The sequence below is a fragment of the Candidatus Sungiibacteriota bacterium genome (assembly GCA_016432465.1).
Lineage (GTDB): Bacteria > Patescibacteriota > Minisyncoccia > Sungbacterales > HO2-52-23.
In genome coordinates, this window is the sequence record CP066690.1 from 461,374 (window position 1) to 518,631 (window position 57,258).

Sequence of the window (57,258 nt, forward strand, 5' to 3'; positions counted from 1 at the left end):
CGCAGAATGGGGATTTGGTTTTCTGAAGGAGCTTATAGAGTTTGAAAATGAAATAATTAAAGAAAACGTGCAGGAAAAAATGGAAGTACGGCTGCTTAGCGCGCCGCAGGAACTAAAAGATCTTCTTAAAAAAGAGTTTTCTTCACGGCTTGAGGAAGCGTTGTATCAAAGGGGTAAGAAAGCCGCACGCTATGGAGAAAAAGCGGCAATAAAAGACGAGTGGTTGGGGCGGGCCCAAGATAAATATCCGGAACTTTTCCAAAAAAACGCTGCGGAGTTTTTGCTTGATGAGGAAGTAAATGAAATCCTCCACCGTCGCATTATTGAAAAGGGGGAAAGGCCAGACGGCAGAAAGCCAGACGAGCTTCGTTCTCTTGGGGCCGAGGTTGGCGTTCTGCCGCGCGTCCACGGATCGGGCCTGTTTATGCGCGGCGAGACGCATGCCTTGGCTACCCTTACCCTTGGCGCGCCCGGAGACGAGCAAATTGTAGAGGGAATGGAGGTACGCACCAAAAAACGGTTGCTCCTGCATTACAACTTTCCGCCCTATTCCACCGGCGAGATAAAACCCATGCGTGGACCGGGCCGCAGAGAAATAGGACATGGAGCGCTTGCCGGACGAGCCATTGCTCCGCTTATACCTTCTAAGGAAGAATTTCCTTATACATTGCGGGTTGTCTCAGAAATCCTTTCCTCCAACGGCTCCTCTTCCATGGCTTCGGTGTGCGGCGCGTCGCTTGCTCTTATGGATGCTGGCGTACCTATTAAAAAAGCGGCGGCTGGTGCGGCCATGGGTCTCGTGTTAAATAAAAAAGGAGAATACAGGGTACTTACCGACATTCAGGGGCCGGAGGATCATCACGGCGACATGGATTTTAAGGTCGCTGGGACCAAAGACGGCATCACGGCTGTGCAAATGGATGTAAAAATTGAAGGAATAAACTTTGACATGCTTAAAGACACGCTGCGCCAGGCCCTTAAGTCGCGCTTGGAAATTCTTGGCGTTATGAATTCTGTGCTGGACGCGCCGCGACCAGAACTTTCGCCGTGGGCCCCTCGCGTAAATATTATTAAAATCAATCCGGAGAAAATCGGAGCGCTTATTGGCCCCGGCGGAAAAGTTATAAATGACATTATTGCGCAGACCGGAGCCGAAATAGACATTGAGGACGACGGCACTGTCTACATCACTTCTGAAACAGAGGACGGCATGAAAAAGGCCTTATCTTTGGTAAAACAAATTACTAGAGAAATTAAGCCGGGCGAGCTGATGGAGGGAAGGGTTACAAGAATTCTTGACTTCGGAGCCATGGTAGAGGTCGGCCCGCGTCAAGATGGACTGGTCCACATATCAGAACTTGCTCCGTGGCATGTGGAAAAAGTAACTGATATAGTAAGAATGGGCGACGTTATTCCGGTCAAAGTAAAAAACATTGACGAGCAGGGCCGGATAAATCTCTCCTTAAAAGACGTGCCCGGACGCTACAGCGAAGAAGAAATTGAACGGGGACGGCGCGAGCGTCTGGACTTTCCCGAGACCCCGCGCGGAGGACGACGACCGGGCCGCCATAGAAGATAAAGATGGTGGAAAACAATCAGTCAAATCAAAATCAGCCGGAAAAAATCAAACCAGCCATCCGGACCATGAGGTCCGATGTGCAGGAATTGCTCAAAACAACCAAATCTTCGCTCATACAAATAGTGGGGCAGGAAACAGTTTCTGCGCCGGCCGCGCCGCAAGGGGGGTTAAGGTTTAAAAAATATGTTCCTCTGGTGCTTACTGCCCTTGGGGCGGCGGCTGTAATTTTAACTGCGGCCCTGTTTATTTTTCCTAAAAAAGACGGGGCTCCAGCAACAAAATTAGTTCCTCCGGCGCCATTTTTCGCAGTGGAGGCCTCAAGAACGATCACCATTAAACCGCAGGATCGCAGCCAGATGTTGCGAATGCTGGGGGATTCGGCTCAAGAAAAAGAGCGGGAAGGAATAGTAAAACGGGTTCTAATAAAAGTGCTGGATGGTCCTACGGAGCGTTTTATTCTGCCGCAGGATTTTTTTGAGATTTTACGCGTCAACCCGCCAGCCGGGTTTCTTGCCAGCACCCAGCCACCTCTTATGACCTTTTTTTACTACTCCGGCGGAGGGCCGCGTTTTGGAATGGCGCTCCGGTCTTCGGACCCGGATCGGTTAATGGCCCAGCTCCTGACTTGGGAATCGTCCTTTCTTTCCGACTTTCTGCCCTTATTTTTTGGCGAGAAGCCAGAGGTTATAATATCTCCGTTTGAAGACAGGACATACCGCAACGTAGACTGGAGATTTATAAAACTTTCCCAAGAAAAGGACTTGGGCCTTGGGTACACTATTTTCCCTGCTGGCAACATATTAGTCATAACCACTGGCAAAGAAGCCATGGAAGTCGTGGTCAGTCGCTTATTTGACGCAAGATAGCAAGCTAATATAGGTTTAGCTAATGGACAAGGACTTAACACAAGAATTTGAGACAGCCCTAAAGCAGGAACATGACAAACTGATAGGGGAGCTAAAGTCAATTGCTCGTCCTGACCCGACGCTAAAAGGCGATTGGGACGCCGAAATGCCTCAATTTGAAACCGGAGAATACGGAGGCCACGCGTCTCTGGAAGAAGAAGCGGACGAAGTGGAAGAATACGAGACACGTCTGGGCGCAGAACACAGTTTGGAGTCAAGATTGCTTGAGGTTACCAAGGCTCTGGAAAGAATTCAAAAGGGCACTTACGGTATTTGCATAAAGTGCGGCAAGGAAATACCCGTAGAACGCCTGCGGGCCAACCCAGCCGCCGAGGCCGATCTTGAACACAACTCACAGGAGGGGGGATTTTAAAACATGTCAGTTGCAATTTATTCCGCCCAAGTGGTGGGACTTGACGCACAGCCAATTTCCGTTGAGGTAGACATAGCCCCCGGACTTCACATCTTTTCTATTGTGGGTCTTGCTGATAAAGAGGTGCAGGAATCGCGTGAAAGAATCTCCGCGGCTATCAAAAACCTCGGAGCGCTTGCGCCCCACAAAAAAAGCCAACGCGTAATTGTAAACCTTGCCCCAGCCGACATTAAAAAAGAGGGGCCGGCTTTTGATTTACCCATTGCCCTTGGGTATCTCCTGGCCTCGGGGCAGATCGCTTTTAATCCCAAGGGTAAGCTGTTTCTGGGAGAACTGGGGCTGGACGGAACACTACGTAAGGTATCGGGCGTGCTTCCTATAGCCATGGCCGCCAGATTTTCAGGGTTTTCCCAGCTGATTTTACCCAAGGGTAATGGAAAAGAGGCGTCTGTGCTTGACGGTCTTGAGATTTTAGAGACCGAGAGTCTGTCCGAGGTAGTAGAATATCTTGCTGGCAGGAAAGAGCTGGCGCCACTCGGAAAAACAGGCACCGAATCCGTTGCCATAAGTCAGGGTATGGATTTGGGTGATATCCGGGGACAGCTTAAGGCTAAAATGGCATTAGAGATTGCAGCTGCCGGTAACCATAATGTTTTATTCCACGGCCCGCCCGGAGCGGGAAAAACACTTTTGGCTCAAGCCCTTCCCTCCATTCTTCCTCCTCTTTCTTTTGAAGAGTCGCTGGAGGTGACCAAAATTTACAGCATTGCTGGGATGCTCAACGACAAACAACCATTTATTTCCGTTCGTCCCTTTCGCAATCCGCATCACACCTCGTCTCACGCCGCTGTCATAGGAGGAGGAACGCACCCAAGACCCGGGGAGGCAACCCTGGCTCATCGTGGTGTTTTGTTTTTGGACGAGCTTCCCGAGTTTGACCGCAGAGTCATTGAGTCGTTAAGACAACCCCTAGAAGAACACACTATTACCGTAGCCCGCAGTCAGGGCACTCAAACTTTTCCGGCCCAGTTCATGTTGGTCGCTGCCATGAACCCGTGCCCTTGCGGTAACTATGACAACCCCACCAAAGATTGCAGTTGCGCTCCGGGAGCAATCACTAAATACAGGAAAAAGGTGTCCGGACCAATTTTGGACCGTATTGATCTCCATGCGGAAACGCCCTCGGTTGAGTACGAAAAGTTGGAGGGCGAGAGTAGAGAAGAGCCGTCTGCAAAAGTGCGCCAAAGGGTGGAACAAGCAAGAAAAATACAAAAGCAGCGCTTCCGCGGTCTGCCCATACAGACCAACGCCGAGATGGGACTGCGGGAAATAAAACAATTTATCAAGATAAAAGATTCGCTGCGTCCTATACTGAAAATGGCGCATGAGCGATATCAATTATCGGCTAGAGCGTATCATCGCGTTTTGAAACTCTCCCGCACTATTGCGGACCTTGAGGGTTCAGAAGATCTGCAGGAAAATAATATTCTGGCGGCCCTACAGTTCCGGCCCAAGGTTGAAATATAATATGTAAGGACGAAAAGATAAATATCAGTTACTCTCTTGTTTCAAAATGCACATGGCAACCGGTGGAATTGCCCGTGGACCCCATGGTTGCTACCTGACTGCCCTGAGCCACCTCCTGCCCGACAAAGGCCAGAATAGAACCAAGATGAGCAAGGAGAACGGTCCCTCTTTGGTGAGAAATAGCCATGTACCATCCATAACCGCCGTTCCATCCAGAAGAGCGGGCGATGATAACCTTGCCCGCGACCGGGGCAAGAACAGGCGCCCCGCAGTAACTTGCCAAATCAATTCCACTCTTTTTGTATCCGTGCGGCCCTTGGGTTTGTCTCCCACCAAAAATAGGCCTCATATAGTATCCCATGGGGGCGGTCGAAAGGGCCGTTGTTTTTGACGGTTGACTGAGGGGTGGCGCAGGGGGCGTCGCCATCTCCCCGTCGGGAATGATCAACGTCATGCCTGGTTTAATTAGCTCATCTATGCTCAAGCCGTTGAAAATTCTGATTTCGTTTTCATCACCCTTGAATTTTCTGGCGATGGAGGAAATCGTATCGCCTTTTTTTACTTCAACTTGAATGCCGGGCACCGGTAGTATAAGAACGTCATCCCCGACCTTTATCAGATTTGGGTTGCGAATGTTATTTGCCCAAAGAAGGGTATTTAGAGAAACACCAAAATTGTCTGCAATGGCCCCGGGTGTGTCTCCCGGCTGTACGGTGTAGACCAATATTCTGCCGGGGTTATTATTTGGTAGGGTGCCGCTGGGGTTTCGGTTGGCAACCAAAGCGCTGTCTTGGGTCGCAGAAAGAGGCGGCATATCGTCGTCAACAGAACCACCAATGGCAGGAGACGCATTGGCGCTCTGGCTACCAAGAAGAGGTATAGATATGGAGAATAAAGATGATTCCTGGCTACTATTTTCTCCTCCGCTAACAAAAAACTTAACTATGGCGGAAAAAAGACCGGCATGCGCGGGTTGGGGCGCAGTCGCTAAAACAATCAGCAACATAGCTCCAAAAACAAATAGCCCTTTTCTGAAAAGGGGCCTATATATGCTAAATTTTTGGAGTTCACCCAAGGGCGATTTGTTTCGCAAAAGAATAACCTTTAGAGCACTGTCCCAAGTGGCCAAAAATGCTCTTACTTATGCCACCAAGCGGCAACTTTCTCTATATTTAAGCGACTTTTTCTTTGCTTTAAATAAAAACAGCGTTTATCGCTCCGCCTTCATCCTAGTCCTCCGGTGGAGACGGGTCAAATGCGCTATCCACACCCCGCCAGAAAGCTTTTTTGTTTTAAGGGCCTGTGGCTTCTACCTACAATGAATAAATTTAAATTTCTAAACGTAACCAGCAAAAAAACAACCAATGAAAGAATTGCTTAACGATCTGAACCCCCAACAGCAAGAGGCGGTCCTAACCACCGAAGGACCTGTTTTGATTCTGGCGGGACCCGGTTCCGGAAAAACAAAAACGCTTACTCAACGCATTGCCCACCTTTTACAAATAGGGGTGCCTGCCGAAGAAATTCTGGCCGTAACATTTACCAACAAAGCAGCCGGGGAGATGCGTTCGCGCATACGTGCGCTGGTGGGAGAAAAAGCACTCAATGCCAACAGCGAGACAATGTTTGTCGGCACCTTTCATAGCTTGGCCGTAAAAATATTGAGAGTCCATGCTTCGCGGCTCGGTTTTTTGCCAAACTTTACTATTTTTGACGATGACGACTCTCTGGCGTTGATCAAAGAAACCATGAAAGAACTGGCCATAAACCCCAAACAGTTTCCGGCGGGGATGATTTCTGGTGTTATATCCGGACTTAAAAACGAGCTGGTAACCCCGGGGGAGTACGAGGCGCGAGAGGGACTTTCGGATTTATTCCCCAAAACCGTACATAAAATTTATGCTTTTTATCAGAAAAGCCTGCATGATGCCAACGCCATGGACTTTGACGACCTTATTATGAATGTTTGCCTTCTTTTTGATAAAAACCCAGTTATTCTTGAAAGCTATCAAAATCGTTTTCGCTATATAAACGTGGACGAGTATCAGGACGTAAATCAGGCCCAGTACCGCCTGGTAACACAACTTGCCCTAAAGAAACGCAATATTGCAGTTGTTGGGGACGACGCGCAGGCAATTTACGCTTTCCGGGGCGCGGATTATCGCAACATTCTCAATTTTGAGAATGACTGGCCTGATGCCAAAGTGGTGGTACTTGATCAAAATTACCGCTCCACCCAAATAATTCTGGAGGCGGCAAGCGAACTAATCGCCAAGAACAAACTTCAGAAGAAAAAGCAGCTCTGGACAACGGGGGCCGAGGGAGAACCCATTACAGTGGTTGCTGCTGAAAACGAACGTCAAGAAGCGGAGTTTATACTCTCTCTTATGAAAGACTTAGTCGGGCGCGGCTGCCCGCTAAAAGACATGGTGGTTTTGTATCGGACAAATGCGCAATCAAGAAACTTGGAGGAGGTTTTTCTGGAACACAATTTCCCGTACAAAATTGTGGGCGGAATAAAATTCTACCACAGGAAAGAAGTAAAAGACGTTATTTCTTACTTAAGATTCCTGTTTAACTCCAAAGACCTGGTGAGTTTAAAACGCATAATAAATGTGCCGGCACGCGGTATAGGTAAAAGCACGATACTGGCCTATCTTGCCGAAAACAAACGCGTCTTAAGGCCGGCGGAAAAAGAAAAAATAGAACGCTTTCATGCTCTTAAGACCGAGTTGCGCGAAGGTATAAACAGTCTGACTGCGGCCGCCTTTCTTAAACACCTCCTCAAAACCATCAAATACCGAGAGTACCTTGACGACAGTTCTGCCAACTCCGAGGAGCGGTGGGAAAACGTACAGGAGTTAGTTAGTCTGGCCAAAAAATATGATGCCCTGGAATCTCCAAAAGGATTAGAGAAACTTCTGGAGGACGTTGCGCTTATGTCAGACAGCGACCAGATAGAAACCGGCCAGAGTGTTGTTAACCTTATGACCCTGCATTCGGCTAAGGGGCTTGAATTTCCGGTTGTGTTCGTGGTGGGCATGGAGGAGGGAATTTTCCCGCACTCCCGTTCCCTTTTTAATCCGGCTGACTTGGAAGAAGAACGCAGACTCTGCTATGTGGGTCTAACCCGGGCCAAAAAGCGGGTTTTTCTCTCTTTTGCACTTCAAAGGACTCGCTTTGGAGCAACAGAGGTAAATCCGCCATCCCGCTTTCTTTCCGAAATACCCGAACACCTGCTTGAGGTTAACGAACTCATCCCTACTATAGAGGCTAAGCCTCTATAGTAAATAGGGCTATATGTACGCGAAAAAATCACTAGGACAACATTTTTTGCGCTGTCGGTGGGTGATTTCTACACTCGTCCACGCGGCGGAGCTCAAATCAACTGATACGGTACTGGAAATCGGACCCGGAACCGGAATTTTGACGCGAGCGCTTGCGCGGCGTGCCAAAAAAGTCATTGCCGTAGAAAAAGACGAAAAACTTGCGGAGGAACTAAGAATCAGGCTGGCGGACGGCAACATCAAAAACGTAACTATAATATCCGGGGACATACTCAAAGTACTGCCCAGGGCCAAACTTGGCACAGGATATAAGGTGGCAGCAAATATACCGTACTATCTCACCTCCAGACTCCTTCGGGTACTTTTGGAACAAAAACAGCAACCATCCCTCATGGTACTTACCGTCCAAAAAGAGGTGGCCCAACGTATTACTGCCAAACCACCGCACATGAATCTTCTAGCGCTTTCTGTTCAGGCCTACGGAAAACCAGAAATTATAAAAACCGTTCCGGCAAGCTGTTTTTGGCCCAAACCAAGAGTAGATTCAGCTGTGATAAAAATAAGGCTCAAAACTAAAGTGGCTGGCAATGATACTAAGCTAAGGGGTCTTTTTACTCTTGCCAGAAGTGCCTTTGGCCAAAAGAGAAAAACGCTGCGTAGATCCTTAGGAATAAAAGACCCAGACATTAGACTAAAACGTCCCCAAGAGCTAAAACTTGAGGATTGGTTTACTCTCCTGGTTTCCGTACAAAAAGAGCACGCCTAGGCGCGCTCTTTTTCCTAAGGACTAGTGCCTATAATGGCTGCTGGAAATCCGGCTCCGGCAGGAAGCGGTCCGACAAAGCAAACTGTCGGCGATGGGGCGTGCGTACCCAAAGCCCAGGCCCCCGGATGAAAGGCGCCAAATAAAAAAATAAGCGTTCCTGGGGTCATTACAACGACCGACCGCGGCCCGGAAATACCAACTACGGTTATCAAAAAACCCGGTGGTGTTGTGCAGGGACTGACAAACGTGATCCTGCCACCAAAGGGCAAAAATGCAGCTCCAGCCTGCGCTCGACCATAAAGAGCGCCTGTAAAGAATAGGGCGCCAACAACAATGACAAGCAAAAACAAAAGCCTAGTTTTTATCACACCTTCATTCTACTCTAGCCGCAGAAAGTTATCCACAATCCCCACAAAGATAACCTCTCTATTTAGAGGTATAATAAAAGTGTGAAAACTTGGTTTGGCATTATCCTGCCAACTTTAAAAAAAGCGGGGTTAATTCTTGCTGTTTTGGTGTTTCTTGCACTTATAGCAGGGACGTTTTTCCGCCAAAATAAAAAAGATGCTTCGGTGGAGGGGGGCGCTACAGCCGCCCCAAAAAAACAGCAAATTCAACTTACCCAAGATAGCGACAGCGACGGCCTTAAAGATTGGGAAGAAGCGATATACCGAACCGATCCTCATAACGCCGATACTGACGGGGACGGCGCCAAAGACGGCGAAGAAATAGCGCAGAACCGCAACCCCCTACAAGCCGGCCCCGGAGATTTTTTGGCCGCATCCGCCCCAACTGCTGGAAAAGGCGGGGTTGAACCCGCAAAAAATATTACGGACCGCCTTATCCAGCTTTTTGGCGCAAAATATTTTGCTCAAAGGATTAACGATCCCGACCAGCCCCTAGACGTACAGGAAATCGCCAACGATATAGCCCAAAATATACCCAGCTACCAGTCCTCAATCAAACCGTTTCTGTTAAAAGACCTGACGATTTTGAAAAACAGCACCCCCGAAAACATAAAGAACTGGGCTAAAAGTTTTGACGCCATCAACGAAGAGGCGTTTGCGGGCATAAACGAGGCCGAAATTTCTATTCTCATAAAGGCGCTTAGCACCGAAGATTACTCTCTTCTGGCGGAGTTGGATAAACACATTACTGCATATAACACAACCCTGGAACGGATGAGGAAACTCGTTGTCCCATCCGAGTTTGCTTCTTTCCAGTTGCGCTTTATGAATATAGCGCTGGAGTTGCGGGAGCTCGCGCAAAATTTTAAGAAGGCGGACAAAGATGTGCTGGCTGCGTCCAGCGGGGTACAGTCCTACCTTAAACTTGCCAGCGAAATTCAAACCATCAGCCAAAACGTAAAGCAGGAACTAAGACGTAGAAATCTTTTGTGATATGAACAGTCCCGGCTTTATAAAAAAAATCCTGTCTCCAGTACTCATTGCCGTGGTTATTTCCCTGCAGGTGCTAGGACCGCTTGCTATTCCGTTTACTGTTCAGGCGCAAACTCCCGGACCCTTGGGCGGGACCCCGATTGATGCTTCGCAGTTTACCAACTTCGGGGCTGCTTCCGCTGCTGGCGTTTTGCTAACTGTTCCCACAAGGTCAAACCCAATATTCAGCGGCCCCTCTTTCCTTGATTGGGGAAATCTCAAAGAATACATTCTTGACCAGATTGCCACCATCATAACCACAACCGTTATTCGCTCCCTTACCCGTCAGGTTCTGGCTTGGATTCAGGGGGGCAATGTGGGATTTGTATCCATACTGGAGCAAGAATTCCAGCATGCGGCTGACATAGCGGGGGGTGACTTTTTGCAGAAAATCTCACCCATTGATCTTTGCGGCAATATAAGCGCTTATCTAAGGATTACCCTCCGCGTTCCGGGTTTACGCCAGCGTTTATTCTGTACAGTCACTGATATTGCCAAAAACTTAAATAACTTCTATCGGGACTTTAAACAGGGGGGCTGGAAATCTTTTATTCAAGTCGTGGTTGAGCCGCAAAACAACCCCTATGGCGCGTTTCTCATTGCGCTGGACGCCAAGATAGGGGCAGAAAGAAACGCCCGCGAAACTCTGCTAGCTAAGTACATAGCGGGTCGCGGCTTTACGGGTGTGCAAAAAACAGTCAAATACGGCTGCGAGGTAACCGGAGTGAAAGAAGGACGACGCACGGCAAGCGAAGTTACCTGCGGAAACGCGCAGAAAATCACCCTGCCCGGCGATCAGGTTGCCCAACAACTCGGATTTGTTCTTACCAACGACTACCGCAAGGCGCTGCTGGCCGACGAAATAAACGAAGCTATTGTGACCATTACCAACGCCCTTATTACTAAAGTGATTTCTGCCGCCTTCTCCATAGAAAGCGGGGGCACAACAGTGGGCGGGGACGGATTGGAAAGCCCGGAGCTTAGCAGGACTCCGCCCACTGAAAGTTTTTCATCGGGAGAAATTCCTTTAAGGGTTAATGAGGCCCTGTTTACGTCGGAAAGTTATCTTGCTGCGCTTGACCGGGATAGCGCCTCGGCACGCAACCAGCTTTTTTCTCTGCGCCAACGGATAGAACAAATTGTTCTTGACCCGGCCGCGAACCAAAACGAAGCAGATGAATTACGCGTACAAGCCAAAACCCAAGAAGATGTTATGACCCGACTAAGCGAACAAAAGCAAGCGGTGCTGGTCAGCCAACGCGAACTTCTGGCTCTTAAACTTAGCTTATTAACCACCGGTGACCTTTCCTCCTTAGTCAACGACTTTACGCGGGCCGTTACCCGACTGGTAGTCGCGGGCAACAGCGTTGCCAACGCTCCAATTCCTGCTACGTCTTCCGGCAACGAAGGAACTGATATTCGGTTGTTGATGAGTGCCGGTATGGGTGATCTGCAAGGAGCTGCATCCCAAATTCAGACAACCCTAAGTGAGATAGACCGCTTGGCAAAAAGCAGTCTTATAAGTACGGCCCAGAAACAGGACTTAATTTCTGCGCGCGCCGCACTGGTGAAAGAGCAGGCACAAATCCAGAATGCCTTAACAGAGGTGGCCCGACTGGGAAACAAATTGTTAACAGAAGAGGGCGAGAAACTTAAAGACACCCAAATAAACTCACTAAGACTGCTCGTCGTAAACAGCGTCGCCCTTTCGTCTTTGCTGACCGTATTGTCCACAGCCGATAAGTCGCTCAAGCTTACCCCCGCACAATGATTTATAGCCGCAAAAAAACGTTAATAATAGTTCTCGGGGCCGCAGTGCTTATGCTTGGTTGGGTTTTGGTTTCAACCCACATTGCCGCTGCCGGTCCAACGCCAACAGGCCCGGTTGCTGTTTCTCCTCTTCAAAACGCCCTTGTCGGAACTTTGGGAAATCTCGGAAACGCTGCTTCCGCGGCCATTGCCATACTTGTGGGACTGGCGCTTTTACAGTCGTTTTTGGCGGTTATCCTTGGTTATGTTGGCGTCCTTCTTAATAATCTTTTTTACTACAATACCATCCTGAACCCCTCCAACATTACAGTGGTTCAGGAGGGCTGGGCTATTGCCCGCGATGTGGCTAATGGCCTGTTTATCCTGATTTTGCTTTGGATTGCCTTTACCATTATTTTCAACGTTGAAAATCTTGGGGGTAAAAAACTAATAGTCCGGGTAATTTTAATTGCGCTTCTTATAAATTTTAGTCTGGCTATGGTATCGGCGGTTTTTGCTTTTTCCAACGTTCTGGCGCGCCCATTTCAAAACATCATCAAGGACCACGATGTGGCCGGCCTTATTATCGCACGCTCCAAACTCCACACCATTGTATCGCAGGTAAGAGACGAGGGTGTTATTCATGATTTTGAAAAAGAGGCGCTGAAGCGCGACCTTGAGGAACAAGCTAAAAGGTCCCAAGAATCCGGGGCCGGAGAACTGGGCGGAGAAATAAGCCGGAGGGCGGGTCAAAATTCGCTTCTGGCGTATCTCGGAGCGCCCAAAACCGCAGAAGCAGCTATAGACTTGAGAATGCTGGCGATCTGCGGCCTAGGCGCCTTATCCGGCGTAGGAACGCCGGGCGGAGTGGTTTGTCTTGGTGCCACTATTGCCGGCGCCTTACTGGCTTCGCTGGGAGGCTGGTTCGTGGCCGGCTCCCTGATCCAAACCGGCTGGAACGCTGTTTTAAATCTTGCGGTCTCAAATATTTTCCTTATTTTAGCCACCTTTGCGATGGCAACAGCCGCTATTGTGCTTTTGGCTCGTATTATTGCCATGGTGTTTCTGGCCACACTTGCGCCCATTGCCCTGATGCTGCATATGATTCCCGGGGGTTTTGCCCAAAAACTCTGGAATGACTGGCTAAGCAGTGTTATAAAGTGGGCTTTTTATGCGCCGGCGTTTTACTTTCTTTTTTTCATGTCTTTGCGGGTGTTGGGGGAGCTGTCTAAAGGAACGCAATTTTTCGACGAGCCGGTCCCATTCCAAGGAAACGTATTTGCGGTCATGGCCCTGCTTGTCTTTCTTGGTTTTCTCTATGCATCCATAATTGTGGCGCGCAAAATGGGTATAACGGTGGCCGACAGCTTTATTGGCTGGGGTAAAAAAATGGGGGCAGGCGCGCTTGGTTTGGCCGGCGGGGTTGTGGGCGGAGCAATCAGCCGCACGGGTTCTGCCCTGTTTAGAACCGTTGCTCCTGCCGGAGGAAGAATACAGCAGACGCTGCAGAAATCTGCCGGCGTACCGTGGCTGCGGACGCTGGGCGGAGTTGCCGCCGGCGCTTATCTGGGGAGGATGACCGCGGAGAAAAAGGGCGTTGAGGACGCCTCCTCAAAATTGGCCTCGTACAGCAAAGAGGAGAAAGTCGCGGCCCTGCGCCGCGCCGTTACCGCCAAAGATACCGTGGCTGCGGCCCGGGCTCTTGGAAAAGATATCAACGACCCAACTATTTCTGAAGATCAAAAAAACCGCGCTCTGCGTCTGGCAACTCAATATGGAATGCAGATGGACCTTTTGAAGTTTATGCCGGAGAAAGCCACAAAGGACCTTGTCCCCGGGGCCAGTAGCGAGACGGACGCAATTGATAAGGTTGTATCCCGTATAAAACCAGATGAGTTGCCTAACATTTCTGAAAAATCACTGGAGAAAGAACCCGTCCAAATAGCTCTTCGCAAATATCTTACGCCAGAACACCTAAAACAGGTTGCCCGCAGTCCGCGCCCGGAACTGCTGACAAACATAATTAGTGCCCTCAACGGCACAGGTTTAAGAAGAGAAACTTACAATTTCCTTGAAAGCGGTGGCGGCCGGGCAATCGGACTATACCTTCCCCCCAAGGCGCGCATGGCCGCAGCCGGTGAAGAAGAAGAAAGAATAACAAAAGCCGGAGAAATTCTGGAACGCACCAAAAAGGGTCTTCAACAGACAAGGCGGGAAAAGCTAGGGATGGAGGGAAACATAGAGGCTCTGGAAAACACCGTAAGCGCGCTGCTTTCCGGGCTTGCGGCGTTACCCGAAGAAGAAAGGGGGGATGTGAAAAAAGAAATAGGACGTCTTAGGAATATTGAAATCGTTAAACTTAGAAATCATCTTGATGTTTTGAACAAGCGCATCAGGGCGCTGGAAACAGAACATAAAGAGGCGGAGGATGTGTTGGGCGGACCCAGGACAAGACCGACGGACGCTGCTGTTCCGCCGCCCGTCGGGATGCCGGAAGAAGAGGAAGAAGAAAGATAAAACCATGCCTGCTTATACCCAAAAAGAACTAATAGAGCGTTTCCAAAAACTTCCGGCTATTCTGCAGGATGCGCTATTTAGCGGCGATCTTACCGGCAAGATTTTTGAGACTGGGAAAAAATTTGGTTTAACCATTGAAAAAATAGGATTTTTGGCAGAAGAGGTTGGTTACGTGATACTGGGTCTTACCCGACCAGGCGAATTTGCAGCCAAACTGGCTGACCGCCTTGGGGTTGATCTGAACTCTGCCAAAACTATTGCCCTTGATATAAATCACAAAGTTTTTTCCCAGCTGCGTGAAGCGCTAAAGTCGGCACACGAAACAGAAATCACCGCGGAAGAAATACAAAGGGCAGAACCGCTGGTGCGGGTTGCCCCAACCGCGCCTCCTCCGGCTCCAGCCGCGCCGACCTCAATTCCATCAGCCGCTCCGCGGCCAGCAACCCCAAAAGAAGTAGTTCCTCCCCAGCCGCAACCAAAACCCCAGCCGCTGCAGCCAGCCGCAAAAGAAGAGCCTGTTCGGATCCCGCAAACACCACAACCTCCACAATCCAAAATTCCGCCCATTGACCTCCGGCGGGAACAAAGACCAGCGATGCAACCGCCAACAGCAACCCCCCAACCAGAGTCAAAACCGCCAGCTCCCGTTCCGGAAAAGAAAACACCACATTCGGGTTTTGACCCGTACAGAGAACCCATAGAATAACCATGATTTTTTAAAGACTTGGTACCATTATGCGCCAATTTCAGGTTCCACAATTTATTACTGTAGAGGATCGCGTTATCGGTCCCCTAACAATTAGACAGGCCCTTTACGTAGGCGCCGGGGTTCTTCTGGTTTTAGGCGCGCGCACCCTGCTTGAACCCTTTCTTTTTGTGCCCACGGCCATACTTATCGGGGTTCTGACCGCTTCTCTTGCTTTTCTTAAAATAGGCGAGAGGCCGTTTCCGCTGATTTTGAAAAACGCGGTTTTTTACCTGCTCCGTCCCAGATTGTACATCTGGAAAAAGAGCGTGGTCGAGAAAAAACCAGCAGGGGTCGCAGCCCCCAAGTCGGAAGTTCTGGTAAAAAGCATCCCCAAGCTTTCCCAGTCCAAACTTTCTGACCTTGCCTGGAGCTTAGACATTAAAGAAAAAGCCAACCCACCACCTTCGTCGTAGGACTTCCTGCGTGGCGGCGGGGCATAATTTAGTAATAAAAGTGGTAAAATAACAAGATGCCAACAGCAACTTCGGCTCAAGAATTTTTAGCCATTGATACTGTACGGGAGGATGCCGTTGTCTTAAAGGACGGGGGACTGCGCGTTGTTTTGATGTGCTCTTCCTTAAATTTCGCTTTAAAATCTTCCGAGGAACAGGATGCGGTCATCTTTCAGTACCAAAACTTTTTAAATTCGCTTGATTTTTCGCTGCAATTTGTAATTCACTCCCGTAAGTTAAACATAGAGCCGTATCTGGAGTCGCTAAAAGAGCGCCAAAAAGAAGAAGACAGCGACCTGCTAAAAATTCAAATATACGAATACCAGGAGTTTATAAAAACCTTTGTTTCCATGACCAACATTATGTCAAAAACTTTTTACGTGGTTGTTCCCTTCACGCCGAGCGCTCTTGAAAGGGGGGGGTTTTGGAGAGACTGGCTGGAAACGCTGGGCCTTTCCCCACAAAAAAAACAAAACTCCACCGGTCTTTTTGAGGAACATAAAAATCAGCTTTGGCAGAGAGTGGACACAGCCGTTTCCGGCTTACACAGCTTTGGAATCAGGGCAGTGCCCCTCAACACCGAGGAGTTAATAGAGCTTTTCTACGGACTTTATAACCCCACGGAGTTTGAAAAAACCATTGCCCCCGGCGAGGGTTAAATTCTGTGGGATAAAAAACTATGGCCTTGTTTGGAAAAAAAGAAAAAAAACCAGAAGAAGAAATCTTTGCGGTATTCCCGGAAGAAATATATCGGGCTGGGGAGCTGGCGTTAAAAGACGTCCTTGCGCCCTCGGCTCTGGAGGTAAAACCAACCTACGTCAGGCTGGGCGCTAAACTTGCGCACATGGTTTTTGTCTTCTCTTATCCGCGCTATCTCCACACCAACTGGTTTAGTCCCATAATCAACCTGGATAAACTCTTTGATATATCCATGTACGTGCACCCGGTTGATACCGCCTCCATACTAAAAACGCTGCGCAGAAAAGTAGCTCAGGTGCAGTCGCAAATTTCCATGCGTGAAGAAAAAGGACTGGTGCGCGATCCCATACTGGACACGGCCTACAGAGACCTGGAAGAGCTGCGTGACAAACTGCAACAGGCAACTGAAAAATTGTTCAATTTCGGTCTATACCTCACGATCTACGGCTTTTCGGAAGACGAAATAAATAAAACCGAGAGCGAAATAAAGTCGGTATTGGAAGCGCGCTTGGTCTACACCAAACCGGCCCTCTTCCAACAAAAAGAGGCGTTTCAGTCGGTTCTGCCGCTAAATACCGATAAACTAAACATTAACACCTACCTTAACTCCTCGCCTGTGTCCTCAACTTTTCCGTTTGTTTCCTTTGACCTTACCTCCAACAGAGGAATTCTCTACGGCATAAATCGCCACAACAACAGCTTGGTTCTTTTTGACCGCTTCTCCCTGCCCAACTACAACTCTGTTATCTTTGGGACGGCCGGTGGGGGGAAAAGCTACCTTTCCAAGCTTGAGATTCTGCGCTCGCTCATGTGGGGAGTGGACGTAATTGTCATAGACCCGGAGCGGGAGTACGAATACTTATCGCAAGCCGTAGGCGGATCTTACGTAAACATTTCGTTGACTTCCAAAAACCACATAAACCCCTTTGACCTGCCTATTCCGCGCGAGGACGAATCTCCGGCCGACGTTCTTCGCTCCAACACCGTAAACCTGATCGGTCTTTTCCGCCTGATGTTGGGGGGACTGACGCCGGAAGAAGACGCTATTTTGGATCAGGCCATTACCGAAACCTATGCCTCGCGCGACATAACTCCAGAATCGGATTTCTCCAAGATTACCGCGCCTACGCTATCGGACTTGGAACTTGTATTGGCTTCAACCGCCGGCGGGGAGTCACTGGCCATGCGCCTCAAAAAATATACCTCCGGCACTTGGGCCGGCTTCGTTAACCAGCCAACCAATATTGAGATGAAAAACCGCCTGGTTGTTTTTTCGGTGCGCGACATGGAGGACGAACTGCGACCGGTAGGTATCTTTCTCATCCTCCGTTATATCTGGAACGTTGTTCGCACTACCCTTAAAAAAAGGCTCCTTGTGGTGGACGAGGCGTGGTGGCTTATGAAAAACGAGGACGGCGCGTCGTTTCTTTTTGGAATTGCCAAGCGCTCCCGGAAATATTTTCTGGGCCTTTCCACCATTACGCAGGACGTGGGTGATTTTTTAAACTCCCCTTACGGAAAACCAATAATAACCAATTCCTCCCTACAAACATTGCTAAAACAATCTCCGGCCACAATTGATCTTGTGGTTAGCACCTTTAACCTAACGGAGGAAGAAAAATTTCTGCTGTTGGAGTCGGAGCGGGGCGAGGGTATTTTCTTCGCAGGACTAAAACATATCGCCATAAAAGTCATTGCCTCCTACACCGAAGACCAAATCATAACCTCTGATCCGGCTCAGCTTCTTTTGATTAAAAAGGCTAAGGCCGAATACGCCGGGGGAGAATAGGAATAATTCCTGGTAAAAAGTTATAATTAATTTATGACGCGTTTAACCCTACCAGTCGTGGCCCTGATTATTTGGGGCGTCTCTGCCTCGCTGTTTTCCTATGCACAGGTGTCAAATCTTTTCTCGGTTTCGTTGGTTACCAACCCGTCTTCACCGTCGCCCGGGGATACGATTAAGATTTTTGCGGCCACGCCAACACTGGATAAAAATTCAGCGGTATTTTCTTGGTATATAGACGGCAGTCCCAAGCCCGACCTTTCCGGGCCCGGAAAAGATTCCATAAATATCACCGCCGGAAACGCTGGTTCGGCTATACGCATACGGGTAGTTGTTGACAGCGCTGCGGACGGAAGCGCCGAGGTTTCCATGACCATACGTGTTTCGGATCTCGCCTTAACTTGGTTTGCGCAAACCCGTATTCCGGCATGGTACAGAGGCAAAGCGCTTCCCGTCCCCGGATCCATTGTTAATATCGTGGCCATTCCGCAGATTACTACGCGTCTTGGTCCCATACGCCCCGAGGACCTAATTTATACTTGGGGTTTAAATGACGACATAAAAGTTCTTTCTGGGGTTGGGGAACAGGTGTTTCGTATTAAAACTTCTGACCTTCCCAACACTTCGCACCACATAAAACTTGTGGTTGAAGATATTAATAAAGAGGTGCATAGAGAGGGAGAACTTTTTATAGTCCCCACCAACCCGCGGGTTGTTATTTATAAAACCTCGCCCTTGGGCGGCGTGGAGACGCGTTCTGCCTCGACTTTTTTGGAAGCCCCCCAACAGGGCCTGATTGATTTCCAAGCAGAACCATTTTTCTTTCCGGTAACATCGCGGGGAAGCCTTAAATACCGCTGGGAAGTCGCCGGAACAGAGGTAGCGGGCGATCCGGGAAATCCTTTTATTCTGACCCTTGATACCGCCCAACAACTGCTTAAGCAACTCGCCATATCGGTTTGGGTGGATGACGACGATGCCCTTCTACCTTCTGCCTCGGGGTCTGTAACCCTAAACTTTCCATGAAGACACTTTTTTACCTAGGCCTAACGCTTCTTGTTTTGAGCCAATTCATTTATGGGGGGTTTGTGTATGCCCAAAACGGCTGCCGTAGCGAACTTAACGGACACTGCGTTGAGGCTGCTGCGGTGGTTCAGGCCCAAATACGCGGCCTTGAGTTTTTAGATATTCCTCAAGACGCAGATATCGGAAACGTACTTTCCCGAATATATGTTTTTGGGCTGGGGCTGGTGGGCTTGGCCGCTCTTATTATGTTTATTTTAGGGGGGGTGTTGTATCTTACGGCTGGGGACTCGCAAAGTCAGGTGGGAAAAGCAAAAAGTTATATGGGCAATGCCGTTTGGGGACTGGTTTTAGCTCTGCTTTCCTGGCTTATACTTTTTACTATTAATCCTAACTTGGTAAAAAAGATTAATCTTAAGTTAAGGCCCATTAGTCTTACGGACGAGGAATTGCGCAATATACCCAAACCCGCAAACTTTATCGGCTCGGATAAGGACTGGGATTTTATAAAGGGTGGTGGGGTCAACGCCGCAACGGGCGTTAAGTGCGCAGATGGAAGGTCGGCCGTTGGCGGCGCTGTGGCCCGCAAAAAACTTAACTGCGAATATGTCAGAATAAAAATACGGGGCGACCCGTCCCTGAAGTCTAGGGGCATAGGCATTGGGGATAACGCCGCGCCTGTTCCCTACGAAACGTGGAAGGAACAGTGCAACCGTGATGTTTGCATGGATATTGATAAATAAAACATGGAGGACGATATCAAAGCTAAAAAAAGGAAAATTTATATAGTAATCGGGGCGGCCGCTGCTGCAGTCTTGGGTGTTTTTATTTACCGGGCGCTTGCTCCCGGTCAAATAACTGTTCCCCGGCCGCCGGTTCGCGTAACTGGCCGCGCGTCCGGATTCCCGGCAAAAACTCTGGAAGAAATAAGTACACTGAAAGAACTAAAACCCGGCGAAGAGCTGTCTGTGGGACCGGAGCAAAAACTTATAAAACTCACCGACTTTTCGGTCATATCCACCGCGCTTAACAAAGAAGAAAATAAAATTCTCTTTTACAAGAAAGACGGCGGGGATCTTTTTGCCTCGGATTTTACCGGCAGAAGCTTAGAAAAAATTTCTAATATTACGGTGGTGGGTATGGTTGGGGCCGTTTGGTCTCCGTCCAAAGACCGGGCAGCCGTAATTTATCTGGACGGAGAAACCCTGCGCGGCTTTCTGCATATAGGGACCTCGTCTGTTGCGGTGCTTCCCCAAAACATTCAGGGTTTTAGCTGGTCACCGGACGGAAAGGCTATTGCCTATATTCTGCCGCTGGATGGAAAACTTTCTCTGACTTTGGCGGACGCTTCCGGAAAAAAACAAAAAGTCATTGCCGGTCTTCCGCCGCTTGATGCCTCTATCCGTTGGGTTGCAAAAGACACGATTGCCCTTGAAACCGCTGCTTCTGGTCTGGCTGAAGGCTATCTTCTTTCTTTTACTCCCTCATCGGGGCTGTTCAAAAAGATATTGGGGCCCAATTTTGGTCTTACCACCAGTTGGTCTTCGGACGGATCCCGCCTGCTTGCGTCTTACCTTGATTCTGCTGGAGGAATAGTAGGTGTTGGGGTGTACGCTCCTTCCGGAGAACTCATTGCCTCAACAGGCCTGATTACCCTGCCAGAAAAATGTTTCCTGGTGCCGTCCAATGAACTTTTCTGTGCCGTGCCCAGAGACATCCCATCCAATAGTGTTTGGCCGGACGAATACCTGAGGGGCGAACTCAACACAGCGGATCGGATCTTATCTTTTGACCTCAAAACCGGGGCAACGCGCGAAATATTTGACAGTATAAGTTTTGACGTGTCAGAACTTTTAGTGACTAAAAACAAGGAGGCTTTGTTTTTTATAAACAGGCTGGATGGAACACTCTGGGCACTGAAACTAAGGTAACGACCGGAGTGGGGTTTACGGTTGACTTAGACTCATTAATATCAACCAAAATCCGCCCTAGGGCGGATTTTGGTTGGTGTTGTGGCTCGCTATTTTTGTCTGCTATATCCCCTTACGGGTAGGGTTTTATAATAACCCTTCTTGCTGGTTCCTGTCCTATGGACTCTGTTGTTATGTCCGGGTACTCGGCGAGGAGCAGGTGAACAATACGGCGCTCAAAAGACGACATGGGGTGAAGCGGCACTTCCCGATGATATAAACGCACCTCTCGGGCCGCATTTTTTACATCCTGTTTCAGGTCTTCTAGTTTTTTAATGCGATAATCGTTGATGTCTAGGGTAAATTTTTGTTCCTCGCCGTATTTTTTTCTTATGATTTTCTTCAGCAGATGGTCAATGGCCACCAAGTTCACGCCGCGCTCTCCAATCAGCATGCTGGAATCCTGCCGTACCCTGATGCTAAAACGGCTCGTCGTTCCCTGATGAGCCTCAATATCTTCTATGTCTTCCTCAAATCCCATATGAGTAAACATGCTTCTTATCTCTTCTTTTATACGTTCTTGTTCCATACTCTGCGCATTATGGTTTCCTGGATAATACCAAAAGTGTTTAAAACCGTCCAGTACAGGGCCAGCGCAGAGGGAAGGCTTGAGGACCAAATAATTATAAGTGCCGGAAAAAGATAAAGCGTTTGCCACCTAAGAATTTTGGCAAAGTCTCCTTGCGCGGGCGGTTGGGGCGCGGCTTGGGCCGTTGACAGCTTGGTCTGCAAAAACTGACTTAGGGCGGCTATGACCCCAAAAAACAAATTTCCCTTGGACAAATCCACCAGACCAAAACTAACCGGGTTGAGTGCGCCCGGATTTTTTACAAAAGAATAAAGATAAGAAAGCTGTGCCGGGTCAAAACCCTTTTGAAACACCTGAAATAACGCTATAAGAAGGGGCAGCTGAATCAAAATAATAAGACAGCCGCCGAACGGGTTTACTTTTTTCTCGGCATAAAGTTCCATGAGGGCCTTTCCCTGCGCTCCTTTGTTGTTTTTATGCTGGTTTTGGACCTTCTCAATCTCCGGCTGCAGCACAGCAAGATCACGCTGGGACTTCTGCATTTTTAGAAATAGCGGTGACAGTATCAAACGAATCACAAGGGTTAAAACGATAATAGCCAGCCCAAGATCCTGCCAGGGGAGGGTGGTGTAAAACCAAACAAGGCCGTTGAAAAGCGGCCTCCAGAGAACCTCGGTATAAAGATAGGTGATGGAGTTCATCCCGTTAGAGATTTAAATCATGATAATACTACATTATAGAGTTGCAAAGATGTTACAAAAACCATAAGTTACTGCTGCCCTAAATCTCTAACGGGATCGTATCCGCCCGCGTTCCCGGGATGACACCTCAAAATCCTTCTGACGGACACCACAACCCCCTTTATTAGTCCATATTGACGGATTGCTTGCCGCGCGTAGTCTGAGCAGGAGGGATAAAAACGACAACGCGCGCTGGGTGGCAAAATCCTGACCGCGCCATGGTCCGGAGAAATTGTCTTCTGATAAAAAGTGATTACTGTTAGAACAAATCTAGCGAGCGGCTCGTTCCAGTGTTTTTTTGAAATCTTCATAAAAGTTGGTGCGCGAAGCACCCGCTGCCTCTTTTTTAATAAAAATTAAAAAGTCGCTGGGGTGGATAAAAACATTCGGATTTCTACGAACCCATTCGCGCAGGCGTCTTCTTAGAACATTTCTTTTGGTTGATCGCCTGTCAACAGACTTGGGTGCAACAAAGACAAAACGGCTGTTAGAAAGACTGGTGCGGTTCACAACGACGCGAAAAAAGGGGGACTCCGTCTTCTGCCCACGACGCAGTAGAGCATGAAAATCCTTTGGGTTTTTAACGGTAAGCAGTTTTTTTGTCCCACTCATACTGTAAGCCGTTTTCTTCCCTTGGCCCGTCTGCGCGCCAAAATCCCTCTTCCGCGCGAGGACTGCATTCTTTTTAAGAAACCATGCGTTCGTTTCCTTTTTCTTTTTGCTGGTTGATAAGTAATTGACATTTTGAGTGTTAGAATTTTTATAAACAAGCTATGCACACCATTTACACATTTCTAGTATTTGCCCTTGTTGTATAATGGGTGGTGTTATCTTAATTATATAATTTATGGAAAGGCAGGAACTTTGGCAGGCCACGCTTGCTAAAATAGAACTAACTCTCTCCCGACCCAGCTTCCTTACGTGGTTTCAGGGTACTGGGATTGCAAGCATCGAAAACGGTGTGGCCACCGTAGCTGTCCCAAACGGATTTGCCAAAGAGTGGCTGCGGAATAAATACCATAAACCCATTCTCCATGCGTTGCGCGAAATTTCATCTGACATAAAAGATGTTTCTTATATTATTGGCAGGGTTAACGGGGCGGAGGAATCCTCCGGTAAAAGAGACACGCCCAAGCGCCGTCATTCTGTTTCTATTGTACCAATGGGGGACGAATCTTATATCCGGGAACTAACCATTGATCCGGAGACCTGCCTCAACCCACGCTATACTTTTGACTCCTTTGTGGTCGGGTCGTTCAACGAACTTGCACATGCCGCCGCCCAGTCGGTTCTTAAAAGCCCGGGCACAAGTTACAATCCGCTGTTTATTTACGGTGGGGTTGGCTTGGGCAAGACCCACCTGATACAGGCGGTGGGCAATGCCGCTCTCAAACAAAATCCGAATTGCAAAGTGCGTTATATTCCGTCAGAAAAATTCATGATAGAGATAGTGGAGGCTCTCAAAAATCAAGAAATAAATAAGCTAAAGGATAAGTATCGCGCGATTGACATGTTAATTATGGATGACATCCAGTTTATGGCCAGAACGGAAAAAATGCAAGAAGAATTTTTTCACACCTTTAACGCCCTTTACGAAAAAAACAAACAGATTATACTCTCTTCTGATCGCCCGCCCCAAGCCATTGCTACGCTGGAAGAGCGGCTACGTTCCCGTTTTGAGGGCGGCATGATCGCGGATATCGGCGTGCCGGATTTTGAAACCCGTCTTACTATTCTAAAAACCAAGGCCGAATCAAAATCCACAACGATAACGGAAGAGGTTCTTAGATACCTTGCAGAAACTATTAAAAACAACATCCGGGAGCTGGAGGGGTCTTTGAACCGGGTTGCGATGGCCTCCCGCATTTCCCGTTCCCCGATTTCTCTGGAGGAGGTTAAAAAAATCGTGTCCCAGCATATCAACGCACCTAAAAGGTTCCTTTCCCCAAAAAAAATATTGAAGGCCGTGGCCGAATTTTATGACATAGAAGAAAGGGATCTTATTCAGCGTTCCCGCAAAAAGGATTACGTGAGGCCGCGTCAAATAGCCATGTACTTGATGCGCGAAGAACTAAAGATATCTTATCCTTCTATTGGGGATCGTTTCGGTGGCAGGGACCATACCACCGCCATTCACTCCTGTGAAAAAGTTGGGGGGGAACTGAAGACAAACCCTGAATTAGAAGAGGAAATACGAGCTGTTAAAGACAGGATGTTACTCGGATAAGATACTTTTAATTTTCATTCTTAAAGAAATCAACAAATAATCACCACCTTGTTTACATCCGTTGGATCTTAGTGGGTGACTATCTGTTGGTATAAAAATACATTTTTATCCACAGCATATTCTTTATTAATAATAATAAGTTATTTTCTATTAACTAACAATGCGTTTCTCGTGCACCAAAGAAAATCTATTATATGCGGTATCAACAGCAGAACGTTTTGCGGGGAAAAACGTATCTTTACCAATTTTAAGCAATATATTACTGGAAACAGATGATAATGTTTTATTTGCAACAGCCACTAATCTTGAATATGCTGTTAAAATAAAAATTCCGGGCAAAGCGGAAAAGAAAGGCAAAATAAGTGTTCCGGCAAAAGTTATAAGTTCTCTCATCCAGTCCATAAAAGACGACAGAGTAAATTTAGAAGAAAAGCAAAGCAGCTTACTAATAAAAACCGATACCAAGGACACAAAAATAAACGGGGTGGGCACAGAAGACTTTCCTATACTCCCCAAAATTAAAAAAGCAGTTACCTTATCTGTTTTAACCGCCGATTTTAAAAGAGGATTAGACGTCGTATTGCCATCGGTCTCTCAATCAGAATTTAAACCAGAACTTACTGGCGTGCTTTTTAGGATCTCGGGAAACACATTGAAGTTGGCGGCCACGGACACCTTTAGGCTGGCCGAAAAAACACTCGCTCTGCAGGAGCGTTATTCTGGTGACGCCTGCTCCTTTATTGTCCCTTACCGGGTTGCCCAAGAGTTGGTAAGACTCGGAGAGGAGGATGACGAGGAGGCAGAAATAGCATTCGGAGACAACCAGTTGGTATACAGCACAGGACACACCACCGTGATTTCGCGAACCATAGAGGGATCTTTCCCGGAGTACGGAAGCATCGTCCCTAAAAGTTTTGAAACAGAGTGTTATATACCAAGGGAAGAATTTATTGACGCTGTTAAGGCAGGGAGTATCTTTTCTTCAAGGCTGCAGGATATAACCATTGCTTTTTCTCCGAAAGAGGCGGAAATTACATCCGCCAACCAAGAGGTGGGTGAGTATAAAACAAAAATCCCGGTGTCAGGGAGGGGTAGACAGGTTAAGGCAAGTTTTAATTACCGATTTCTATTAGATGGTCTTTCTGCCCTTGAGGATGATGAGATATTTTTCGGCTGTAACACCGAGCAGGGTCCGTCTCTGCTGCAAAATAAATCAGGCGGCTCTTTCTTTTACGTTTTAATGCCCATAAGAACGAGCTAAGAAGGAGACCGATTCCCAATTAAGGGGTTTACCAAACGGTCAACTCCTCCTCATGCGACTCACTGTTTCCAACCGCATCGTAGGCGGTTATTTTTATTCTATAACTTCCGGCTCCAAGCGGGGACGGCAGATAGAAATTGATTGTTTCAGAAACGATAGGGGTTGTTTTAGAGGACATAAGCCCCTCGTTGATAAATAAGGACACCTCTTGAAGAGGAAACACCGCCCGGATCTTTACCAAAAAGGAAGTAATGGGCCCCTTTACAGGAACACCAGCCCTCCATCCCAAAAAGTTTATCTGTGGCTTTTTGTCGGGGTCGTGCAGGTTTTCGGGCTCTTTGGGTATAGAGGGTTCAGCAATTTTATTGGCCGAAAGCCAGTGCTTGATGGCCTCTTCCCAGTTTTTAAACTGCGGATCGTTCGGGGGTTCGGATGGCGGGTCGCCGGTGGGGTCTTCACGCCTAATAAAAGAAAGGATGGATTTTATTTCCCCGGTACTTATTTCTTCCACCAGCCCCGCAGGAGTAAAGACCGTAGCAAGCTTTCGCGAAATCTTATCAATTTTTATAAAAGACCCGGAGCGGTAGTGACCTCTTAATACTGCCTTGGTGGAGTTTGTTTTTTCCGGCGGAGTAAATTCCTCCGGCGGTTTTTGAGCCAAGAAAAATTCAAAGAGGCGGTGCCAAAGAGGGCCGGCCACCATGATAGAAAGTCCGCCTTTCTGCATGGACGCGTTGTCGTTATTACCGGCCCAGACACCCACAACAAGGGATGGCGTGTATCCTATAACCCAAGCGTCACGAAATTCTTGGGTGGTTCCTGTTTTGGCCGCAACCTGCCGACCAGGAAAGTAAAGCGAACTGCGCGGATTAAAAGTCGGGACGCGCGCCTCGTTGTCGGAAAGAACGTCATTTATCGTCCGCGCAACCTCGGTATCCAGCACCGCCAGCGAGGACTCTTTTTTTTCTTCCAGCACCGCGCCGCGAGAGTCCTCAATTTTTAAAATTGCGTTTTTGGGGTGTAGAATCCCGTCCTGCGAGAAAACACCAAAAGCCGAGGTCATCTCAAGAAGCGTGACCTCCGCACCGCCCAGAACCAGCGAAAGACCGTAGCGGTTGGGATCTTTTAAGGTGGTGATACCCAGCGTTTCGGCGGTCTTTATGGAGTCCTCCACGCCCGCAAGGTAAAGAAGCTTAACCGAGGGAACGTTAAGCGACTGGGCAAGCGCCTGCCTTAGCGATACCGGACCACGAAAGGTTTCGTCATAGTTTTGAGGATGATAACACTCTTTTTCTTCTTTAATCGTTGGGCCCGGTACCCCGTCGTAGCCGCATAAAGGATTAAATTCCGTGGGGACGTCCATTAACACGGTTTCTGTGGTGTAGCCCTTTTTAAAGGCGGTGGCATAAACAAAGGGTTTAAATGCCGAACCGGGTTGTCTCGGACGAATAACCACATTAACGTGGGGGTCAAAGCGGCAGTTAAGGCCCGGAGTGCAGCCGTCGGGATAGGGTTTACCCAAAAAATCTTTTGACCCCACCAACGCAAGAACGTCACCCGATTTAGGGTCCAAGGCCACCAAGGCCGCGTTAGCTGCTTTGACCAGGTTTTCATTTTTTTCTGCCTCCTCCTTTACTATCTTTTCCGCCTCCTCCTGCAGTTTCCAGTCAAGCGAGGTTATTACTTTTAATCCGCCCCTTTCCACAAAGTCCTCACCATATTTTTCGTTGAGATGTTCACGAACGTACATTACAAAATGGGGTGCACGGATGGACTGGTGCGGCGGCGCAAAAGTAAGATGTTCTTTTTTGGCACGAGCCGCCTCTTCTTGGGAGACGAACCCCGCCTCCCGCATGCGCTCAATATTTTTGTCCTTGCGCGCCATCAGTTCTTCTTTGTGGGAGCCGTAGGGCGAATAATAAGTTGGTGCCTTGGGCAGCGCAGCCAGAAGTGCTGACTCCGCCAGACTAAGCCCCTCCGGTTTTTTTGAAAAAAAGGTCTGGGCAGCCGCGGCAATGCCGTAAGCATTAGATCCGTAAGGAATTTGATTTAGGTAAAGCTCAAAAATTTCATCTTTTGAATATTTGGTCTCCAGCGCCACGGCCAGAATAGCCTCTTTAAACTTGCGGGCTAGGGTCCTCTCGCCGGTTAAAATGGAGTTTTTAACTAATTGCTGGGTAATGGTTGATCCTCCCTGTGTGACGTCTCCCCGCACAATATTTTTAATTAAAGCACGCCCAATACCCCGAAAGTCTATGCCCCCATGCCGATAAAAATTTATATCCTCGGCTACCAAAGTGGCCCACTTGATATTTGGGGAAATCTCTGAAAACCGGATCGTAGTTCGTCTTTCCTCGCCGTGAATTTCGTAGAGAAGCACCAGACCCGTCCGATCATAAATTTTGGTGGACTCAATTACGGAGCGTTCGGTAATACGGCTGGGGCCCGGAAGTTCGCGCAGTGCCGAATAACTCCACCAGCCCCCCAAGAAAAGCAAAACAAGCGCTGGTATAAAAAAGCGCCGGATTCGTCTCTTTTTGACGCGCGGCGAAAAAACCACCGTCATGAAAAATATTGTACCGCATAACTTCTTGATTTTCCAGCCCCAACCCTTTTTGTGTTTGTTTTGCGCCGCCGCCAATTTACCCGCCGTCGCAGAAAGCCACGGCTGGCCTACTCCGCCGAAGTAGCTTCGGCTACGAAGGCTGGATAAGGCCGTGGATGTCCCTAGGCCTTTCAGGCCGGGATCTCCCTAGGCATTAGCCGGGATGGCGGCTCGAAGAGCCTAGCCACCGGCGGCAAAGCCGTCTAGGGAAATGCGAGGGCGGAGGTCATCCGTAACTCGAAGAGCGAAGGAGGATGCTTTGGCGGATTTCGCTGCATCTCGCTTAGTTTTCGCTGATGCGAAAAAGCGAGATGCCACGGGCGTAAGCCCGTGGAGCTTCACTTTAAAAACCCATCATGCTATCATGTTTTCATGAAAAAGCTTTCGCTTGACTCTGAAGTCTTTACAAGGGCCGTTGAGGATATAGTAACGCGCGGGGAGTTAAAAAAACTGCTTAGTCGCAATCGGGTACTTAGAATAAAACACGGGATTGATGCTTCGGGCCCGGAACTTCATATCGGGCATGCGGTCAGTCTTTGGAAACTGCGCGCATTGCAGGAGGCAGGACACAAAGCCGTAATTCTCTTGGGAGACGTGACCACCCAAATAGGAGACCCCACCGGCAAACTAAAGACGCGGCCGATGCTGCCCAAGATAACTATTAAAAAAAACATAGCCGCCGTTAAAAACCAACTTGAAAAAATACTGCATACAAACCCCCGTGTCTATGAACTTCACTACAGTTCCGAATGGTATAACAAGATGCGTGCGCCGGAGTTTTTGAAACTTCTTTCTCATATCACCCACGCGCGCCTTATTGAGCGGGACATGTTTCAGGGGCGGCTTAGAAAAAAGACAGAAATTTATATGAGTGAGCTTATTTACCCCGTGCTTCAGGGTTATGACTCGGTTATCCTGCGCTCCGACCTTACAATCGTTGGGTCAGACCAGCTGTTTAACGAACATTTGGGCAGGATGTTTCAGGAGAAATTCGGACAGCCCCCGCAGGTAATTGTAGCTCTCAAGATTCTGCCGGGGGTGGGGGGCGGCGAGAAAATGTCCAAATCTTTAGGAAACTATATAGGTCTTTCGGACAGCCCCCAGGATAAATTCGGAAAAGCCATGCGGTTGCTTGACTCTTTAATTGTTCCGTACCTTGAGGTTTATACCGACGTGCCCCCAAATAAGATTCGTGGGATTGAACACGCGCTTAGGGGTGGACAGAATCCCATGGCGGCAAAGTTGTTTTTTGCCGAAGCCCTAGTCCGTAGATATCACGGAAACAAAGTTGCCCAGAAAGAGCGGGACAGGTTTTTAAAAATATTTTCCAAAAAAGAATTTCAAAAAGCGGCCCCGCTGGTTACAATCAAAATCGGCAGGTGGGAGTTAACAGAGCTTCTCCTTAGGCTTGGTTTTGCCGCATCAAAATCTGATGCCCGGCGCCTGATAGCGCAGGGGGCGGTAGAGATTGACGGAAAGAGGATTACGGTTCCCTCGGAAATAAACATAAAACACGGCTCCACCATACGTGCGGGCAAGAGACGATTAGCTAGAGTGGAATAAGAGGCACCCGGACAAGGTTAAAATAAAAACCGTCCCGCTGTTAGCGGGACGGTTTTTAGTTACTCGTATGCGTCTTCTTCTTTCTCTTCCCCCGGCTCGCCTGCGTCCCCAAGGTCTTCGTAGTCGGGAGGAACTAACGGCTCTCCATCGCCGTCTTCTTCCGGGTCATCGTCCTGATTTAGTGCAAATTCGTCATAGCCTCGGTAAGGCATAGTTATGATCAAAGAAAAATTTGTTGATTGATCGACCTTTTGTTTTATATGGACTAAAGACCCCCTTTTACGCGGCCCCACTTGGAAACAAAAAGGTGGGTCAACGCTATGGCCGCCGCGTCAAAAACGTCATCAGCCGCCCCCGGGTCATCAATCCCACCCAAGGTAAGCCCCAACATTTTTTTTACCTGCAGCTTATCGGCTCTGCCGTCTCCGGTTACGCTCTTTTTAACCTCAAGCGGAGTATATTCATAGACCCTAAGTCCCGCAAGGGCGGTTGTCAACAGGATGGCGCCTCGGGACTCGGAGACTGTTAGGGCCGTTTTTTGATTTTTAGCAAAAAAAACCCGCTCCATGGCCGCTACGTCCGGCCCCCACGTCCTTATTAGTGTATTAATTTCCCGGTGGAGTTCTAAAAGTCTTCCCTGCATTTCTCCGGGCCGCGTTTTTATAAGACCAGCAGAACAAAGTTTTATTTTTTTGTCGCACCCGAGCAGGGCGTAACCAACAGAAGCAATTCCGGGATCAATACCAAGTATGATCATGGCCGATATGATAGCGGGAGCAGAACGGTTCCTAATAATTCGGCGCTGGTATGGGCAATTAGGGGCGTGTTCCCTCAAGGTTTGTGTGGATTTCCTGTATGTCCTCGTTATGCACCAGTGCCTCAAGGAGCGCCTCGCCCGACTCTTTTAAATTTTCCGGAAGCCGAATTGGAGAACGCGGTCTCCACCCGCCATAAGTATTTTTTATAATAATCTTTTTGTCTTCCAACGACCTTGTTACCTTTTCAAGATCAGCAGGATTGGTTTCTACAATCCAAGAGTTGTTGAGTTTTTTAAAATCGCGGGCGCCGGAATCTGCTATGGCAAGTTCTACTTCCTCCGGCAACAGAGACTGGTGGTCGGGTCCGGCCGCCTCAATAGTTCCCACCCTTTCAAAACCCCAGCTTATACTGCCCGGTTCAGCCAGTTTGGCGCCGTGTTCTTCCAAAATATTTTTAATCTCCGCCAGCGATCTATTTTTATTATCGGTCGTGCCCTCAATGAGTATGTTCAAACCGCCCGGGGCAGCAGCCTCGTACAAAAATTCCTGAAGTTCTGCCCCACCCCCGCCGCCAGACGCGCGAGCGAGGGCGCGGGCAATGTTATCTTTAGGCAGACCGGCAGAGCGCGCATGTTCCAAAGCCGCGCGCAGTCGCGGATTTGATTCTGACGACGCGCCCCCGCCTTTTGCAGCCACGGTTATTTCCCGGATAAGCCGCGAGAATAATTGTCCTTTTTTAGCGTCGGTGGCCGCCTTTTTATGTTTTATTTGCGCCCACTTGGAATGACCAGCCATTTTTAAATTTGGGACCCTTGTTCTTGGCGGCGGCCGCGGGCATATTTTAAAATAATGTCTTTGGCTTCGTAAAGAGCGGGTGCGTCCTTTATAGTAAATTCTCTCTCGCCGGCGGTCTGTATACGCAGTTTCCCAAATTTAAGAAAGGTTTCTATTAGGCCGCGTATCTCTATGGTGATGTCCTGCACGCTTGATAGGGGAATTTCTGAAATCTCACGGCTGAATAAGCCTCGCTGCTCTACGTCCACAATACGCTCCGTAGTTATAATCCACATGTCCAGATAGTGGTCCATCCAGAGAAGAAAAAGTAACAGCAATAACACCATGACGTAAATGGAAAGAAAGAAATTAGTGGAGGTTTCCACCAGTGTTGGGTCAAGACCGCCCGTGATCAGGGGGAGAAAAGTAAGGGCAACGGGCGCCAGCATAATAAGAATAATTATAACCAAAACCTGCCTTGCTATTATAAACCAGTGTTTGTGTATTACCAGCACCACCTTTTCGTCCTCGTTGAGACGCAGCATAAGTTATCGCATTTTTATTAAAAAATAAAGCGCAAAGAGCCAAAAAAGGAGGGAGAGAGAAACAAAAACAGTACTTACGATTTTAGGATACGGGCGGCCCGGCAAGGTGTATTGTTTTAGGTGGTAAATAATCGCGCTAGAAAAAAGACCGTACAGAAGAGAGAAGATAGTAAATAAAACCGCAGCCGCTACAAACATAATATTGCCTAACTAATTAGTGGTTTTTGTCTATTGACCTTGAATCCCAGGTGTTGGTAGGCGCGTTCTGTGGCAAGCCGTCCCCTGGGGGTGCGCTCAAGAAAACCAAGCTGCATAAGATACGGTTCGTAGACCTCCTCCAGTGTGTCTTCCTCTTCCGAAGAAGCGGCGGCTATGGCCTGCAGACCCACCGGCCCCCCGCCGAACTTGGATATTACCACCTCAAGAATTTTGCGATCCATGGGCTCAAGGCCCAGTTCGTCCACCTGCAAAAGTTCCATGGTTTTGCTGGCGGCGCCTTGACTAACAACGCCAGATCCGTGTACTTCGGCATAGTCGCGTACTCTTTTGAGTAAACGGTTGGCAACACGGGGAGTAAAACGGGAGGAACGCGCAATTATTTTTACCGCAGCAGGTTCCGTGGCTATTCCGAGGATCCGCGCCGAGCGTTCTATAATTTTTTCTATATCTTCGTTAGTATAAAAGTCAAGACGAAACGAACTCCCAAAACGAGAACGAAGCGGCGAGGAGAGAAGACCTATGCGGGTGGTGGCGGCAATCATTGTAAAGGGCGGAAGTTCTATTTGAATAATTCTCGCCGAAGGCCCCTTGCCTATTATGATATCAAGATTGCGTGTTTCCATGGCCGGATACAGTACTTCCTCAACCAGTTTATTTAGGCGGTGTACCTCGTCAATAAACAAAACGTCACCCGGCGTAAGGTTGGTCAAGATAGAAGCGAGGTCGCCCACCCGCTCAACGGCAGGACCCGAAGTTACGCGGATATTGGTGTTCATTTCCCGCGCAATAAGATGGGCCAGACTTGTTTTTCCGAGGCCGGCCGGGCCGGATAGCAGCACGTGTTCTATTGGTTCCCCCCGCCTTTGGGCCGCATCAATGAGGATGCGCAGGTTTCTCTTGGTGTGTTCCTGCCCAATGTAATCGTTCCAGCGCTGCGGACGTAGGGCAAGGTCAAGCGAAACGTCCTCTTTTTCTTTGTGGGGGGCAGTGATGGGGCTGGTTGACATGATGATTAATACTGGTATAATTATTAATGACGATTGACAAAAAAGTAAACTGTTTTTATAGTGCGACTGGGGGGGCGTGGCCCCTTTTTGGTTGTTATTTTTGGCCGTGGGCAATTAAGGTTTACATCCTTAAATGGGGATTTTTACACCAGGGCCAGCCGGTGTTAGCTCGCTGGTGCCTGGGAGAAATCCTAGCCTCCGTGTTCCCAAACCGGAGTAATTGCCCACGGCCGAATATAGCAACCCCCAATCTAGTCCGTTCCCACAACCCGTTCCAGCTCCTCAAAATCCGTGATCCCAGCCAGTACCTTCAGGAGGCCGTCTTGGCGCATGGTTATTTGATCTTGGCGCTCGGCCTCTTTTTTTATTTCAAATTCTGAAGGCTCTCTTAAAATAAGTCTTTCCACAACATCATTAATTAAAATAATTTCAAAAACCCCAATCCGGCCTTTATAACCGATGCCGCTGCAGTCGTCGCATCCTTTGGGGGTGACCTTGAAGATTTTCCAATCCTTGGGCAGAGGAGCTTTTTTGGGGTAACGGCCGAGCTCCGCTTCTATTTTCTTTTTTTCCGCAACCCCCACGCTTACGGGAGTGCGGCAGCGGACACAAAGTTTTCTTAAAAGTCTCTGGGCCATGGTTATGTTTATGGCCGGCGCGATGATGGCAGGTTTTACTCCGAGATCAAGCAGTCTTGGAATTGTGCCGGCGGCCGAGTTGGTGTGCAGCGTGGAAAAAACCAGATGTCCGGTCAGGGCCGCATGCATGGCCGTCTCCGCCGTTTCAAAATCTCTAATCTCACCCACCAGTATCACGTCCGGGTCCTGTCTTACTATAGCCCTGAGGCCGTTAGCAAAATCGTAGCCATTCTCGGGGCTCACCTGTGTTTGTTCTACACCAACGAGGTGGTACTCTATGGGGTCTTCTATGGTAATAATTTTCACACTCGGCGAATGGATTTTTTTTAAAAAAGCGTAAAGAGTTGTTGTTTTTCCAGAACCAGTGGGACCTGTGGTTAGAATCATGCCGTTTGGTTTTTTAAGCTCATCCGCCACAATCTCAATAATCCAGGATTGCATACCAAGCTCTTCAAATGGTACCTGTAGTGCTTTGGGGTTTAGAATCCGAAGGACGGTGTTTTCTCCGTGGGGTCCGGGAAGAACAGAGGTTCTAATTTCAATATCCGTAGAGTTGGTTTTAACCGTAAAACGGCCGTCTTGTGCCCTATCGTGCACGTTCAGCTTTAGTTCGGAAATAAGCTTGATTCTGGAAAGGAGCAGATTGTAAACTTTGGGCGGCAGACTGGCTACGTCGTGGAGCAGGCCGTCCAGACGGAAACGAAGACGCACCTTTTCTTTTTGCGGCTCTACATGTACGTCCGAGGCCTCCAGTCCCAGCGCCCCGGCAAGAATTATTTCCAGTACCTCGGTGGTGCGCCCGGCAAGCCCTTTTTCAATACGCAGTCCAACCCCCCCCAGAGTAGTAAGTTCTTTTTGAAGCTCAATTATTTTTTGGGGTGCTAACTGAACCGTGCCGGATGCCGCTTCGTACTCCACGGGTACTTTTTTATAAATCTCCCAGGCGCGGAGCAGACTTGATTTTGAGGCCAGATAAAGATTAAAGGTAAAATGATCTTCTTCCAGGCGCCGTAGGGCGGCCCTTGTCTCTTCTTTCTCCGGATTACGTACGGCAACATCAAGCCGTTTACCTGCTACCTGAAAAACCACAAGTTCGGCTCTGCGCGCCGTTTCCTCCGGAACTATTTTGATGGCGTCGGTCTCCACAGGAAAAGTGCCGAGATCAACATAGGGTATTTTGTACTTTTGCGATAAAATTTTAACACTACTCTCTTCTTCTTTGCGTCGAAGGAGCTCAAGTTTTCTTTTCGGTTTTTCTTCCTCAAAGCGGGCTGTCATCTGTAATTTAATTGTAGGTTAGAGAATTTCTTTCAGCAACGAAGTGATATGCACCTCGGCTTCACGAAAGGAGGGGAAGACGCCAAAGATTTTTAGATACGGGCTTTGAAATTCGCCGCCTTCACGCGACCGTATTGCTTCCAGTACTCTCTGTTCACCGGCCACGGTTGCCTGAACCAGCCCGTCTTCCGGATTTTGCGAGAGCAATACGGTTGCGCTTTTTTGGGGAAAAGTTTTTTCTAGGTGTGCCAGCACCGAAGAAGTATCAGCCGGCGTGCGCCCGGTTTTTTCAAAATCCTCTTTTGTCACAAATGACCAGAGCACGTTTTCTTTCTCGCCGGTTTTGGTACGAACCGAAGCGCGGCCAAAAAGTTGAAGGAGACCCAGCGGTAGGTACGAGTTTACAAGCCCATATGCGGTTTGGTTTTCTCCACCCAGCCGCATAAGCTCCGATGCGGCGAGAAATGTATCGGCATTGGTTTGGGGCGAGGAAAAGCCGCCGCTTGCCGAAACAATACCAGCCAGAAGCAGGGTGGCGTGTTCTTTTTCCAACGCCGCTCCGGTCAGCAGAGACACCAACTCGTAGACAATCTCTGACAGCGAAGAGCGCTTGGCGTCAACCAAATTGATTTCACCAAAGTATTTATTATCGTCCGCGTTATCAATATTAATTATGGGGTGTTCGGTAAAAAATTCTGGAGGAAGTTCGGGTCGATCCCCCTCTACGTCCTTAAGTCCGAGGGTCAGGACCGAATCACAGAGAATATTTCCCGCGCGAAACGATATCTGGTTTTTTTCTATAGGAAGGGAATTTGGAGAGAGTATGATTTCCACCCGATTATCGTGTTTTTCGTAGCGTAACTCCCCAAGAGAGATCTGGCTGGTATCTAAAGAGACCACGAATTCCCTTAAGGGTTGGGGCGGAGTGCGGAGATACGGGAAAAGGTCGGCGTTGGGTATGGTCTCTGGTGTTAAACTTCCTGCAAAGCCTACTTTTTTATTGCGCTTGGCCAAAATAGAGGCCAGCACCTCGCTGGCAGCCAAACAGTCTAGGGTGGGGGATTCGGGCACAAGGAAAACTAAGTGCCCGCTTTTTTCTATTTGTTCAGTTGCTTTTTGTATGTCCATGACCCTATTCGTAGCTCCGTACGAGAATAACGTCAAACACCAACTTGTGGAAAACTAAACGCTTGACTTTTTATTCTTTTTGGTGTATTATTATAGTATAAACTAGAACCTAAAAAGGAGGGTGAGATGAAGCGAATCCGAACCCTGATCCTGCTTTTTGTGTTCGTCCTGCCGCTTCTGGCGGCATGTGCGACTTTCAGGGTGGTGTCGGAATCGGAAACCCCGCATCCCAGAGCGATTGCGGAGTGGTCGGTTCCCGGCGCCGCACTTTCGGTGGGTAGGGGCTTTGCCTCAACCCCCGGGGTGAGGGGCACCACCCAGGGGTTTGAGTTCAGCGGCGGGAAAGTCAGAGACGTTTACCGCCGCTAAAGGACGTCGTGGCCCGGAGCGCAATGCGCGCTTCCGGGCCGCTTTTTTATTTGTTCAATATTAGTTACGCTGTAGACATGATTAGGGTGTCAAAAAGCCCTGCCCAAACTAAGAAAATTGCCCGTTTTGTTTTAGACAGAGTTAAAAAACAAGACATAGCAGGCCCAAGAGTTATGGCGCTTGAGGGCAATTTGGGCTCCGGAAAAACCACTTTTGTGCAGGGCCTGTCCTCCACGCTGGGCATAAAGGAGCGTATCTTAAGTCCCACTTTTGTTTTGATAAAAATTTATCAGACCGCACACCGACGATTTAAACATTTAATCCATATTGACTGCTATCGTCTCCGCTCATCAAAAGATTTACTGCATCTTGGTTTTAAAGATTTACTTTGCGATCAGGACGCGATCATTGTTATTGAGTGGGCCGATAGAATTAAAAAATTAATTCCGCACGGCGCACTATGGATAAAATTTAAGCACGGGAAAAATCCCGCGGAGAGGATTATTAAAATTAAAAAATGAAAAAATTAGTTTTAGTTGATGCCCACGCCGTGATCCATCGCGCCTATCACGCTCTGCCCCCGCTTACCACGTCAAGCGGCGAGCCAACCAACGCCGTTTACGGATTTACCACTATTTTTTTGCGGATTTTGCGCGAACTAAAACCCGATTATATCGCGGCTGCTTTTGATTTGCCGGGACCCACCTTCCGGCACATTGCTTACGAGCGCTATAAGGCCCAGCGGCCGGAGACACCCGCGGAGCTTTCAAGTCAATTTGCAAAAGTAAGAGAGGTGCTGGAGGCCTTTGGCGTTCCCGTTTTTGAAAAAGAAGGATACGAGGCCGACGACGTTATAGGAACCATTGCCCGAAAATTTGAGAAAGACAGAAAAGTGGAAATTATTATAGTGACGGGCGATATGGACACCCTGCAGCTTGTTCGTACGCGAGTTAGGGTCTATGCGATGAAAAAAGGAATAACAGAGACCGTAACCTATGATGAAAAAGCAGTTGAGGAGCGCTATGGATTTAAACCCGAACAAGTAGTTGATTTTAAAGGCCTTAAGGGCGACCCCTCGGATAATATCCCCGGAGTAAAAGGAATCGGCGAGAAAACCGCCACCGAACTTATTAAAGAGTTCGGCTCCATAGACGGGGTTTATAAGGCGCTGAAGAAAGGAACAAAAAAAATTTCGCCAGCCATCGCAGAAAAACTGCGTCAAGGCAAGGAGGACGCCAGATTTTCGCTGGATCTCGCGACAATCAACACTAAAGTTCCCGTTAAATTCGGCTTGGAGGCAATGAAGTATCGTGAAAAAAAAGACGGAAAGGTTAGCGCCGTTTTCCAAAAATTGGGATTTTATAGTCTTCTCAAGCGCCTTAATGTTGAGGGCGCGCCAAAATCGGAGCAAGCCGCACTGCTTGTTGTTCCCGCCAGAACCCGCGCCATTGAGGAGTTGACGGGCGTAGCAGAGCTTGAACAAGTTTTTAAAAATGCGCCAAGAACCGGCTTGGTCCTTGAGAAGGAAGATCTTTTTCTAATCCCTGAAAAAGGAGGCAGGGTTTATAAGTTAGACCCGAAACTTTTAAAAGAAGACAAGGTTAAAAGATTTTTTGAGACGCAGCGCTTCTTTGTTCACAACGGCAAAGCGCTTATTCATTTTCTGCATAGATTCAACATAGAACCCGGTCCGGTTGAGTTTGATATAATGCTTGCCGCCTATTTAACGAGCCAATTTACGCGCGACTTCTCTTTTCTGGCCGTTGCCAGCCGCGAGCTGGGGCGGCTTGTTTCGCAAAATCCGCGGGACGAAATTTCTCACTTTTTTGAGATTGTTGAGTCGCTCAAATCAAAACTAAGCGAGGGAAAAATCAAAAAAGTTTTTGAGGAGATTGAGCTTCCGGCAGTGAGAGTTTTGGCGGATATGGAGGAGCGGGGGATACTTATTGATGCCGCTTTTTTAAAAAGGCTTGCCCAAGAAGTTGATAAAAAACTTGAGGACCTCACCGCGCTAATCTATAAACTTGCCGGTGGAAATTTTAATATAAATTCCTCCCAGCAGCTCTCCCGTATTCTTTTTGAAAAATTAAACATTAAAACCCACGGACTACGCAAAACCGAGAAAGGCGGAGTGATTTCCACCGGCGCCTCGGAGCTTGAAAAACTAAAAGGCGAACACCCGATTATTGTAAAAATTCTTGGCTATAGGGAGCTTATAAAACTGAAAACTACATATATAGATACACTGCCGCGGCTTGTAAACCCCAAAACCGGACGATTGCACACAACCTATAATCAAACAGGAACTGCCACTGGACGTCTTTCTTCCTCCGACCCCAATCTCCAAAATATTCCTATTATGACAGAGCTGGGACGCGAAATTAGAAAAGCATTTGTTGCTCAAGACGAGTACGAGCTAGTCTCTTTTGACTACTCCCAAATTGAGCTTCGCGTGGCCGCGCATATTGCCAACGATAAAAAAATGATTGAGGCTTTTAAAAAAGGCATGGACATACATAAACTTACCGCCTCCGAGATTTATAATATTCCTTTGGAAAAAGTAACGCCGGATTTACGGCGCGCAGCCAAAACTCTTAATTTCGGGGTTCTTTATGGCATGGGGTCTCAAGCTTTTGCCGAGTCAATGGCTAGGTCCCCCGAAGGGGGCCGCCACCCCGGCCCAGCGGGCCTAGGGGCGGGGATGTCGCGCGAAGATGCCAAAAAATTTATTGATGAATATTTTCACGATTTTTCAGGGGTCAAAAAATATATTGAAGACACAAAAAGATTTGTTGAAGAAAATGGATATGTGGAAACTATCTTTGGCCGCCGCCGCTATATTCCCGAGATTCACTCGCCCAACTGGCAATTGAGGCGCGAAGCGGAACGCATGGCCATCAACATGCCCATACAGGGGTCCAGCACCGGCGATATTATCAAACTCGCGATGATTAAGGTTGATGAGTGGATTCGGAAAGCCGCCCCAGAGGGGCGGGAAAAACTAGAAAATGGTGTCCGTATGCTTTTGCAGGTTCATGACGAGCTTTTATTTGAAATCAAAAAAAGGCTTGTTCAAAAGGTCACGCCCCAAATAAGAAAAATTATGGAGGGTGCCGTTGAGTTAAAGGTGCCGCTCGTGGTGGATGCAAAAACGGGCAGGAATTGGGGCGAGCAGAAGAGTCTGTAACACGTCCGCGCGGCAAGTTAAGTAGCGGATGAAATATAAAAAATGCCATGGAAAATAAGAAGGCCCGCTTCAGGCTAGAAACCTTGGCGGGCACGAAGAACAGAACGAATGATTGCGGTTTCTGTAGCGATCCGCAGATCGAATCGCTACAGGAGGGGTTGCCCCTCGAAAGAACAGTCACCTCTCGCTCGGTGGCCACAATCCTACGGATTTAGGCCACGAGGTCATTGAGATGGGTGGCGCACCACCATCGTAATTACAGTATAGCATATCTACAGAATCTGTCAAGCCCCTGCGGTTCGGGGAAGAAATACAAAAGATGTCATGGGTCATGGGGCGTAGGGATAAAAAAAGAGCCGTATAAACGGCTTAAGATGGGGAAGGTTACTTCCAGTACCACCAGAGACGAAACCCAGCGTTGAGACCAATCAACATGAAAATGTTGTAAATAAGCGGTTGTACGCCCAAGCTATTAAGCATTTTCGATTGCGGTAACGATCCAGAGCCAAGATCAACCAGAACGCTTAGCAAGATGAAGAGACAGGATAGAAAGACAACCCAAGCTGAGAATTTCTTCATTGGCTTACCCCCAGGTTAAGGGACTAGAACTATGAGTATGATATAATAAGGAACGGGTTTCTGTCAACTCTGTATCAAGAAAAATCCGCATGACATTTTCTGTTGTGGGATGAGTAACAGGGGTGTCATGGGATGCAGAGGACGAATTTTGGCAAAGAAAAAAAGCGGTTTAGAGTGACGCTCAGCACCTTGATTCAGCGACGCCTTCTGGTTGTGGATTACAGAACGATGAACATCATTCCTACCGCCACATTCATCATTCCGATAGGAGTGTTTCCCGCCAGCACCCAGATAAGGCCACTGACGCAGAAGAATAGCCCTGCAATCGCGGAACCCATCACAGCACCTCCTTTGATTGGAATACGGATCTAGTTGCATTATAGCATTAAACTGAACACTTTGTCAATGGAAAAAAAGCCGCATGACATTTTCTATAATTCGGCAGTATCACAGCTGGGAAAACGGCTTATCCGCCGGAGGCGGACCCGCCTCTGGCGGGAAATAAAGCCTCCTTCGCATCCTCCTTCGTCATAGACTTCGGATGGACGTAGTAAAGCTACAGAGGGCCGAGGGAAAATCCCCGCCTACGCCAAGGCTTCGGCGGGCAGACCTGCGATTGGTTATTGAAAAAGCAAAAGTGTCATGGGTATAGGGGATAAACACCAAAAATGTTTTATGAGGACAAATTATGCCCGAACTTCCTGAAGTAGAAACAATTGTGAGATTTTTGAGACCCAAAATCCGCGGAAAGCGGATTTTGAGTATGGAAATAAGGGGTAGGCGGGTGGCGCGCGGGCACAAGAACCCGCAGGAACTAAATAGGGCCGTTGCCGGCAGGAAGATAAGTGAAGTTAACCGGACTGGGAAAAATATAATTCTTGAGTTGTCGGGAGGCGCACGACTTGCGATTCACTTGATGATGACCGGCCGGCTTTTTTGGAATCCGAAAGAAAAACAAATACATGACCGCTTGGTGCTAAAGTTGTCCGGAGGAAATGACCTTGTTTTTAACGACATACGTCAATTTGGGTGGTGCAGGGTTCTTAAACCGAGTGGGAAACTAGCCGGACCCGATGTGTTAAGTCTGGGGTTTAATGAGTTTAAAAGTTTAGTGAGTCCACGCCCAGCGCTGATTAAAAACCTTCTTCTCAATCAGAAAGTTATTTCCGGAATTGGCAATATCTACTCTGATGAAATTTTGTGGTACGCTTGTCTAAGGCCAACGCGAAGGGCAAATACTTTCTCTGGACGCGAACTTAAAAAATTTTATCAAGCAATGCGCCATGTTCTTTTGCTGGCCATCAAAAAAGAAGGCACCAGCAGTCGGGACTATCGGAAACCGGACGGAACAGAAGGGGGATACTATAAAATAAGGAAAGCGTATCAGCGGGCAGGGAAGCAATGTTTGCGTGACGGCGCAACTATCAAGCGCATTAAAATAGGAAGCCGCTCGGCGCATTTTTGCCCCAAACACCAGAAATAATGTAATCCCGTTAGAGACGCAGCCTTGTTCTTGGCAAGAATTAAGTATGGGCTACCAACACAAAACTTATTAATTATTAAGATTAACCATAAGTCTCTAACGGGATGAATTATCTTCTTTACGGCGAAGATACTTATCGGAGCCGGAAAAAACTACGCGAAATAATTGAAGAATACCGCGCTAAAACCGGCTCGTCGTTAAGTTTCTACCGTCTTGATGCTGAAGAAGACGATATGTCACGGCTAAAGGTTTTTACCCAAACGTCTTCTCTCTTCAGTCCCAAAAAGCTGATTGTGATTGAGGGCGCTCTGTCCGGGAGTGAGCAATTTGGCCACGTGCTGTCTGCGGCCAAAGAAATAAAAGAGTCTCGGGACACCGTGCTTCTTTTGTGGGAACGCGAACTGGATGATACCACACGAAAACGGCTCAAAGAAATAGAACCGTATCTAAGCAAAACCCAGGAGTTTAAACCATTGTCGCGTGAGGCGGTAAGCCGCTGGATACAGGAGGAGGCCAAAAAGCTGGGGGTACGTCTTTTTCCTGTGCATCTTGCCAAACTATCAATATTGGGCAGTGATCTTTGGGCAATATCCAGCGAGTTGGATAAAATCGCTGTTGCTAACCCGCAATCCGCGACCACTAACCCGCAAACTATTGACGAGCGCAGCATTTTCCAGCTCGGCGACACCTTTTTCGTATCGCGCCGCGAGGCCCTGTTTAACCTTTTGGGGCTTCTGGCGCAAGGGGAGAATGAGCTTGGAATTTTTTCATACCTTGTTAATCACGCGCGAACCCTCCTTACCGTAAAAACCTATACATCCGAGAATAGGGTTGTCCCTGCATCGTTGGGTATTCATCCTTTTGTAGTAAAAAAAGCGGCGGCCGTCAGCCGTGGTCTGCCGGTAGAACATCTTCGTTCAACCATGGGTCGTTTTCTTGAGGAGGATTTTAAAATTAAAACGGGCCTTACCAAGCCCGCCGAGTCCCTCTTCCGACTCTTGACCCAAAGGTCTTAAATTTTTTTGGAAACGAGTTTTGTCAGCCGCGACTTTAGGCGGCTGGCTTTGTTTTTGTGTATAGCGTGAGTTTTGGCGGCTTTGTCCAGCGCTTTGTAAAGTTGGGGAAGAAGTTTTTCTGCCTCTTTTTGTTTTCCCGCAGCGGCCAGCTTCTTAATATTTTTGACCACGGTTTTATACGCCTCTTTCCTTTTGAGGTTTTGGACGCGCCTTCGCATGGACTGACGCAGCGCTTTTTTCGCGGATTGAGTAATGGGCATAAGTATTATAGTAAGTGCGATTTACTCTGCTGTCAATTGTTTAATCCGGTCGCGTATTCGCGCCGCCAGCTCAAAATCCATCTCTCCTGCGGCGCGTTTCATCTCGCGCTCCAGAGATTTTACGATTTCTCTGGTTGGGCCCTTGGGAAGAGGAATCTCTTCTTCCTTTTTAAGTTCCGCCAAAATTGATTTTCTAATTTCTTTTTTGATTTGTTGAGGGGTAATGCCGTGTTTACGGTTATACTCTTTCTGGGTTTCCCTGCGGCGGTTGGTTTCGTTTACCGCCGCCTTCATTGAGCCGGTCAAGGTATCCGCATAGAGTATTACTTTCCCGTCAATGTGGCGCGCAGCGCGGCCAATAATTTGCAGAAGGGTGGTTTCATTTCGCAGAAATCCTTCTTTGTCAGCATCCAGAATTGCAATAAATGAAACCTCGGGAAGATCAAGTCCCTCCCGTAAAAGATTAATTCCCACCAAGACATCGTGTTCTCCTTCACGAAGTTTTTTCAGAATCTCCGGCCGTTCCAGCGTTTTTATTTCCGAATGCAGGTACTCGGCCTTAATTCCCGCCTCGGTTAAATATTCGGCAATATCCTCGGCGAGCCTTTTGGTAAGCGCCATAACAAGCGAGCGCTCTTTTTTAGTCACGCGCTTTTTTATTTCAGCAATTACGTCTTTAATTTGGTGTTTGGTGGGACGAACCTCAATCTGCGGGTCAAGAATTCCGGTCGGCCTTATTAGTTGTTCAACAATGTGCGGACGAGATTTTTCTATTTCGTACAGAGCCGGAGTTGCCGATACATAGATTAGCTGGCCAACGTTTTTATTAAATTCTTCAAACTTTAGCGGCCGGTTATCCAAAGCAGAGGGCAGACGAAATCCGTATTTAATGAGCACCTCTTTTCGCGCCCGATCGCCATTATACATTCCGCGGACTTGGGGTACGGTAGCATGCGACTCGTCAATAAAAGTTAGAAAATCGCTGCCGTGGGCGTAGCGAAAATAGTCAATAAGCGTGTGGGGCGGAGTTCCCGGCTTGCGAAAATCAAGTTGGCGCGAATAGTTCTCAATTCCGTTTACATAGCCGGTTGAACGGAGCATCTCCATATCAAATTCCGTGCGTTGTTTAAGGCGGGCCGCTTCTCCCGACGCTTCGTTTATATCTTTAGATAAGGAAGTCGGGACCCCGACATCGTAAAGCGATCGTCGGGATAAAATTTTTCCTTGCTTTTTTAACTCTGCAAGCCGCCCCTTAAGTTCTCTTTGGATATTTACAATAGCAAGTTCCAGTTTTTCCTGCGGGGTGACAAAGTGTTTGGCGGGGAAAATCTTGAAAGCTTGTAGTCCGATTGAGCGCCGTTTGACGCCAATGATTTTATTTTTTTCTCCGCCCGAGGCGGATCCGCCTTTGGCGGAAAACTCTACGGCAACAATGTCTTCTCCGGAGGGAAGATAAATCTCAACCACATTTTCTCTAACGCGAAAGTGGCCCTGGCGGGGGTTAATGGGGTTACGCGCGTACTGAAGCAGTATCAGGTGTTTAATAAGTTCTTTTTGGGAAAGTTTTTCGCCAACCCTTAATTCCACTGAAATTTTCTGATACTCTTCCGGGTCGCCAATGCCGTAGATGCAGGAAACAGAGGCAACGATGATTACGTCGTTTCGCGTCAGTAAAGAAGCGGTAGAGGCATGGCGCAGGGCATCTATCATCTCATTGATTTTGGCGTCTTTTTCAATGTAGGTGTCGGTCTGCGGAATATAGGCCTCGGGCTGGTAGTAGTCATAGTAGGAAACAAAATAATGCACGGCATTTTCCGGAAAAAATTCTTTAAATTCCTGATAAAGTTGGGCGGCAAGGGTTTTATTGTGCGATATAACCAGCGTTGGTTTTTGAACTCGCTCAACTACGTTTGCCATCGTGAAGGTTTTTCCGCTGCCCGTGACCCCAAGAAGCGTTTGGTGTCGCGCGCCCGCACGCAAATTCGCCACCAGTTGATCGGTGGCTTGGGGTTGGTCGCCTGTCGGCCTGAAACTTGACACAAGTCTAAACTTCATAATATACTCACCCTAGTTATTTTATGAGGAGTCAGGGGTGCCTAAACCCTTAATGTGGTTTCAATGCATAATTTGTGATGAGGTTTATAAAACAGAAGAAGAAGCGGCACATTGCGAGAAACAGGGTCTGTCACCGATAAGATATCCAGTTAACACCGCAGTATTGCTGGTTCATCCCGTCACTCACATTCTGGTGGATGCCCGCGTCGAACATATTAAAGTCCAACCCCGGTCGCACAAACTCTTTTTTGAACTGGTTGGTGTCCGTGGGTTTAAATTTATAGTAGAGGAACACCTACTTCGTCCTAAGAACTAGTAATATTTAGCCGGCACGATACCGGCTTCTTCTTTTTTCAAAAACGAAAACTTGACACTGGTAAAGTTGTTTGATACTCTTTGATTAGATCACGGGTACTAAAAAGGGGTCACTAAATGGAATTTCTGGCGGGCGTCACTAAGGGTGTTTGTCCATATTGCCGCGACAGGCATCCAGTTAGAAGGGCCCAGGTTATGGGTGGTCATATAGCAGTTATGGATAGTCATAGAGTATCCGATTCTGGCGGTTGGTGCCGCGGTGAAGGGCTTGCGCCGGAATTTCTCTACGGGTTGCGCTCAGACTGACCCAATCTTTTTTATCAATCTCATGCTGGTTGAGCTTGGCTCTGCCGGCTTTTTTCTTTTTTCAAAAACTTGACATAGATTCCTTGTTTGCATAAGATACGAACGGTAGCCCTGAGGGGGGTATGCTATGACAACAGCACGGCAGATGCGGGAAGTTTCCGATAGGGTGTTGGAGCGGCGTGTCGAGGAAGATAAACGTGAGGAAAAGAAACGTAGGGAAGAAAAGGATCGCAAAAATGCTGAGTTGAGAAAACTACTAGAACCCGAAGTAGAAAGCTCTTATCGGGGGGCCCTTGCTAAGATACGGGAGGCCGCCAATAGGGGTGAGCGGTCTTGCGAGCTTAGATGGAGTTGCGGTTTGTATGCTGGAACCCCTGAAGTGAATGCGGTTTGTGCAGTGATGGTTGCTGAGCGTTTACGGAAAGACGGTTTTGTTGCCACTGTGAAGCAACAGTGTGGAAGCGACGAAGGTGGTGTAGAGATTGTTCAAAATGCGTCAGATTGCGAGATCGTTCTCTCCATAACGTTCTAATAATGGTTGCCGGCCCACGCGCTGGCTTTTTCTTTACCCCAAAAGCTTGACTTTTTAGTTTGAACTTCATACCATAATGAAAGCACCTTTTGGGGGTAAAACCGTGAAGAAAACAACGAGGGTCGGCCTTAGTCTCGCGATTGGTTTTTTGCTGGCAGTACTGGTTGACGTTTTTGTTGGTCCGGCACATCTTTTGTCGTCCATCCCACACGCTAGGTGGTTGGTGTTAGCCCTTTGGTTTCTTTACTCGGTTGCCCTATGGCTTCTGTTTTTTACAGCAACACCTCCGCGGCCATTCCTACGCGCTTTGAAAAGCCTAGGAGTGGGCGGTTTAGTAATAGGACTTGCGGTTTTAGCCCTTGTTTTAGGGGGTTATTCAATCAACATTGCTGGCGCAGTTTTTGTTTGGCTTCTTGCTTCTGGCGTTGCTCTGGGCACCCCCATTGTTGATTCTAATAATAGGCCATCTGCCGGTTAATACCGGCTTTTTCTTTTTGTTGAATAAAGTTACTATAAAAGTGCAATGATTTCATTTCTTTCCGGCCAAGTTGAACTAAAAGGAGAGCGCCTCGTTATAATAAACGTTGGCAATGTTGGTTATCGCGTATTTGCTTCAACAGAAACTCTCAAAAAAATACCAGAAAAAGGAGGGAATGTCAAAGTCTGGACGCATCAATACGTGCGGGAAGACGCGCTGGAACTCTATGGTTTTTTACACCTTGCCGAACTTGAACTTTTTGAAATTTTAATTAAAGTCCCGGGCATTGGACCCAAAACTGCTTTGGGTGTAATGAGTGTTGCGCCGATTGATACGCTGCGAAAAGCAATTGCCTCCGGCGATACGTCGTATCTGACTAAAGTTTCCGGCATTGGCCGCAAAACCGCGGAGAAAATTATAATTGAACTTAGGGAAAAAATGGCTGGCCGCGGAGTTTTGGTTGAAGCGCCGGAATTAAAAGAAGAAGCTGACGCGCTGGAGGCATTGGTGTCTCTGGGATATTCGCAGCGGGAAGCGCGAGAAGCACTGCAGCAGATTCCGCAAGAAGTTTCCAGTGTTGAAAAACGCGTAAAAGAGGCGCTAAAGAAACTTAGCCGAGCCCAATGATATCGTTCTTACAGTCTAAAGAATGGGAAGAATTCCAAAAATCAGTGGGAAGAAAAACATGGCGTCTTGGTGGGGCGCTTGTTATTCAGCACACACTGCCGCTCGGCTTCAACTATTTATACTGTCCGCGCCCCTCGGCCCCGACGGAACAGTTTTTTAGAGAGACGGCAAAAATCGCCGCACGCGAGAAAAGTATTTTTCTAAAAATTGACCCAACCGAACAACCCCAAATTATCCCTAGGCCGCCTTGGGCGGCCGGGATCCCGGCCAAGAAAGGCCTAGGTACAAATTCCCCGCCTCTGCCAAGGCTACGGCTGGCAAGCAAATTTCAAACAAGTGCAGCGCTTCAGCCGCAAAAAAGCTTGGTTATTAACCTACAAAAATCCGAAGAAGACTTATTGGGCGCAATGTATGAGAAGACGCGTTATAATATACGACTTGCAGAACGCCACGGGGTAGGGGTAAATCAGGCGGGTGCGCTGGAAGAGTTTTGGAAGTTGTTGGTGGAGACTGCGCGTCGGGACAAGTTTTATACTCACGAGCAAAATTACTACGAAAAACTTCTTATGGCTTGTTCCGATAATTTTTCCAACGAACTCTTTTTTGCAAGACAAGGGAGGACACTAATCGCAGCCGCCCTGATAAACTTCTTTAAGCCCTCACAAACAGTAACTTATCTTCACGGTGCCTCTCTGCGTGAACACAAAGAGGTGATGGCGCCCCATCTTCTTCACTGGCGCATCATGCAGGATGCCAAACGCCGCGGGTTTTCGTTCTACGATATGTGGGGGATTGATGAAAAAAAGTGGCCGGGGATTACAAGATTTAAACTTGGGTTTGGTGGAGAAGTAGTGGAATATCCGGATTCTATTGATATAATTTATGGGCAGTTTTGGTATGGTATTTATAAAATTTCAAAGGCCGTTTTATGAAGCTGAATAAAAAAATAAAGAGAGCGTTTTGCCGCGGAATACTGGAGAAAACCAACGACCCGGCAATATTTAATGACGAGGAGTGCGAGGCGCTTCTCAGACGGGAAGTGGTGGATTGGATTTTTGTTTTCTTGGGCGCGTTTACTTATATGTACCTTGCGCTTCTTGCGGTTGTTTTTTTTGGTAAGTTGACTGACGATCTGCCGCAACTGCGAAGTCTGCTGGATTCTTTACAGAATCCATATTTTGGCGCCTTGGCCGTCTATGTAATTCTTAAAGAAATCCGCAAACGCAAGAGATCTTACCCCTCGCGATATTTAGGTGAGCTTTTTGTGGTTTTATGGACCATTTTCGGGGCAGCAGCAACACTTTTAGCTTTTGTTTCTCCGAGATATGACTTTGACTCTTTTCTATTGACTATTTTGTCCAATACTCTGGTCGTCATACTCATTTACATAGGCGGTGTATTAAATAGACCGTGATTGACTCCATCGCAGGAACAGTTAAAAAAATTATACCAAGGGGTGTTTTTTTATTTCTGCAGCCCTTGTATCATTTTTTCCTGGCATGGTTTGCGGCTCTTTTTTACGGCTTCCCCTCGCGGAATCTTACCGTGATAGGGGTGACCGGCACCAAAGGAAAAACCACAGTAGTTGAGCTGGTTCGCGAGATACTAAAAAGGGGCGGGTATAAGGTTGCCTCTATTTCCTCGCTTAGTTTTGTAATCGGAGACCGCGAAGAACAAAATTTTTATAAAATGACTTTGCCGGGAAGATTTTTTGTGCAGCATTTTTTGCACCGCGCCCGCCGCAGTGGGTGCAAGTATGCGGTATTGGAAGTTACTTCCGAGGGCATAAAGCAATTTCGGCATCGTTTTATAAAATTTGACGTTGCGATTCTAACCAATGTCGCGTCGGAACACATTGAGGCGCATGGAAGTTTTGAGAAGTACCTTCGCGCCAAGCTTGATCTTTTCTGGCGTCTTCCTAAAGAGGGTTTGGCGATTATTAACCAAGATGATCCGCGGGCCGCTCGTTTTTCTGCCGCTACCGCAGCGCACAAAATGTATTATGGTAAAGATGCGGTAAATTCTCTTATTGTCAAACATTCAATGTTTGACAACGGTGTGGAGTTTGAAGTTAACGGCGCGACCATACGTTCTCCGCTCATGGGCGAGTTTAATTTTTATAATATTTTGGCCGCAGCGGCAGTGGGATTAAGCCAGCAGATTTCACTTGAGAAAATTGCATCGGCCTTTTCTGGGGTTGATAATATTTCCGGCCGCATGGAGTTTATACAGCGTGAGCCATTTGCGGTGATGGTGGACTATGCTCATACGCCGGATTCGTTGCGGCAGGTGTACAAGTTTTTGAGGCCCAAGAGCCAAAGATTGATATGTGTTTTGGGAGCGGCTGGCGGGGGGCGCGATAAGTGGAAGAGGCCAGAGTTCGGGAAAATTGCTTCTGAATTTTGCGACGAAATTATTTTAACCAACGAAGATCCATATGACGAGAATCCAGCGGCTATTATAGAGGACATAGAACGCGGCATCCCTACAAGCTACAAGCTAAAAGCTAAAAGCTTTCTTGATAGGCGCGAGGCTATTTATAATGCATTAAAATCAGCCCAAGCGGGAGACACGGTAGTTATTACCGGCAAGGGGGCCGAGCCGTGGATTATGGGACCGAATAATACGAAAATTCCGTGGGACGATCGTAGGGTTGTAAGAGAAGAGCTGCAAAAGCTTGATTAACAAAACGCCCCGTTAAAGGGCGTACTAGAACAAGTTTCGACTACCGGCTGTGGGTGTCAGCCAAGGAGTATTTACTGATTTTCTAATTGCAGTGATTATTGCGTCTTTTTGTGGTGTATAATATTTCCAGAATGCCCCGGGCGGATGCGGACCGAAAGGTGCGGCTACTCTAGTTGGTTGGGATTTTGGCCGATATGTATATTCTGATTCCGATACGGCCGCAACTATTTCTGCGCCAATGCCGCCCTGACGCGGACATTCCTCCGCAGTAATTAGCCGCCCGGTTTTATTTACCGACTCTATGAGCATATCGGGATTGAACGGCGAGAGTACCCGTAGGTCAATAACCTCAACCGAAATACCGTCTGCCTTAACAGCTTCTGCGGCCTCAATCGCGGTATGCACCATTGCTCCGAAAGTTGCGATAGTTACGTTTTTACCTTTATGTGCAATGCGGTGTCCGAATTCCTTTACTGATTTTTCCGGCGGCCTACGGACGAGTCTTCCCCTGATATTGTTGTACAGCTCTTTATGTTCAAAGAAAAGCACCGGCTCTCCCGTTGTTAAAACTGCGGCAGAAAGCATGTCGTACAAATCCTGAACCGTAGAGGGATATACCATATTAAGTCCCGGAGTATTTAGAAAGTGCGGTACAAGGCATTCGCGGTGTTTGGCCATATAATTTCCCCCTCCGTCGGGGAGACGAACAACTAAATGTAATTCTTCTCCATGCAGCAGGTAAATGTCTGCCGCCTCAATAATTTTCTCGCAGGCAATAGTTGCAAAACCAGAAAACTGAATTTCTATCACTGGCTTGAGACCGTACATAGCAGCGCCGGTGGCTACGGCCACAATACCGCGTTCATCAAGCGGGGCGTCAATGCAGCGTTTGTCTCCGGCAATTTTCTGAAGAGGAAAAAATTTGTGTCCGGCCATTGAGGCATAATCAGGAAGGTGTTTTTTGATATAGTCAGTGGGCAGAGCAGTAATCAGGTGCACGCCCCCAAGTGCTCCACCATCTTGTGCCAGCATGAAGACGCGTCTATCCCGCATCGTAGAATCATAGAGCGCAAAACGTAGGGCGTCGCCGCCAGTGGCGTTTTCAATGACTTCTGGCTCAACGCGCATCTTGGAAATAGCGTCAGCATCGCTCACTTTTCTGGCAGAACGGACCAACGAAGCGCCTCTATCAACGATTGCCTTACCTTTTCCATTTTTCAGCGCCTCTGCGAGTCTCTTATAAGAGTTCTCTGCTTCTTCTCTGACGTAGGCAGTTGTCATACGACGCAGCTCTACATCTTCGGATTCTGTCCAATGAATTCCTAGAAGTTCTTCTGCTGATGGCGAGAGCAAAAAAGTAGAAGTCCTTCTAATGGCGTCGCGTTCGTCAAGTTGTTTCTTGAGCGCCGCCTCCTCTTCCTTGGTCAGTTGTAGGCCCGGGGCTCTATTGGTATGTTTTGCGCGCCTGTCCACCATAAGTTCAATCAGGGCCGGCCTTTTATTTTCTTCAATCCAAGCACGCATTTTTTTAGTGATGGCATACACTGCTATGGGGTCTCTTCCGTCAACGCGTATTGCGTTAAGGCCGAAGCCTCGGGCTTTTTGCAGGATAGGAACCGCGCCCTGCAGTTCAGTTGGAGTGGCGATGGCAATGCCGTTATTCAGGCATAAGAACAAAACCTGCGTCCTAAACCTTGCGGCCCAATTAAGGGCGGTTGCAAAATCAGCAGTTGCGGTTGCGCCGTCGCCAAAGTAAGTAGCGACTACCGGTTCTTTTTCTCCAATAATCTTTGGTGCCAAAGCAATTCCCACCGCCAGCGGCATATTTGTACCCACAACCCCATAGGGCGGGTCAACTTTCTTTTCAAGCGATATTTTTATAATTTCTGGATTCGGAACGCCGAAAAATAGATCAAAAATAATCGGGATACTGATTCGCCGGGCGTAAGCAACTTCGTGAGAGCGCGCATAGTAGAGAATTCTGTCACCTCTTTTTAACGCATATACGCTGGCCAGGGCCGCTTCTTCTCCTTCCGGAGAAATGTAAATAGTCATCAGTGGTTCCCGGTCGTTGGGTGGTCGCGTTCCTTCCTCCATTCCGCATATCCCGAGTTGGCGCATATTCAGCATATCTCTGTAGATTTTGTGCAGCGTCTCCCCATCCGGCCAAAACTTTCGTAAAAGGTCGCGATCAGTCACGGAGCCATCAGGTGCGAGAATCTGCACCATCGGTAGCTCTTCGTGCGGGTTTCCCATTTTTCACCTTGTCAGAGAGCGAATTTCGTGGTAATCGTATCACGATTAGACCCTGCGGTCAAGGAAATACCCGCAAGTTGCAACGTTGTGTTTATTCGTTATACTAAAACTCATGTCCAGAACGGAACTGCCGAATTCAATTCGCAAATTTTTGCGCCGCGAAAAAGCCCGGATACGCCGGGGGGTTTTTGATTCCGAAGAAGCAGAGAAGAGAATAAGTGAACTTGTCGCTAAAACCTTTATGGTGTACTCTAAAAAAAGATTAAAGAATAAACCATCAAAATGAAAAATCACAACCACGATCTTATTCACCAGCTCTCTGAAGACCTTGATTCGCTCTGGAGGTATAAAGAATATATAAAAAATGCCAAGGGCTGTAGGCACTGCATCTCTATGTGGCGGCGGCTGGAAGAGCTGGATCAGACCAAAGTAACGCTTCTGCGTGAGGAGATTGAACGGCACATCAAAGAAAAGAGGTTTGATTAGTTGTTTTGATTTTTTCACCAAACAGCGTAACATAATAGATAGATCCAATAGCATTGGGTTGGCGTGGAACACGAGGCGGCAGATCCCACAACAATTGTTGTTTATTACGACTGTTGCGTCCCATGGAATGCGGTTACCAATCTTCTTGAGCCGGCCCTTGGTTTTGCACACCACCTTTCCTGCCGTAAACTTTTCCCCGAACAGATTTACCGAAACGACCCGCTGCTTTTTGGCGCCGTTGACGAATATCATAAAATAAATTTTCCTCGGCAGCTTTGTGTCTTTGTTACTACCGACGAAGGTTTTAAAACGCAAGTAGTACGGCATCCGGCTTTCGGAAGTTCTGTTATTTTTATCTATTGGGAGGCCGTGGGCACTTCGTACGAAACCAATTGGTTGTGGGCCAAAGATGTGGCGCGAAGACTGCTGGAGGCTTTTATGGAGATGCGCTATATAAAATCTCGACGTCTTGTTTCCCGGGAGGACTTTTGCAGAGAAGCAGGATTAGTTTTGAAGAAAAGTTTTCTTCTCCCCGCCGCTTAAGGCGGCCTTTTTTAACTAAGGATATTGTAGTACTATACTTCATATGCGGCCGCTCTGGGTTATTTTACTTTTGGTATTCTTGGGTGGGGCGGGTTATCTTGCCTTTTTCCGAGAAACAGTGCAGCGGGGCGCGATAAAAGGCGCAACGTTTATGAGCGAACCCATAGTCGTAAAAACAAGGGATGGGGTCACAATTGCTGGGGATTTTTACTCCGGTGGAAGCAGAGGCGTTTTATTCCTTCATATGATGCCTGCGAATAGAAAAAGTTGGACTGCTTTTGCGGAAAAATTGCAAAGCGCCGGATTTTCGGCGCTTGCCATTGATCTTCGTGGGCACGGCGAATCGCAAGGAGGACCGGAGGGGTATAAAAAATTTTCCGACGAGGAACACCAAGCGTCACGTTTGGACGTTGAGGCGGCCGCCGAGTTTTTGAAAGAAAAAGGGGTCGTCGAACTTTCTCTTGCCGGCGCGTCCATTGGAGCAAATCTCGCGCTGCAGTATCTTGTGGATAAGGCGGAGGCGCATTCTGCGATTTTACTTTCCCCGGGGCTTGATTATCGCGGAGTCAAAATAGACTCCGCCCTGCAGCGGTTGCAGACAAATCAGGGAGTATACTTAGTTGCGAGCGAAGAAGATTCTTATTCGTTTGAGTCCGTGCAGATGCTTGCCACCCAGACCCCTCTTAGCGATAAGCGTGTATTGAAAATTTTCCAGAACTCGGGACACGGCACCGTCATGCTTGAGCAAAACGCGGAGTTTATGGATGAGCTGATAGGCTGGCTTAAAAAATTTTAAAGGTCGCGTTTCGTTTATTAGTTTTAGTTCAAATTTTTATGATTGAATCACTGCTAAATCCTCCCTTGGCGCATTTCATTCTCCGTGTTGTCTTGGGGGTTTTAATAGTAGCTCACGGCTACCCTAAATTATTTAAAGGTTTTTCTGGATTTGCCGGCTGGCTTGACTCTATTGGGCTAAGGCCCGGCAAATTCTGGGCACTGGTTGCGGGGGCGGTAGAGTTTCTTGGAGGCATATTTTTGATTCTTGGTTTGTGGGTGCAGGTTGTGGCCATACTTTTTGCCATCCAGATGCTGGTGGCTATGTGGAAAGTAAAATGGGGCAAGGTTGGCCTTACGGCACAGGGCGGCTGGGAACTTGACTTGATTTACCTTGCGGTAGCGATCGCGCTGGCCCTCATGGGCCCGGGTTATTACGTAATTTTTTAATGTCTTTTCGGGCTACGTTGGTTATTGTTGTCTCGGTTTTCGCGCTTTTACTTGGCGCGCTTTTTGCCCTGCCCGTTTATAAAAAAGAATACGCCAAAGTTGAAATTAAGGGCGTTTCTCTTTTGGTTGAGGTGGCGCGCGATTCTCAATCGCGCGCCCGAGGCCTTGCCGGCCGCGATAAGATTCCGGCGCAGGGCGGTATGCTTTTTGTTTTTGATCAACCAGCCGCCTACGGCATCTGGATGAAAGATATGAAAATTCCCATTGATATTTTCTGGATTAAAAACGGGGTAGTGGTTGATTTGGAGGAAAACGTGATCCCGTTCAAGAGCGGCTTGAGAGATACCTCCCCGCCGATTTTTAGGCCAGACGTTACGGCGCTTTACGTTTTGGAAACTTCCGCCGGACTGGCCCAAAAACACGGTATAAAAATAGGAGATGAGATAAAAACATTTTTCAGAAACGAATTTGCCCAAATTGCTTCTCCGACCGCAGTCGCCGTGGAGGAGCCTCCGCCGGTTGGCGGCGAATATTTTATTGAGACCCTGCGTCTTGCTCCTGCCGAGGGAGGAGAGTTTAAAATAAAAAAACTTCTCACCAAAAATAAGTTCTACCGCAAATTTGCGATTAGCTACAAATCCGGCAAATTCGCCGTAAGCGGGGTTATGAACGTTCCTATGGGCGCTATACCACGGGGCGGATTCCCGGTGCTTATCTTAAACCACGGTCTGATCTCTCCCGAGATTTATTATACCGGCCGCGGTTCTCGTCGGGAGCAGGATTTTTTTGCGCGCCAGGGTTATATAACTATCCATCCCGATTATCGGGGCTTGGGCGAAACTGACCCTAAATTAGTTTGTCCCTCTACCCTAAGTTACACCAAGGACGGCTGCCACCATGATTTTTATGTTGGCTATACGGATGACCTCGTAAATCTGGTTGATGCCTTAAAAAAATTAAATTCAAAATTAATTGATGTAAAACGTATGGGCATGTGGGGACATTCTATGGGCGGAGGTATGGCGGCGCGAGTTATGGTTTTGAATCCTGACATACGAGCCTATGTTTTATTTGCTCCCATTAGCGCGGACGTGGAGGATAATTTTTATGAATTGAAATCAAAAGAAATAACGTGGCTGCGGGAGACTTACGGAATGGGAAGCGAGGTTTATAAAAAAATGTCGCCGCTGACTTATTTTGCGGAAGTCCAAGCGCCGGTGCAGCTGCATCACGCGTCAACTGATAAAGACGTTCCGGTTGAATTTTCAGAGAAAATGTACGAGGCGCTAAAAAACTCCGGCAAAAAAGTGGAGTTTTATAAATATCCGGGCGAAGGACACGAATTTGGAGATGCCTGGTCTTTAGCCGCAGAGCGCGCCCTGCAGTTTTTTGATAAGTATGTGAAGGGGGCTCGGTGATCACGCGGTTCCCTCGGTATTTTGTTTTCGCGACACGACTCGGCCGCTCCAGTGCCTAGGCCCTTCGGGCCGGCATCTCCCTAGGCATTTCAGGCCGGGATCCCGGTCCGCAGACCTAGGGACCGGCGGCTTCGCCGCCTAGGGACGGCGGCCTCGCTAAGAGTCGGCGTAGCTTTCCTCGCAACGCTCGGAACCAAGCAAGCCACGCCTCCTATTGTCGCGAGAAACAAAATACCTCGACCGCGCGATTACGCTCGCTATAACGTATACTCCCCCCGAAAACATATCGACTCGACCGTTTTAATTTGATTTTTAAACGCGGTTCTGTTATACTTTTTCTCATGCGTGATACTCTGGTCATAGATATTGAAACCAAAAAATCTTTTGCCGAGGTTGGCGGAGAAAAAAACATACGCGAACTTGGTATTTCGGTTGCGGGCGTCTATTCATATGCAAAGGACGCCTTTTTTGCGTTTGAGGAACAGGAACTGCCCAAGCTTGAAGACCTGCTTAGTGATACCGGCCACATCATTGGGTTTAATATAAACCATTTTGATATTCCGGTAATGGAGCCGTATTTGGACGGTGTTTCTTTTGCAAAGTTTGCCGTAACCGATATGTTTGAAGACGCGGTCAATTTTTTGGGACACCGCGTGGGGTTGGACGGATTGGCCAAGGCAACGCTGGGTAGCGGAAAAACAGGCCACGGTCTTGAGGCCTTGGAGTGGTTTAAGCAGGGAAGAATTGAGGAGGTAAAAAAGTACTGTTTAGACGATGTTCGCCTGACACGCGATCTTTATGAATACGGCAAAAAGCACGACCACCTGCTTTTTGAGTCCTTTATAGACGGGAAAATTCACTCTATTCCAGTTTCTTGGGGCAAAGAAATAAAAAAGCCAATTTTGCAAATTCTGGAGGAGGCATTTGATAGTCGCCAACGACTCTCCATAGAGTATGTTTCTTCCGAAGATAGCGACGGCCTCGGGTTTAAAAAAGCGCGGCTGATTGATGTTTATAAAATAAAACCCAACGGGGAGATTGAAGCGTATTGCCACCTGCGTCAGGGATTGAGAAATTTTAGAATAAATCGTATATTGAAGGCAGAGCCAACGAGTGATTCTTACTCGGTTCCTCAAGATTTTCAACACACACTTTTTACTTAACAATGTTCAATCAGGAGATAACATTTTATAGCCAAACTCTGGGGAGGTTAAACTTTGAGGACATGATCCGCGAGGTCGTTAAATTTGTAAAAAGCCAGCCGCAGAGATTTTATAAAATCATTATCGGTACTGACTCCGAAGCGTCCAGTCCGGTTTCTCTGGTAACCGCAGTAACTATCTGGAG

At 47.9% G+C, this 57,258-nt stretch carries 58 protein-coding genes (2 of these 58 cut by a window edge); 40 read left to right on the forward strand and 18 right to left on the reverse strand.

The features are described from left to right. The 4 genes from pnp to HYW89_02530 all read left to right on the forward strand — a co-directional run. Positions 1-1,579, forward strand: the 3' portion of a protein-coding gene (pnp, locus tag HYW89_02515; protein QQG45744.1) for a polyribonucleotide nucleotidyltransferase. Its footprint begins 653 nt before the window's first position; only the last 1,579 of its 2,232 coding nucleotides appear in the window; its start codon lies beyond the left edge, outside the window; the stop codon is at positions 1,577-1,579. A 2-nt stretch (positions 1,580-1,581) separates the two neighbouring features. Next, positions 1,582-2,445 (forward strand): hypothetical protein, encoded by an 864-nt coding sequence (locus tag HYW89_02520; protein QQG44865.1) that lies wholly within the window; start codon positions 1,582-1,584, stop codon positions 2,443-2,445. 145 nt (positions 2,446-2,590) lie between these two features. Next, on the forward strand, positions 2,591-2,857 hold the full coding sequence (locus HYW89_02525; GenBank protein QQG45758.1) for a TraR/DksA C4-type zinc finger protein: 267 nt from the start codon (positions 2,591-2,593) through the stop codon (positions 2,855-2,857). A gap of 3 nt (positions 2,858-2,860) precedes the next feature. Further along, a complete protein-coding gene (locus HYW89_02530; GenBank protein QQG44866.1) occupies positions 2,861-4,384 on the forward strand; it encodes a YifB family Mg chelatase-like AAA ATPase in 1,524 nt (507 codons plus the stop codon). Positions 4,385-4,412: 28 nt separating this feature from the next. Here HYW89_02530 and HYW89_02535 read toward each other — a convergent pair whose 3' ends face one another. Continuing rightward, positions 4,413-5,390, reverse strand: a complete 978-nt coding sequence (locus HYW89_02535) for a LysM peptidoglycan-binding domain-containing protein (protein ID QQG44867.1) — start codon at positions 5,388-5,390, stop codon at positions 4,413-4,415. A 358-nt stretch (positions 5,391-5,748) separates the two neighbouring features. On the opposite strand from HYW89_02535, the gene HYW89_02540 reads away from it, so the two are divergent. Both HYW89_02540 and rsmA read left to right on the forward strand, forming a co-directional pair. Continuing rightward, on the forward strand, positions 5,749-7,671 hold the full coding sequence (locus HYW89_02540) for a UvrD-helicase domain-containing protein (protein ID QQG44868.1): 1,923 nt from the start codon (positions 5,749-5,751) through the stop codon (positions 7,669-7,671). Between the two features lie 13 nt (positions 7,672-7,684). Next, the gene (gene rsmA, locus HYW89_02545; protein QQG44869.1) at positions 7,685-8,437 is read left to right on the forward strand and encodes a ribosomal RNA small subunit methyltransferase A; all 753 of its coding nucleotides are present in this window, start codon (positions 7,685-7,687) and stop codon (positions 8,435-8,437) included. A gap of 14 nt (positions 8,438-8,451) precedes the next feature. Here rsmA and HYW89_02550 read toward each other — a convergent pair whose 3' ends face one another. After that, entirely contained in the window at positions 8,452-8,805 is a 354-nt protein-coding gene (locus tag HYW89_02550; GenBank protein QQG44870.1) for a hypothetical protein, read from the reverse strand. 81 nt (positions 8,806-8,886) lie between these two features. On the opposite strand from HYW89_02550, the gene HYW89_02555 reads away from it, so the two are divergent. The 10 genes from HYW89_02555 to HYW89_02600 are packed head-to-tail and all read left to right on the forward strand — an operon-like array spanning position 8,887 to position 20,781. Continuing rightward, on the forward strand, positions 8,887-9,837 hold the full coding sequence (locus HYW89_02555; GenBank protein QQG44871.1) for a hypothetical protein: 951 nt from the start codon (positions 8,887-8,889) through the stop codon (positions 9,835-9,837). 1 nt (position 9,838) lies between these two features. After that, a complete protein-coding gene (locus tag HYW89_02560; GenBank protein ID QQG44872.1) occupies positions 9,839-11,647 on the forward strand; it encodes a hypothetical protein in 1,809 nt (602 codons plus the stop codon). Next, positions 11,644-14,142, forward strand: a complete 2,499-nt coding sequence (locus tag HYW89_02565; protein QQG44873.1) for a hypothetical protein — start codon at positions 11,644-11,646, stop codon at positions 14,140-14,142. Before HYW89_02560 ends, HYW89_02565 begins: the two co-directional genes overlap by 4 nt. Before the next feature lie 4 nt (positions 14,143-14,146). After that, entirely contained in the window at positions 14,147-14,848 is a 702-nt protein-coding gene (locus tag HYW89_02570; protein QQG44874.1) for a hypothetical protein, read from the forward strand. A 29-nt stretch (positions 14,849-14,877) separates the two neighbouring features. Further along, a complete protein-coding gene (locus HYW89_02575; protein ID QQG44875.1) occupies positions 14,878-15,303 on the forward strand; it encodes a PrgI family protein in 426 nt (141 codons plus the stop codon). 56 nt (positions 15,304-15,359) lie between these two features. After that, a complete protein-coding gene (locus HYW89_02580) occupies positions 15,360-16,001 on the forward strand; it encodes a hypothetical protein (GenBank protein QQG44876.1) in 642 nt (213 codons plus the stop codon). A 20-nt stretch (positions 16,002-16,021) separates the two neighbouring features. Then, positions 16,022-17,830 (forward strand): ATP-binding protein, encoded by a 1,809-nt coding sequence (locus HYW89_02585; GenBank protein ID QQG44877.1) that lies wholly within the window; start codon positions 16,022-16,024, stop codon positions 17,828-17,830. A gap of 33 nt (positions 17,831-17,863) precedes the next feature. Further along, positions 17,864-18,853 carry a hypothetical protein gene (locus tag HYW89_02590; GenBank protein ID QQG44878.1) on the forward strand — a complete coding sequence of 330 codons (990 nt, stop codon included), beginning with the start codon at positions 17,864-17,866 and terminating at the stop codon, positions 18,851-18,853. Then, positions 18,850-19,593 carry a hypothetical protein gene (locus HYW89_02595; GenBank protein QQG44879.1) on the forward strand — a complete coding sequence of 248 codons (744 nt, stop codon included), beginning with the start codon at positions 18,850-18,852 and terminating at the stop codon, positions 19,591-19,593. Before HYW89_02590 ends, HYW89_02595 begins: the two co-directional genes overlap by 4 nt. Positions 19,594-19,596: 3 nt before the next feature. Further along, positions 19,597-20,781 (forward strand): WD40 repeat domain-containing protein, encoded by a 1,185-nt coding sequence (locus HYW89_02600; protein QQG44880.1) that lies wholly within the window; start codon positions 19,597-19,599, stop codon positions 20,779-20,781. Positions 20,782-20,893: 112 nt separating this feature from the next. Here HYW89_02600 and HYW89_02605 read toward each other — a convergent pair whose 3' ends face one another. From HYW89_02605 to rpmH, 5 genes are all read right to left on the reverse strand, one after another. Beyond that, positions 20,894-21,349 (reverse strand): hypothetical protein, encoded by a 456-nt coding sequence (locus HYW89_02605; GenBank protein QQG44881.1) that lies wholly within the window; start codon positions 21,347-21,349, stop codon positions 20,894-20,896. Next, positions 21,331-22,050, reverse strand: coding sequence for a membrane protein insertase YidC (locus tag HYW89_02610; protein ID QQG44882.1), 720 nt, complete (start codon positions 22,048-22,050; stop codon positions 21,331-21,333). The genes HYW89_02605 and HYW89_02610 overlap by 19 nt, the downstream gene beginning before the upstream one ends. Before the next feature lie 68 nt (positions 22,051-22,118). Further along, a complete protein-coding gene (gene yidD / locus HYW89_02615; GenBank protein QQG44883.1) occupies positions 22,119-22,400 on the reverse strand; it encodes a membrane protein insertion efficiency factor YidD in 282 nt (93 codons plus the stop codon). Beyond that, positions 22,360-22,701, reverse strand: a complete 342-nt coding sequence (locus tag HYW89_02620) for a ribonuclease P protein component (protein QQG44884.1) — start codon at positions 22,699-22,701, stop codon at positions 22,360-22,362. The genes yidD and HYW89_02620 overlap by 41 nt, the downstream gene beginning before the upstream one ends. Continuing rightward, positions 22,698-22,832: a 50S ribosomal protein L34 gene (rpmH, locus tag HYW89_02625; GenBank protein ID QQG45759.1), complete on the reverse strand. Its 135-nt coding sequence runs from the start codon at positions 22,830-22,832 to the stop codon at positions 22,698-22,700. The genes HYW89_02620 and rpmH overlap by 4 nt, the downstream gene beginning before the upstream one ends. A gap of 104 nt (positions 22,833-22,936) precedes the next feature. Here rpmH and dnaA point away from each other — a divergent pair, with 104 nt between their 5' ends. Further along, positions 22,937-24,316 (forward strand): chromosomal replication initiator protein DnaA, encoded by a 1,380-nt coding sequence (gene dnaA, locus HYW89_02630; GenBank protein QQG44885.1) that lies wholly within the window; start codon positions 22,937-22,939, stop codon positions 24,314-24,316. A gap of 160 nt (positions 24,317-24,476) precedes the next feature. Continuing rightward, on the forward strand, positions 24,477-25,577 hold the full coding sequence (dnaN, locus tag HYW89_02635) for a DNA polymerase III subunit beta (GenBank protein QQG44886.1): 1,101 nt from the start codon (positions 24,477-24,479) through the stop codon (positions 25,575-25,577). Positions 25,578-25,605: 28 nt separating this feature from the next. On the opposite strand, the gene HYW89_02640 is transcribed toward dnaN, so the two are convergent. Then, positions 25,606-28,143 carry a transglycosylase domain-containing protein gene (locus HYW89_02640; GenBank protein QQG44887.1) on the reverse strand — a complete coding sequence of 846 codons (2,538 nt, stop codon included), beginning with the start codon at positions 28,141-28,143 and terminating at the stop codon, positions 25,606-25,608. Positions 28,144-28,554: 411 nt separating this feature from the next. On the opposite strand from HYW89_02640, the gene tyrS reads away from it, so the two are divergent. Beyond that, the gene (gene tyrS, locus HYW89_02645; GenBank protein ID QQG44888.1) at positions 28,555-29,745 is read left to right on the forward strand and encodes a tyrosine--tRNA ligase; all 1,191 of its coding nucleotides are present in this window, start codon (positions 28,555-28,557) and stop codon (positions 29,743-29,745) included. A gap of 59 nt (positions 29,746-29,804) precedes the next feature. Here tyrS and HYW89_02650 read toward each other — a convergent pair whose 3' ends face one another. The 7 genes from HYW89_02650 to HYW89_02680 all read right to left on the reverse strand — a co-directional run bounded on the left by HYW89_02650 (position 29,805) and on the right by HYW89_02680 (position 36,092). Further along, entirely contained in the window at positions 29,805-29,957 is a 153-nt protein-coding gene (locus tag HYW89_02650; GenBank protein ID QQG44889.1) for a hypothetical protein, read from the reverse strand. A 53-nt stretch (positions 29,958-30,010) separates the two neighbouring features. Then, positions 30,011-30,502, reverse strand: coding sequence for a crossover junction endodeoxyribonuclease RuvC (ruvC, locus tag HYW89_02655; protein ID QQG44890.1), 492 nt, complete (start codon positions 30,500-30,502; stop codon positions 30,011-30,013). 58 nt (positions 30,503-30,560) lie between these two features. Further along, complete coding sequence (locus tag HYW89_02660) at positions 30,561-31,298, reverse strand: YebC/PmpR family DNA-binding transcriptional regulator (GenBank protein ID QQG44891.1); 738 nt, start codon at positions 31,296-31,298, stop codon at positions 30,561-30,563. A gap of 2 nt (positions 31,299-31,300) precedes the next feature. Then, positions 31,301-31,822 carry a PH domain-containing protein gene (locus HYW89_02665; protein QQG44892.1) on the reverse strand — a complete coding sequence of 174 codons (522 nt, stop codon included), beginning with the start codon at positions 31,820-31,822 and terminating at the stop codon, positions 31,301-31,303. 206 nt (positions 31,823-32,028) lie between these two features. Further along, the gene (gene ruvB, locus HYW89_02670) at positions 32,029-33,048 is read right to left on the reverse strand and encodes a Holliday junction branch migration DNA helicase RuvB (protein ID QQG44893.1); all 1,020 of its coding nucleotides are present in this window, start codon (positions 33,046-33,048) and stop codon (positions 32,029-32,031) included. A gap of 251 nt (positions 33,049-33,299) precedes the next feature. Further along, positions 33,300-34,964: a type II/IV secretion system protein gene (locus HYW89_02675; protein QQG44894.1), complete on the reverse strand. Its 1,665-nt coding sequence runs from the start codon at positions 34,962-34,964 to the stop codon at positions 33,300-33,302. Between the two features lie 18 nt (positions 34,965-34,982). Continuing rightward, positions 34,983-36,092, reverse strand: coding sequence for a hypothetical protein (locus HYW89_02680; protein ID QQG44895.1), 1,110 nt, complete (start codon positions 36,090-36,092; stop codon positions 34,983-34,985). Positions 36,093-36,218: 126 nt separating this feature from the next. Here HYW89_02680 and HYW89_02685 point away from each other — a divergent pair, with 126 nt between their 5' ends. The 6 genes from HYW89_02685 (at position 36,219) to HYW89_02710 (ending at position 42,726) form a co-directional block, all read left to right on the forward strand. Next, positions 36,219-36,461, forward strand: a complete 243-nt coding sequence (locus HYW89_02685; GenBank protein ID QQG44896.1) for a hypothetical protein — start codon at positions 36,219-36,221, stop codon at positions 36,459-36,461. 86 nt (positions 36,462-36,547) lie between these two features. After that, positions 36,548-36,982 (forward strand): tRNA (adenosine(37)-N6)-threonylcarbamoyltransferase complex ATPase subunit type 1 TsaE, encoded by a 435-nt coding sequence (gene tsaE, locus HYW89_02690; GenBank protein QQG44897.1) that lies wholly within the window; start codon positions 36,548-36,550, stop codon positions 36,980-36,982. Next, positions 36,979-39,648: a DNA polymerase I gene (gene polA / locus HYW89_02695; protein ID QQG44898.1), complete on the forward strand. Its 2,670-nt coding sequence runs from the start codon at positions 36,979-36,981 to the stop codon at positions 39,646-39,648. Before tsaE ends, polA begins: the two co-directional genes overlap by 4 nt. 227 nt (positions 39,649-39,875) lie before the next feature. Further along, complete coding sequence (locus tag HYW89_02700) at positions 39,876-40,070, forward strand: SEC-C domain-containing protein (protein ID QQG44899.1); 195 nt, start codon at positions 39,876-39,878, stop codon at positions 40,068-40,070. An 845-nt stretch (positions 40,071-40,915) separates the two neighbouring features. After that, complete coding sequence (gene mutM, locus HYW89_02705; GenBank protein QQG44900.1) at positions 40,916-41,710, forward strand: DNA-formamidopyrimidine glycosylase; 795 nt, start codon at positions 40,916-40,918, stop codon at positions 41,708-41,710. Between the two features lie 104 nt (positions 41,711-41,814). Continuing rightward, the gene (locus tag HYW89_02710) at positions 41,815-42,726 is read left to right on the forward strand and encodes a hypothetical protein (GenBank protein QQG44901.1); all 912 of its coding nucleotides are present in this window, start codon (positions 41,815-41,817) and stop codon (positions 42,724-42,726) included. Here the strand turns inward: HYW89_02710 and rpsT are convergent. Next, positions 42,723-42,986 carry a 30S ribosomal protein S20 gene (rpsT, locus tag HYW89_02715; protein QQG44902.1) on the reverse strand — a complete coding sequence of 88 codons (264 nt, stop codon included), beginning with the start codon at positions 42,984-42,986 and terminating at the stop codon, positions 42,723-42,725. The genes HYW89_02710 and rpsT overlap by 4 nt on opposite strands. A gap of 21 nt (positions 42,987-43,007) precedes the next feature. Then, positions 43,008-45,041: an excinuclease ABC subunit UvrB gene (locus tag HYW89_02720; protein ID QQG44903.1), complete on the reverse strand. Its 2,034-nt coding sequence runs from the start codon at positions 45,039-45,041 to the stop codon at positions 43,008-43,010. Between the two features lie 37 nt (positions 45,042-45,078). Here HYW89_02720 and HYW89_02725 point away from each other — a divergent pair, with 37 nt between their 5' ends. The 7 genes from HYW89_02725 to HYW89_02755 all read left to right on the forward strand — a co-directional run bounded on the left by HYW89_02725 (position 45,079) and on the right by HYW89_02755 (position 49,984). Then, positions 45,079-45,357, forward strand: coding sequence for a hypothetical protein (locus HYW89_02725; GenBank protein ID QQG44904.1), 279 nt, complete (start codon positions 45,079-45,081; stop codon positions 45,355-45,357). Between the two features lie 432 nt (positions 45,358-45,789). Beyond that, positions 45,790-46,194, forward strand: a complete 405-nt coding sequence (locus tag HYW89_02730; protein QQG44905.1) for a hypothetical protein — start codon at positions 45,790-45,792, stop codon at positions 46,192-46,194. A gap of 76 nt (positions 46,195-46,270) precedes the next feature. After that, positions 46,271-46,672, forward strand: a complete 402-nt coding sequence (locus HYW89_02735) for a hypothetical protein (protein ID QQG44906.1) — start codon at positions 46,271-46,273, stop codon at positions 46,670-46,672. A gap of 45 nt (positions 46,673-46,717) precedes the next feature. Next, on the forward strand, positions 46,718-47,299 hold the full coding sequence (gene ruvA / locus HYW89_02740) for a Holliday junction branch migration protein RuvA (protein QQG44907.1): 582 nt from the start codon (positions 46,718-46,720) through the stop codon (positions 47,297-47,299). Continuing rightward, positions 47,296-48,231: a peptidoglycan bridge formation glycyltransferase FemA/FemB family protein gene (locus HYW89_02745; protein ID QQG44908.1), complete on the forward strand. Its 936-nt coding sequence runs from the start codon at positions 47,296-47,298 to the stop codon at positions 48,229-48,231. Before ruvA ends, HYW89_02745 begins: the two co-directional genes overlap by 4 nt. After that, positions 48,228-48,713 carry a hypothetical protein gene (locus HYW89_02750; GenBank protein QQG44909.1) on the forward strand — a complete coding sequence of 162 codons (486 nt, stop codon included), beginning with the start codon at positions 48,228-48,230 and terminating at the stop codon, positions 48,711-48,713. The genes HYW89_02745 and HYW89_02750 overlap by 4 nt, the downstream gene beginning before the upstream one ends. Beyond that, entirely contained in the window at positions 48,710-49,984 is a 1,275-nt protein-coding gene (locus HYW89_02755; GenBank protein ID QQG44910.1) for a UDP-N-acetylmuramoyl-L-alanyl-D-glutamate--2,6-diaminopimelate ligase, read from the forward strand. Before HYW89_02750 ends, HYW89_02755 begins: the two co-directional genes overlap by 4 nt. A gap of 24 nt (positions 49,985-50,008) precedes the next feature. On the opposite strand, the gene HYW89_02760 is transcribed toward HYW89_02755, so the two are convergent. After that, entirely contained in the window at positions 50,009-52,240 is a 2,232-nt protein-coding gene (locus tag HYW89_02760) for a hypothetical protein (GenBank protein QQG44911.1), read from the reverse strand. 112 nt (positions 52,241-52,352) lie between these two features. Here HYW89_02760 and HYW89_02765 point away from each other — a divergent pair, with 112 nt between their 5' ends. The 8 genes from HYW89_02765 to HYW89_02800 all read left to right on the forward strand — a co-directional run. Then, entirely contained in the window at positions 52,353-52,526 is a 174-nt protein-coding gene (locus tag HYW89_02765) for a hypothetical protein (protein ID QQG44912.1), read from the forward strand. Continuing rightward, positions 52,523-52,726, forward strand: a complete 204-nt coding sequence (locus HYW89_02770; protein ID QQG44913.1) for a hypothetical protein — start codon at positions 52,523-52,525, stop codon at positions 52,724-52,726. The genes HYW89_02765 and HYW89_02770 overlap by 4 nt, the downstream gene beginning before the upstream one ends. Positions 52,727-52,789: 63 nt before the next feature. Further along, the gene (locus HYW89_02775) at positions 52,790-53,269 is read left to right on the forward strand and encodes a hypothetical protein (protein QQG44914.1); all 480 of its coding nucleotides are present in this window, start codon (positions 52,790-52,792) and stop codon (positions 53,267-53,269) included. A 43-nt stretch (positions 53,270-53,312) separates the two neighbouring features. Then, positions 53,313-54,065, forward strand: a complete 753-nt coding sequence (locus HYW89_02780) for an alpha/beta fold hydrolase (protein QQG44915.1) — start codon at positions 53,313-53,315, stop codon at positions 54,063-54,065. 38 nt (positions 54,066-54,103) lie between these two features. Then, positions 54,104-54,493, forward strand: coding sequence for a DoxX family protein (locus tag HYW89_02785; GenBank protein ID QQG44916.1), 390 nt, complete (start codon positions 54,104-54,106; stop codon positions 54,491-54,493). Then, positions 54,493-55,911: an alpha/beta fold hydrolase gene (locus HYW89_02790; GenBank protein QQG44917.1), complete on the forward strand. Its 1,419-nt coding sequence runs from the start codon at positions 54,493-54,495 to the stop codon at positions 55,909-55,911. The genes HYW89_02785 and HYW89_02790 overlap by 1 nt, the downstream gene beginning before the upstream one ends. 341 nt (positions 55,912-56,252) lie before the next feature. After that, complete coding sequence (locus HYW89_02795; protein QQG44918.1) at positions 56,253-57,074, forward strand: WYL domain-containing protein; 822 nt, start codon at positions 56,253-56,255, stop codon at positions 57,072-57,074. Positions 57,075-57,076: 2 nt separating this feature from the next. Then, positions 57,077-57,258 carry the beginning of a ribonuclease H-like YkuK family protein gene (locus HYW89_02800; GenBank protein ID QQG44919.1) on the forward strand. Its footprint extends 310 nt past the window's final position, so 182 of the gene's 492 nt are visible here — the first part of the coding sequence; its start codon is at positions 57,077-57,079; the stop codon falls past the right edge of the window.

Coding starts and splice junctions, on each gene's coding strand:
- HYW89_02520 (QQG44865.1), top strand. CDS start 1,582: ATGGTGGAAAACAATCAGTCAAATCAAAATCAGCCGGAAAAAATCAAA.
- HYW89_02525 (QQG45758.1), top strand. CDS start 2,591: ATGCCTCAATTTGAAACCGGAGAATACGGAGGCCACGCGTCTCTGGAA.
- HYW89_02530 (QQG44866.1), top strand. CDS start 2,861: ATGTCAGTTGCAATTTATTCCGCCCAAGTGGTGGGACTTGACGCACAG.
- HYW89_02535 (QQG44867.1), bottom strand. CDS start 5,390: ATGTTGCTGATTGTTTTAGCGACTGCGCCCCAACCCGCGCATGCCGGT.
- HYW89_02540 (QQG44868.1), top strand. CDS start 5,749: ATGAAAGAATTGCTTAACGATCTGAACCCCCAACAGCAAGAGGCGGTC.
- rsmA (QQG44869.1), top strand. CDS start 7,685: ATGTACGCGAAAAAATCACTAGGACAACATTTTTTGCGCTGTCGGTGG.
- HYW89_02560 (QQG44872.1), top strand. CDS start 9,839: ATGAACAGTCCCGGCTTTATAAAAAAAATCCTGTCTCCAGTACTCATT.
- HYW89_02565 (QQG44873.1), top strand. CDS start 11,644: ATGATTTATAGCCGCAAAAAAACGTTAATAATAGTTCTCGGGGCCGCA.
- HYW89_02570 (QQG44874.1), top strand. CDS start 14,147: ATGCCTGCTTATACCCAAAAAGAACTAATAGAGCGTTTCCAAAAACTT.
- HYW89_02575 (QQG44875.1), top strand. CDS start 14,878: ATGCGCCAATTTCAGGTTCCACAATTTATTACTGTAGAGGATCGCGTT.
- HYW89_02580 (QQG44876.1), top strand. CDS start 15,360: ATGCCAACAGCAACTTCGGCTCAAGAATTTTTAGCCATTGATACTGTA.
- HYW89_02585 (QQG44877.1), top strand. CDS start 16,022: ATGGCCTTGTTTGGAAAAAAAGAAAAAAAACCAGAAGAAGAAATCTTT.
- HYW89_02590 (QQG44878.1), top strand. CDS start 17,864: ATGACGCGTTTAACCCTACCAGTCGTGGCCCTGATTATTTGGGGCGTC.
- HYW89_02595 (QQG44879.1), top strand. CDS start 18,850: ATGAAGACACTTTTTTACCTAGGCCTAACGCTTCTTGTTTTGAGCCAA.
- HYW89_02600 (QQG44880.1), top strand. CDS start 19,597: ATGGAGGACGATATCAAAGCTAAAAAAAGGAAAATTTATATAGTAATC.
- HYW89_02605 (QQG44881.1), bottom strand. CDS start 21,349: ATGGAACAAGAACGTATAAAAGAAGAGATAAGAAGCATGTTTACTCAT.
- HYW89_02610 (QQG44882.1), bottom strand. CDS start 22,050: ATGAACTCCATCACCTATCTTTATACCGAGGTTCTCTGGAGGCCGCTT.
- yidD (QQG44883.1), bottom strand. CDS start 22,400: ATGAAGATTTCAAAAAAACACTGGAACGAGCCGCTCGCTAGATTTGTT.
- HYW89_02620 (QQG44884.1), bottom strand. CDS start 22,701: ATGAGTGGGACAAAAAAACTGCTTACCGTTAAAAACCCAAAGGATTTT.
- rpmH (QQG45759.1), bottom strand. CDS start 22,832: ATGTCAATTACTTATCAACCAGCAAAAAGAAAAAGGAAACGAACGCAT.
- dnaA (QQG44885.1), top strand. CDS start 22,937: ATGGAAAGGCAGGAACTTTGGCAGGCCACGCTTGCTAAAATAGAACTA.
- dnaN (QQG44886.1), top strand. CDS start 24,477: ATGCGTTTCTCGTGCACCAAAGAAAATCTATTATATGCGGTATCAACA.
- HYW89_02640 (QQG44887.1), bottom strand. CDS start 28,143: ATGACGGTGGTTTTTTCGCCGCGCGTCAAAAAGAGACGAATCCGGCGC.
- tyrS (QQG44888.1), top strand. CDS start 28,555: ATGAAAAAGCTTTCGCTTGACTCTGAAGTCTTTACAAGGGCCGTTGAG.
- HYW89_02650 (QQG44889.1), bottom strand. CDS start 29,957: ATGCCTTACCGAGGCTATGACGAATTTGCACTAAATCAGGACGATGAC.
- ruvC (QQG44890.1), bottom strand. CDS start 30,502: ATGATCATACTTGGTATTGATCCCGGAATTGCTTCTGTTGGTTACGCC.
- HYW89_02660 (QQG44891.1), bottom strand. CDS start 31,298: ATGGCTGGTCATTCCAAGTGGGCGCAAATAAAACATAAAAAGGCGGCC.
- HYW89_02665 (QQG44892.1), bottom strand. CDS start 31,822: ATGCTGCGTCTCAACGAGGACGAAAAGGTGGTGCTGGTAATACACAAA.
- ruvB (QQG44893.1), bottom strand. CDS start 33,048: ATGTCAACCAGCCCCATCACTGCCCCCCACAAAGAAAAAGAGGACGTT.
- HYW89_02675 (QQG44894.1), bottom strand. CDS start 34,964: ATGACAGCCCGCTTTGAGGAAGAAAAACCGAAAAGAAAACTTGAGCTC.
- HYW89_02680 (QQG44895.1), bottom strand. CDS start 36,092: ATGGACATACAAAAAGCAACTGAACAAATAGAAAAAAGCGGGCACTTA.
- HYW89_02685 (QQG44896.1), top strand. CDS start 36,219: ATGAAGCGAATCCGAACCCTGATCCTGCTTTTTGTGTTCGTCCTGCCG.
- polA (QQG44898.1), top strand. CDS start 36,979: ATGAAAAAATTAGTTTTAGTTGATGCCCACGCCGTGATCCATCGCGCC.
- mutM (QQG44900.1), top strand. CDS start 40,916: ATGCCCGAACTTCCTGAAGTAGAAACAATTGTGAGATTTTTGAGACCC.
- HYW89_02710 (QQG44901.1), top strand. CDS start 41,815: ATGAATTATCTTCTTTACGGCGAAGATACTTATCGGAGCCGGAAAAAA.
- rpsT (QQG44902.1), bottom strand. CDS start 42,986: ATGCCCATTACTCAATCCGCGAAAAAAGCGCTGCGTCAGTCCATGCGA.
- HYW89_02720 (QQG44903.1), bottom strand. CDS start 45,041: ATGAAGTTTAGACTTGTGTCAAGTTTCAGGCCGACAGGCGACCAACCC.
- HYW89_02730 (QQG44905.1), top strand. CDS start 45,790: ATGACAACAGCACGGCAGATGCGGGAAGTTTCCGATAGGGTGTTGGAG.
- HYW89_02735 (QQG44906.1), top strand. CDS start 46,271: ATGAAAGCACCTTTTGGGGGTAAAACCGTGAAGAAAACAACGAGGGTC.
- ruvA (QQG44907.1), top strand. CDS start 46,718: ATGATTTCATTTCTTTCCGGCCAAGTTGAACTAAAAGGAGAGCGCCTC.
- HYW89_02745 (QQG44908.1), top strand. CDS start 47,296: ATGATATCGTTCTTACAGTCTAAAGAATGGGAAGAATTCCAAAAATCA.
- HYW89_02750 (QQG44909.1), top strand. CDS start 48,228: ATGAAGCTGAATAAAAAAATAAAGAGAGCGTTTTGCCGCGGAATACTG.
- HYW89_02760 (QQG44911.1), bottom strand. CDS start 52,240: ATGGGAAACCCGCACGAAGAGCTACCGATGGTGCAGATTCTCGCACCT.
- HYW89_02765 (QQG44912.1), top strand. CDS start 52,353: ATGTCCAGAACGGAACTGCCGAATTCAATTCGCAAATTTTTGCGCCGC.
- HYW89_02770 (QQG44913.1), top strand. CDS start 52,523: ATGAAAAATCACAACCACGATCTTATTCACCAGCTCTCTGAAGACCTT.
- HYW89_02780 (QQG44915.1), top strand. CDS start 53,313: ATGCGGCCGCTCTGGGTTATTTTACTTTTGGTATTCTTGGGTGGGGCG.
- HYW89_02785 (QQG44916.1), top strand. CDS start 54,104: ATGATTGAATCACTGCTAAATCCTCCCTTGGCGCATTTCATTCTCCGT.
- HYW89_02790 (QQG44917.1), top strand. CDS start 54,493: ATGTCTTTTCGGGCTACGTTGGTTATTGTTGTCTCGGTTTTCGCGCTT.
- HYW89_02795 (QQG44918.1), top strand. CDS start 56,253: ATGCGTGATACTCTGGTCATAGATATTGAAACCAAAAAATCTTTTGCC.